The organism is Rhizobium sp. RM, assembly GCF_013390595.1.
Taxonomy (GTDB): domain Bacteria; phylum Pseudomonadota; class Alphaproteobacteria; order Rhizobiales; family Rhizobiaceae; genus Agrobacterium.
Window position 1 is genome coordinate 57,672 of record NZ_JACAWV010000012.1, and the last position, 57,671, is coordinate 115,342.

46 protein-coding genes (2 of these 46 cut by a window edge) are annotated in these 57,671 nt (G+C 56.6%); 31 read left to right on the forward strand and 15 right to left on the reverse strand.

What is annotated here, in order from left to right; all coding sequences use genetic code 11:
* Window positions 1-702: the 5' portion of a LysR substrate-binding domain-containing protein gene (locus tag HWX89_RS13590; protein ID WP_138794012.1), read on the reverse strand. The gene continues 546 nt to the left of window position 1, outside the view; the window shows 702 of its 1,248 coding nt (coding positions 1-702); its start codon is at window positions 700-702; its stop codon lies beyond the left edge, outside the window.
* Between the two features lie 314 nt (window positions 703-1,016).
* Here HWX89_RS13590 and dctA point away from each other — a divergent pair, with 314 nt between their 5' ends.
* The 4 genes from dctA (at window position 1,017) to HWX89_RS13610 (ending at window position 5,244) form a co-directional block, all read left to right on the forward strand.
* Complete coding sequence (gene dctA / locus HWX89_RS13595; RefSeq protein WP_138794011.1) at window positions 1,017-2,363, forward strand: C4-dicarboxylate transporter DctA; 1,347 nt, start codon at window positions 1,017-1,019, stop codon at window positions 2,361-2,363.
* A gap of 41 nt (window positions 2,364-2,404) precedes the next feature.
* On the forward strand, window positions 2,405-3,076 hold the full coding sequence (locus tag HWX89_RS13600) for a 4-carboxy-4-hydroxy-2-oxoadipate aldolase/oxaloacetate decarboxylase (RefSeq protein ID WP_138794010.1): 672 nt from the start codon (window positions 2,405-2,407) through the stop codon (window positions 3,074-3,076).
* Window positions 3,069-4,133, forward strand: coding sequence for a 4-oxalomesaconate tautomerase (locus tag HWX89_RS13605; RefSeq protein ID WP_138794009.1), 1,065 nt, complete (start codon window positions 3,069-3,071; stop codon window positions 4,131-4,133). Before HWX89_RS13600 ends, HWX89_RS13605 begins: the two co-directional genes overlap by 8 nt.
* A gap of 112 nt (window positions 4,134-4,245) precedes the next feature.
* Complete coding sequence (locus tag HWX89_RS13610; protein WP_246705163.1) at window positions 4,246-5,244, forward strand: Bug family tripartite tricarboxylate transporter substrate binding protein; 999 nt, start codon at window positions 4,246-4,248, stop codon at window positions 5,242-5,244.
* 168 nt (window positions 5,245-5,412) lie between these two features.
* Here the strand turns inward: HWX89_RS13610 and HWX89_RS13615 are convergent, their stop codons facing one another.
* Both HWX89_RS13615 and HWX89_RS13620 read right to left on the reverse strand, forming a co-directional pair.
* Complete coding sequence (locus HWX89_RS13615; RefSeq protein ID WP_138794008.1) at window positions 5,413-6,084, reverse strand: RraA family protein; 672 nt, start codon at window positions 6,082-6,084, stop codon at window positions 5,413-5,415.
* A gap of 29 nt (window positions 6,085-6,113) precedes the next feature.
* A complete protein-coding gene (locus HWX89_RS13620) occupies window positions 6,114-7,115 on the reverse strand; it encodes a hydroxyacid dehydrogenase (RefSeq protein ID WP_138794007.1) in 1,002 nt (333 codons plus the stop codon).
* A gap of 142 nt (window positions 7,116-7,257) precedes the next feature.
* On the opposite strand from HWX89_RS13620, the gene HWX89_RS13625 reads away from it, so the two are divergent.
* From HWX89_RS13625 to HWX89_RS13645, 5 genes are all read left to right on the forward strand, one after another.
* Window positions 7,258-7,959 (forward strand): IclR family transcriptional regulator, encoded by a 702-nt coding sequence (locus HWX89_RS13625; protein ID WP_138794006.1) that lies wholly within the window; start codon window positions 7,258-7,260, stop codon window positions 7,957-7,959.
* A gap of 41 nt (window positions 7,960-8,000) precedes the next feature.
* Window positions 8,001-8,960, forward strand: a complete 960-nt coding sequence (locus tag HWX89_RS13630) for a tripartite tricarboxylate transporter substrate binding protein (protein ID WP_138794005.1) — start codon at window positions 8,001-8,003, stop codon at window positions 8,958-8,960.
* Window positions 8,960-9,418 carry a tripartite tricarboxylate transporter TctB family protein gene (locus HWX89_RS13635; RefSeq protein ID WP_138794004.1) on the forward strand — a complete coding sequence of 153 codons (459 nt, stop codon included), beginning with the start codon at window positions 8,960-8,962 and terminating at the stop codon, window positions 9,416-9,418. Before HWX89_RS13630 ends, HWX89_RS13635 begins: the two co-directional genes overlap by 1 nt.
* A gap of 21 nt (window positions 9,419-9,439) precedes the next feature.
* The gene (locus HWX89_RS13640; protein WP_138794003.1) at window positions 9,440-10,948 is read left to right on the forward strand and encodes a tripartite tricarboxylate transporter permease; all 1,509 of its coding nucleotides are present in this window, start codon (window positions 9,440-9,442) and stop codon (window positions 10,946-10,948) included.
* Window positions 10,949-11,022: 74 nt separating this feature from the next.
* The gene (locus tag HWX89_RS13645; RefSeq protein WP_138794002.1) at window positions 11,023-12,210 is read left to right on the forward strand and encodes an alpha-hydroxy acid oxidase; all 1,188 of its coding nucleotides are present in this window, start codon (window positions 11,023-11,025) and stop codon (window positions 12,208-12,210) included.
* A gap of 166 nt (window positions 12,211-12,376) precedes the next feature.
* Here the strand turns inward: HWX89_RS13645 and pdxR are convergent, their stop codons facing one another.
* A complete protein-coding gene (gene pdxR, locus HWX89_RS13650; RefSeq protein WP_138794001.1) occupies window positions 12,377-13,822 on the reverse strand; it encodes a MocR-like pyridoxine biosynthesis transcription factor PdxR in 1,446 nt (481 codons plus the stop codon).
* A gap of 81 nt (window positions 13,823-13,903) precedes the next feature.
* Between pdxR and HWX89_RS13655 the strand changes: the two genes are divergently transcribed.
* Window positions 13,904-14,620 (forward strand): pyridoxamine 5'-phosphate oxidase family protein, encoded by a 717-nt coding sequence (locus tag HWX89_RS13655; RefSeq protein ID WP_138794000.1) that lies wholly within the window; start codon window positions 13,904-13,906, stop codon window positions 14,618-14,620.
* Here the strand turns inward: HWX89_RS13655 and HWX89_RS13660 are convergent.
* Complete coding sequence (locus tag HWX89_RS13660) at window positions 14,617-15,423, reverse strand: SDR family NAD(P)-dependent oxidoreductase (protein WP_138793999.1); 807 nt, start codon at window positions 15,421-15,423, stop codon at window positions 14,617-14,619. The genes HWX89_RS13655 and HWX89_RS13660 overlap by 4 nt on opposite strands.
* Before the next feature lie 47 nt (window positions 15,424-15,470).
* On the opposite strand from HWX89_RS13660, the gene HWX89_RS13665 reads away from it, so the two are divergent.
* The 3 genes from HWX89_RS13665 to HWX89_RS13675 all read left to right on the forward strand — a co-directional run bounded on the left by HWX89_RS13665 (window position 15,471) and on the right by HWX89_RS13675 (window position 20,624).
* Complete coding sequence (locus tag HWX89_RS13665) at window positions 15,471-15,887, forward strand: winged helix-turn-helix transcriptional regulator (RefSeq protein ID WP_138793998.1); 417 nt, start codon at window positions 15,471-15,473, stop codon at window positions 15,885-15,887.
* Window positions 15,888-16,267: 380 nt separating this feature from the next.
* Entirely contained in the window at window positions 16,268-19,264 is a 2,997-nt protein-coding gene (locus HWX89_RS13670; protein WP_138793997.1) for an autotransporter family protein, read from the forward strand.
* A 223-nt stretch (window positions 19,265-19,487) separates the two neighbouring features.
* Window positions 19,488-20,624, forward strand: a complete 1,137-nt coding sequence (locus HWX89_RS13675; protein WP_138793996.1) for a GGDEF domain-containing protein — start codon at window positions 19,488-19,490, stop codon at window positions 20,622-20,624.
* A 313-nt stretch (window positions 20,625-20,937) separates the two neighbouring features.
* Here HWX89_RS13675 and ggt read toward each other — a convergent pair whose 3' ends face one another.
* From ggt to HWX89_RS13705, 6 genes are all read right to left on the reverse strand, one after another.
* The gene (ggt, locus tag HWX89_RS13680) at window positions 20,938-22,695 is read right to left on the reverse strand and encodes a gamma-glutamyltransferase (RefSeq protein WP_138793995.1); all 1,758 of its coding nucleotides are present in this window, start codon (window positions 22,693-22,695) and stop codon (window positions 20,938-20,940) included.
* A gap of 601 nt (window positions 22,696-23,296) precedes the next feature.
* On the reverse strand, window positions 23,297-24,148 hold the full coding sequence (locus tag HWX89_RS13685) for a hydroxymethylglutaryl-CoA lyase (protein WP_138793994.1): 852 nt from the start codon (window positions 24,146-24,148) through the stop codon (window positions 23,297-23,299).
* Between the two features lies 1 nt (window position 24,149).
* Window positions 24,150-24,908 (reverse strand): enoyl-CoA hydratase/isomerase family protein, encoded by a 759-nt coding sequence (locus tag HWX89_RS13690; RefSeq protein ID WP_138793993.1) that lies wholly within the window; start codon window positions 24,906-24,908, stop codon window positions 24,150-24,152.
* Complete coding sequence (locus HWX89_RS13695) at window positions 24,908-26,152, reverse strand: CaiB/BaiF CoA transferase family protein (RefSeq protein WP_138793992.1); 1,245 nt, start codon at window positions 26,150-26,152, stop codon at window positions 24,908-24,910. The genes HWX89_RS13690 and HWX89_RS13695 overlap by 1 nt, the downstream gene beginning before the upstream one ends.
* 123 nt (window positions 26,153-26,275) lie before the next feature.
* On the reverse strand, window positions 26,276-27,544 hold the full coding sequence (locus HWX89_RS13700) for a hydroxymethylglutaryl-CoA reductase, degradative (protein ID WP_138793991.1): 1,269 nt from the start codon (window positions 27,542-27,544) through the stop codon (window positions 26,276-26,278).
* Window positions 27,545-27,696: 152 nt separating this feature from the next.
* Window positions 27,697-29,649, reverse strand: a complete 1,953-nt coding sequence (locus HWX89_RS13705) for a helix-turn-helix domain-containing protein (protein WP_178340759.1) — start codon at window positions 29,647-29,649, stop codon at window positions 27,697-27,699.
* Window positions 29,650-30,051: 402 nt separating this feature from the next.
* Between HWX89_RS13705 and HWX89_RS13710 the strand changes: the two genes are divergently transcribed.
* From HWX89_RS13710 to HWX89_RS13780, 15 genes are all read left to right on the forward strand, one after another.
* Window positions 30,052-31,284: an ABC transporter substrate-binding protein gene (locus HWX89_RS13710; protein ID WP_138793989.1), complete on the forward strand. Its 1,233-nt coding sequence runs from the start codon at window positions 30,052-30,054 to the stop codon at window positions 31,282-31,284.
* A gap of 77 nt (window positions 31,285-31,361) precedes the next feature.
* A complete protein-coding gene (locus tag HWX89_RS13715; protein ID WP_138793988.1) occupies window positions 31,362-32,936 on the forward strand; it encodes an ABC transporter substrate-binding protein in 1,575 nt (524 codons plus the stop codon).
* Window positions 32,937-33,029: 93 nt separating this feature from the next.
* A complete protein-coding gene (locus HWX89_RS13720; RefSeq protein ID WP_138793987.1) occupies window positions 33,030-34,205 on the forward strand; it encodes an amidohydrolase in 1,176 nt (391 codons plus the stop codon).
* Between the two features lie 23 nt (window positions 34,206-34,228).
* Window positions 34,229-35,206: an ABC transporter permease gene (locus HWX89_RS13725; RefSeq protein WP_138793986.1), complete on the forward strand. Its 978-nt coding sequence runs from the start codon at window positions 34,229-34,231 to the stop codon at window positions 35,204-35,206.
* 9 nt (window positions 35,207-35,215) lie between these two features.
* Window positions 35,216-36,046, forward strand: coding sequence for an ABC transporter permease (locus HWX89_RS13730; RefSeq protein WP_138793985.1), 831 nt, complete (start codon window positions 35,216-35,218; stop codon window positions 36,044-36,046).
* Window positions 36,043-37,674 carry an ABC transporter ATP-binding protein gene (locus tag HWX89_RS13735; RefSeq protein ID WP_138793984.1) on the forward strand — a complete coding sequence of 544 codons (1,632 nt, stop codon included), beginning with the start codon at window positions 36,043-36,045 and terminating at the stop codon, window positions 37,672-37,674. The genes HWX89_RS13730 and HWX89_RS13735 overlap by 4 nt, the downstream gene beginning before the upstream one ends.
* Window positions 37,675-37,685: 11 nt before the next feature.
* Entirely contained in the window at window positions 37,686-39,677 is a 1,992-nt protein-coding gene (locus HWX89_RS13740) for an FAD-binding oxidoreductase (protein WP_138793983.1), read from the forward strand.
* 895 nt (window positions 39,678-40,572) lie between these two features.
* Window positions 40,573-41,160, forward strand: a complete 588-nt coding sequence (locus HWX89_RS13745) for an RNA polymerase sigma factor (RefSeq protein WP_246705164.1) — start codon at window positions 40,573-40,575, stop codon at window positions 41,158-41,160.
* Window positions 41,161-41,280: 120 nt separating this feature from the next.
* Window positions 41,281-42,234, forward strand: a complete 954-nt coding sequence (locus HWX89_RS13750; RefSeq protein WP_138793982.1) for a FecR family protein — start codon at window positions 41,281-41,283, stop codon at window positions 42,232-42,234.
* A 174-nt stretch (window positions 42,235-42,408) separates the two neighbouring features.
* Window positions 42,409-44,853 carry a TonB-dependent siderophore receptor gene (locus HWX89_RS13755; protein ID WP_138793981.1) on the forward strand — a complete coding sequence of 815 codons (2,445 nt, stop codon included), beginning with the start codon at window positions 42,409-42,411 and terminating at the stop codon, window positions 44,851-44,853.
* Between the two features lie 271 nt (window positions 44,854-45,124).
* A complete protein-coding gene (locus HWX89_RS13760; RefSeq protein WP_246705165.1) occupies window positions 45,125-45,907 on the forward strand; it encodes an ABC transporter substrate-binding protein in 783 nt (260 codons plus the stop codon).
* Window positions 45,900-46,658 (forward strand): siderophore-interacting protein, encoded by a 759-nt coding sequence (locus tag HWX89_RS13765; protein ID WP_178340762.1) that lies wholly within the window; start codon window positions 45,900-45,902, stop codon window positions 46,656-46,658. The genes HWX89_RS13760 and HWX89_RS13765 overlap by 8 nt, the downstream gene beginning before the upstream one ends.
* Complete coding sequence (locus HWX89_RS13770; RefSeq protein WP_138793978.1) at window positions 46,655-47,698, forward strand: FecCD family ABC transporter permease; 1,044 nt, start codon at window positions 46,655-46,657, stop codon at window positions 47,696-47,698. The genes HWX89_RS13765 and HWX89_RS13770 overlap by 4 nt, the downstream gene beginning before the upstream one ends.
* 38 nt (window positions 47,699-47,736) lie before the next feature.
* Window positions 47,737-48,756, forward strand: a complete 1,020-nt coding sequence (locus HWX89_RS13775) for a FecCD family ABC transporter permease (protein ID WP_353505679.1) — start codon at window positions 47,737-47,739, stop codon at window positions 48,754-48,756.
* A gap of 187 nt (window positions 48,757-48,943) precedes the next feature.
* Window positions 48,944-50,719 (forward strand): ABC transporter ATP-binding protein, encoded by a 1,776-nt coding sequence (locus tag HWX89_RS13780; protein WP_138793977.1) that lies wholly within the window; start codon window positions 48,944-48,946, stop codon window positions 50,717-50,719.
* A 633-nt stretch (window positions 50,720-51,352) separates the two neighbouring features.
* Here HWX89_RS13780 and HWX89_RS13785 read toward each other — a convergent pair.
* Entirely contained in the window at window positions 51,353-51,850 is a 498-nt protein-coding gene (locus HWX89_RS13785; protein WP_138793975.1) for an NUDIX hydrolase, read from the reverse strand.
* A 474-nt stretch (window positions 51,851-52,324) separates the two neighbouring features.
* Here HWX89_RS13785 and HWX89_RS13790 point away from each other — a divergent pair, with 474 nt between their 5' ends.
* Together HWX89_RS13790 and HWX89_RS13795 are read left to right on the forward strand one after the other, a co-directional pair.
* Window positions 52,325-52,894, forward strand: a complete 570-nt coding sequence (locus HWX89_RS13790) for a PAS domain S-box protein (RefSeq protein WP_138793974.1) — start codon at window positions 52,325-52,327, stop codon at window positions 52,892-52,894.
* Window positions 52,895-52,903: 9 nt separating this feature from the next.
* On the forward strand, window positions 52,904-53,608 hold the full coding sequence (locus tag HWX89_RS13795; protein ID WP_138793973.1) for a GGDEF domain-containing protein: 705 nt from the start codon (window positions 52,904-52,906) through the stop codon (window positions 53,606-53,608).
* 552 nt (window positions 53,609-54,160) lie between these two features.
* Here the strand turns inward: HWX89_RS13795 and HWX89_RS13800 are convergent.
* Window positions 54,161-55,948: a thiamine pyrophosphate-requiring protein gene (locus HWX89_RS13800; RefSeq protein WP_138793972.1), complete on the reverse strand. Its 1,788-nt coding sequence runs from the start codon at window positions 55,946-55,948 to the stop codon at window positions 54,161-54,163.
* A gap of 318 nt (window positions 55,949-56,266) precedes the next feature.
* Between HWX89_RS13800 and HWX89_RS13805 the strand changes: the two genes are divergently transcribed.
* The gene (locus HWX89_RS13805; RefSeq protein WP_178340763.1) at window positions 56,267-56,416 is read left to right on the forward strand and encodes a hypothetical protein; all 150 of its coding nucleotides are present in this window, start codon (window positions 56,267-56,269) and stop codon (window positions 56,414-56,416) included.
* Between the two features lie 57 nt (window positions 56,417-56,473).
* Here HWX89_RS13805 and HWX89_RS13810 read toward each other — a convergent pair whose 3' ends face one another.
* Window positions 56,474-56,812 carry a DUF736 family protein gene (locus HWX89_RS13810; protein ID WP_138793971.1) on the reverse strand — a complete coding sequence of 113 codons (339 nt, stop codon included), beginning with the start codon at window positions 56,810-56,812 and terminating at the stop codon, window positions 56,474-56,476.
* Window positions 56,813-57,181: 369 nt separating this feature from the next.
* Window positions 57,182-57,671, reverse strand: the 3' portion of a protein-coding gene (locus HWX89_RS13815; protein ID WP_138793970.1) for a thermonuclease family protein. 44 nt of this gene lie beyond the right edge of the window; the window shows 490 of its 534 coding nt (coding positions 45-534); its start codon lies beyond the right edge, outside the window; the stop codon is at window positions 57,182-57,184.

Below are 57,671 nucleotides of genomic sequence, written 5' to 3' on the forward strand. Positions count from 1 at the left end.
ATCGGTATAAGGACCTTCAATGACGTCGATCCTTGCGGCCGGATTAATGTGATAAAAGCGCGATAACGCCCGGGGAAGCAAGATCGCCTGTGCCATCGGCAATGTGCCGATAGCAATGCGTCCCGCCCCCTCAAGCCGCAGTGCCGCTAGTTCGTCATATCCGGCTTCAATTTCCGAGAAGGCCAGCCGTGCGAACCGAAGGAGACTTGTCGCAGCGGGGGTGGGTTGGACCGTCTTGCCATGTCGCGCCAGTAGCAAAATGCCTAGCAATTGCTCCAGCTCGCGCGCGGATCTGTGTAGAGCCGGCTCGGATAGCCCGGTCAGTTTCGAAGCGAGTGCAAAGCTTCCGGTCTGATCGACAGTCAGTAGGGACCGAAGCTGGCCGAAGGTGATGCGTCGCTCGATATTGGGTAAAGCCGGCAATCGTGCTGATCTGCGCACATTCTGTCCGCCGCGTACGATGTAAGCGAGCGCACGCTCTATGCGTATGCGCATCAACTCTCCTGCGCGCGTCGAGGTGACGCCTCCGGGCTGGCGCTCAAATAGGGCATGTCCCAGTTGCGCTTCGACTTTTGCCACCGCCTGCGTGATCGCCGGCTGCGACAGGTTAAGGGCTTGGGCGGCGGCGCTTATGCTGCCTAGCCGGGCGGCGGCGGCAACGGCTTCGAAATGCCGCAGATTGATGTCACGGGTCATATCCATGGCGATACTTAACCAGAGCTTATGGCTTGCGCGCAAATCTATTTTGCCTTTTTCACCAGTCCATTCCTTAATTCACCGAAGAGGGGAGGAAGAGGAGGTCTTCCGAGAACTCGGTCTCTGACATTTTTTGATGTCGGTTAGCCCCATGTGGCAGAACCGGGTGGGAGCAATTTTCTCCATCTCATGACGTTCGGATCAGCCAGCGCGATGGTTGTTGGTGGCGATCCGGAAAGTGACATTGCGCCGTCAGGCGCCGGGCGTTCCGCGCGACTTGTATTTGATGAGAGCTGGAATGCCCAAGGAGGAATAGACATTTGACGTATTCATCAGTCAGCAATCCGTCCCCGTCGAGCTCGGCGCTAAAGACCGGCGGCGGTAGGTTCGGGATCCTTGCCCAGCTCTGGTTCCAGGTTCTTGCTGGAACCGTTATCGGCATCCTGCTGGGACATTTTGCGCCGGACATCGCCGTGGCGATGAAGCCGTTCGGCGATGCGTTCATCAAAATGATCCGCATGATGATCGGGCCGATCATCTTCGTGACGGTCGTTCACGGCATTGCCGGTATGAATGATATGAAGAGCGTTGGCCGCGTCGCCCTGAAATCAATTCTTTATTTCGAAGCGATTACCACGATTGCCCTGATTTTCGGCCTCGTCGCAGTCAATCTATGGAAGCCAGGCGCTGGCATGAACATTGATCCGACAACGCTCAATGCCGACTCGATCAAGTCCTATGTCGCCACCGCCCATGACCAGTCCCTGACGGACTATTTCATGGGCATCATTCCCGACAGTTTCGTCAGCGCTTTCACCGAAGGGCATGTGCTCCAGGTTCTGTTCATCTCGGTTCTGTTCGGCATTGCCCTTGCAGCGATCGGTGAAAAGGGACGTCCGGTCTACACCGTGATCGAAAGCGCCTCGCAGGGTCTTTTCAAGATCATCGGCTACATCATGTACTTCGCACCGCTGGGAGCGTTTGGCGCAATTGCTTTCACCATTGGGCAGTTCGGTACGTCCTCGCTGTGGTCTCTCGGTTCGCTGATCATTGAGTTTTTCGTGGTTTGCACGCTGTTCACGGCAATCGTGTTCGGTGGCATCGCCTATTGGTGCGGTGTCAGCCTGTGGCGCCTGTTCAGCTACCTCTGGGACGAAATCATCATCGTGGCAGCCACGACTTCGACTGAGACCGTGCTGCCGAGGCTAATCCAGAAAATGGGCAAGGCGGGTTGCGAGGAGTCTGTCGTCGGGTTCGTCGTTCCGGCAGGTTACTCCTTCAACCTCGACGGGACATGTCTTTACCTCACCACCGTCGCGGTGTTCCTGGCGCAGGCTACCAACACGCCGCTGACAATCTGGCACGAACTAACGCTGATCGGCGTGCTGCTCCTGACCTCCAAAGGTGCCGCGGGCGTGGCGGGAGCCGCGTTCGTAGTCCTGGCGGCAACTTTGAACACAACGGGCGCTATTCCCGTCGCCAGCATTGCGCTCATCCTCGGCATTCACCGCATCCTGGCCGAGGGACTAACCTTCGTGAACCTGATCGGCAATGCGCTAGCCTCTGTCGTAATCGCGAAATGGGAAGGCAAGCTCGACGAGAAGTTGCTGGCTGAAACCATCGGTACACGTCGCCTACAGCGCATCCACGGCGTGAGCGCAGCCTAAGCTCCGCCGCGAAAAGTGTTTATCTGAAAGGAAATTTAAAAATGGGTATCGTCGTACAGAATATCGAACGTGCAAGTGCCGACACCATTGCGAAACTCGGTGCTGCCGGCGTGGCGACCGTTCACGAAGCGCAAGGGCGCAAGGGTATGCTGGCAAGCTATATGCGGCCGATCTACGCCGGCGCCCAAGTTGCCGGATCGGCGGTGACGATCTCATCGCCCCCCGGTGACAACTGGATGCTGCACGTGGCGATCGAGCAGCTGAAAGAAGGCGACACTCTCGTCCTCGCGCCGACCTCGCCCTGCGATAACGGCTATTTCGGCGACCTGCTTGCGACATCGGCAATGGCGCGAGGCTGCAAGGGGCTGGTGATCGATGCCGGTGTCCGCGATATCCGCGACCTGACCGCCATGGGGTTTCCGGTGTGGTCGAAGGCGGTATCGGCGCAGGGTACGGTGAAGGAGACGCTCGGTTCGGTAAACGTGCCCATCGTCTGCGCCGGAGCGCATATCGAGGCGGGAGACATCATTGTCGCCGATGACGATGGCGTCTGCGTGGTCCGACGCAGCGAGGCCGACCAAGTTCTAGCAGCTGCTGAAAAGCGCCTCGCTAATGAGGAAGCCAAGCGGACCCGCCTGGCCGCGGGAGAGCTAGGGCTTGACATCTACAGCATGCGTCCGACGCTCGAGCAGAAGGGCCTGAAATATGTATGAATATGGCATTCCCTGCCTCTGGATGCGCGGCGGGACCTCCAAGGGCGCATACTTTATGGCGGAGCATATGCCGGCCGATCCGGTCATTCGCGATGGCCTTCTGCTAAGGATTATGGGCTCGCCTGATACGCGCCAGATCGACGGCATCGGTGGTGCCGACCCGCTGACGTCAAAGGTTGCCATTCTCTCTCCCTCGAGCCGTGACGATGCCGATGTCGATTATCTGTTCCTGCAGGTCTTTGTTGATCAGGCGTTGGTCAGCGACGCGCAGGGGTGCGGAAACATCCTCGCTGGTGTCGGTCCAGCGGCAATCGAGCGCGGACTGGTGGCGGCGAAGGGCGACCTGACCGAGGTCAGGATCCATATGTTGAATACGGGAGAGGTGGCGGTGGCCAAGATCTCCACACCGGGCGGTCGCGTATCTTATGTCGGCGATACGGAAATTGCCGGCGTACCGGGACGTCACGCGGCCGTGCCGCTGCTATTCGAAAACACGGCCGGCGCAATGTGTGGCGCGCTTCTCCCGACCGGCAACAACGTAGATGTCATTGACGGTGTCGAGACAACACTGATCGACAACGGAATGCCGTGCGTCATCATGCGCGCAACGGATTTTGGCCTGAGCGGCAACGAGACGCGCGAGGAAATAGAAGCCAATGATGCTTTAAAAAAGCGTATCGAGTCCATCCGTCTGCAGGCCGGGCCGATGATGAACCTCGGCGATGTCACCAAGGCATCCGTGCCAAAAATGACCTTGGTCTCTGCCGCCACGGATGGCGGCGCTATTTCGACGCGTAGCTTCATCCCGCATCGGGTGCATGCCTCCGTCGGTGTACTTGCTGCAGTGACCGTGGCGACCGTTACCCGCCTTGAGGGCAGTCCGGCAGCGGCCCTCGTTAATGCGCCCTCTGACGGCCGGTACCTGATTGAGCATCCGACCGGCGCGATGGAAGTATTCCTGGAAATCGATGCCGAAGGACAGGTCAAGGCGGCCGGTACTGTGCGCACGGCACGGAAGTTGTTTGACGGTCGGGTGTTTCCTGTAGCGGCCAAATGAAGAGGTATGGGGCTGGAGGCCTGCCTGGTGTGAGGAGACCGGGAAAGTGTCAGCCCCATGGACAAACAAGGATAAAAACGCCGCGCTATGCGGTCAAACGGGAGGAGCAGACATGAACCAACTATCCGGAATGATATCGCGTTACCTTCGCGTGTGTAGGCTTGGTGCCGTGGCGCTGGCTTTGTCGCTATCGGCAAGTGCCGCAACGGCACAGTCCTATCCTTCTCGTGACATCACACTGGTACTTCCGTTTGGTCCGGGCGGCATCGCAGATATTACCGCCCGTATCGTCGCAGATGCCTTGGGCAAAGAGCTCGGGCAGCAGATCATCATCATGAACCAGCCGGGCGCTGGCGGCGCAACAGCAGCTCAAGCCGTGCTCAACGCAGAGCCGGACGGTTATACGCTCGCTTTGTTTTCGAATGGTACGGCGATCAGCGTTCCCCTGTTCAAAAAGTTACCGTTCGATCCCGTCTCCGAGTTTGTGCCGGTATCGAGCCTGGCCTATTTCGATTTCGTCTTCGTCACCAAGGCGGATGGTAAGTTCAAAACGCTTAAGGACGTCCTCGATGCGGCCAAGGCCGAGCCCGGTGCGCTGAATGTCGGAACTATCAATACGGGCAGCACTCAAAATCTTGCCGCCGAGTTATTTAAATCTGCTGCCGGAATTGATTTCACCATCGTGCCGTACAAGGCAACTCCAGACTTGCAGGTTGCTTTGCTTGGTGGAGAAATCGATATGATTATCGACAGCCAAACCGCGCTTCAGGCAGCCTTACAGAAAAACCAGGCGATCGCGATCGCGTCCTCCGGCCCGAGAAGGTCTAGCCTGACGAGCGATGTACCTACGGTGACGGAAGCAGGAATTTCGGGATATGATGTAACGTCTTGGAATGCCATTTTTGCGCCAAAGGGTACGCCGGATGAAGCTCGTACCGCGCTGTACAGGGCATTAACGTCCGTGCTGGCGGATGAAGCTATCAAGAAGCGTTTTGCCGAACTTGGGGTCGAGGCTCGGTCGAGCAAGCCAGAGGAAATTGGAAATCGTCTCAACGAAGACATTGAAAAATGGAGTGCGGTAATCGAGAAGGCCGGTATTCCAAAACAGTGACGTGACAGATGTAAGTGGACCGCCGTGCAACGCGCTAGGTTTGTCTTGGCGCGAGCGAATTGTCGGAATTCGCTCGTTTATTGTGAACGAACACAATTAGGGCAGTGGCAGTCAAGAGACAGCATGCGTGATGGAACGGGCGACCGCAGGAGCGGCCGCCCTCGTAGATTAAAGCCCCTCGCAACCCAACTTGCTGAGGGTTGCATCTACCCAGGTCCGATCGTTGGCACCGGCCTTGATGTTTGCCATCTGCTTGGTCTCTGCCTCATGCTTCTTCGTCGCAGCCGCATATACCGCTTCGACGTCGTTTATTCCGACACTCAGTAGACCGTCAGCATCTCCGCAGACGAGGTCCCCAGGATTGATGACCATTCCGGCGATGGAAATGGGAACGTTCACCTCGCCTGGACCGTCTTTGTAGGGACCACGATGGGTAACACCGGCGGCGAATACCGGAAAGCTGCCGGCCAAAAGTTCGGCGCTATCTCGGATCGCGCCATAAATGACAATACCGCCCAAGCCGCGCTGTTCCGCATGGGCCACCATCAGCTCGCCGATGATTGCATTGGAAAGATCTCCGCCGGCATCGACGACTACGATGTCGCCAGGCTCTGCAATATCAAGGGCTTTATGGACCATCAAATTATCGCCAGGGCGAGCCTTAACTGTCACAGCCGGTCCAACCATGGTGCCACCTGTGTAGTAGGGGCGCAGCGCAGCGCCTCCTGCAGTCATACGGCTCATTACGTCGCTGACATTGGCAACGGGAAGTGCTCTAAACGCATCTACCCATTTTGTCGCAACCTTACGCTCGCGCTTACAAATGCGAAAACCAATCATTCTATTCCTCCTATCGAATATTGCCCCGCTCATGCGGCGGCGATGAGATCCCGATTGGCGAGAGCCCGATCGTCGAAGCTGCGCCCTTCCAGAACGTCGATGATGTGCTGGGCGCTTTGTACTGCCATGTTGCGCAGCGCCGAGCGGCTGGCGCCGCCGACATGGGGTGTGGCGATCACATTGGGCAGCGACCAGAGTGGATTGTCTGCCGCAGGAGGCTCGATCTCGAAACTGTCCAAGGCCGCGCCGGCGATCGTTTCTGATCGCAATGCCTGAATAAGAGCCGCCTCATCGACCACCGCGCCACGTGCCGTGTTGACAAGAAACGCTGTCGGTTTCATCAGAGCCAGCTTTTCAGCGTTGATCAGGTGATGCGTCTGAGGCATCAGCGGGCAATGAAGGCTGACGACATCCGCCACTTTCAATACGGCATCAAGGTCGCGGCTGACTGCTACATCGCCGGTGGCGCTTGCGAAGGGATCGTATGCCGCAATCTGCATGCCAAGGCCTCGCGCCAGAGATGCGGCCCGCTGACCTATCTCACCGTAACCGATGACACCGAAGACAGCGCCGGCAAGGTCGCGACCTACATACTTTGTCTTTGGCCAGCTGCCGCCCTTCACGGCGGCGTTCAGGGGAACGACATCCTTCATCAGGCTGACCGTCAGGCTGACTGCCAGTTCCGCCACCGACTGGGCGTTCGCTGCCAGCGCACGCAGAACCGGAACACCGCGGTCCGAGGCCGCTGAAAGATCGATGTTGTCGACGCCGCTTCCGTGCTTTGCGATCACCTTCAATCGAGGTGACGATAAGATTACGGATCGGTCAATCTGACCTTGCCGTACAAGGATGGCGTCGACCTCGTTATCGCTGGCGATCGCAGCTAGATCCTCCGAAGTGGAGTAAGCCGGTGCATAGATCGCTTGCACTTGATGTGATGTGAGTAGCTGCCTGGCTTCCTCAACAAGTTCCGCGCCGGTGATCATCACTCGAAGAGACCGGCCGCCTCCATTCTCTGTTGCCGCGCTCATATGCTCCTCCTGCATTTTGTCGCCACTGTGCAAACAGGGGTGCCCTGTTGACGAATGTCATTTATCGCGTATTGTACTTATTGAAAAGAGGGTGTACCCAGTACAACGATTATTGGCTCCGCAATCTTTTTGGGAGGAATTCATGCCGGGTAATTTGGCTGGCGTCGCTGCTGTAGAGCGCGCCGCATCATTGTTGGAAGCGTTCACCGACCGTGATTTCACGCTGACGTTGGCTGAGCTTGCGCGTCGCGTTGAGCTCGACAAAGCGACTGTTCTGCGCATCTCCCGCTCTCTTGCCAAACACCAACTTCTCATTCGCAATGACGATGCGAGTTGGCGTCTGGGTCCGAAGCTGATGAAGTTGGGGAATATCTACCAGTCGACATTCCGGGCCTCAGACATCGTCGAGCCTTTGCTGGCCTCTCTCGTTGCAGAAACGGGTGAAAGCGCGGCTGTATATGTTCGCGAAGGTGATGAGCGGCTTTGCCTTTTTCGCCACGACTCCCACCAATCCATTCGTCACTCCGCACGGGTCGGCAGCACGTATCCCTTGGATCGAGGAGCGCCGGGTCGCGTGATCCTGGCGTTCTCCGGGCAATCGGGAGAAATCTACCAACAAATTCGCGAGGCAGGATACTTCGCAACTCAGGGCGAGCGCGATCCCCAGGTCGCGAGCCTGGCCGTGCCTGTGTTCCGTGATGGGTCTGCATTGTTTGGCTCACTCGCCTTGACCGGTCCGCCGGCGCGCTTCTCGGAAGACGCAATCAAGAAAAATCTCGAAATTCTCCAGGTGGCTGCACGGAAACTTTCCGTCGCCATGGGGGGAGAACTCGGCACAACATAACGCGGGAGCCGGGCCCGCCGCTATCCAATGGAGGATTGGACATGAAGCATTGCAAGATAAAATTCGCATTCGCTGCCGCGGTATTTGCCGCGTCGGCCTCTTATGCTCACGCCGAATGGCCGAATGACCGCCCGATCCAGATGATTGTGGCCTTTGCTCCGGGCGGCAGCACGGACGTCATGGCGCGCGCCATCGAACCGTTCCTGGAAAAAGAACTCGGCGCCGACATCGTCATCGAAAACCGGCCCGGCGCATCTGGCGAAATTGCCTATACGGCGCTGTCCAAGGCAAAGCCTGACGGCTACACTTTCTCCTACATCAACACACCGGGCTACCTGTCGATGCAGGTGCAGCGCAAGCTTGGTTACGATCCCAAGACGATCAAGCCGATCGTCCGCATCGTAGATGACCCGACCGCGATCGTCGTGCCGGCTGCTTCCGAGATCAAGACGCTGAAGGATTTCGTCGACGCTGCAAAGGCAAAGCCGGGCGCTGTCTCCTATGGCTCTTCCGGTGTAGGTACGGATGATCATCTGGCCATCATTCTGCTCGGCGCCGCAACCGGCACGACCTTCACCCACATTCCATTTTCCGGAGCGGGTGAAACCCGTACCGCTATTCTCGGCTCGCAGGTTTCCGGTGGTGGTCTCAACATCAGCGAGTTTGCCGGCAACGATACATCTGGACTGCGCATGATCGCCCATTTCGGCACGGATCGTTCGCCGCAATTGCCGGATGTGCCGACCGCCAAGGAACAGGGATTTGACGTCGAGATGACGTCCGAACGCGGTATCGCGGCGCCGCGCGAACTGCCGGATGAAATCACCCAGAAATTCGGCGAAGCCATGAAGAAGGTTCTCGACAATCGCGAATTCCAGAAACAGGCCAACCAGCTTGCGCTTCCATTGGCTTATCTGTCCGGGCCGGACTGGGAAAAGCAGATGCCGGATCGCTTGGCTCGGTTCCAGAAGATCTGGAACGAAACTCCTTGGGTGAAGTGATGAGCGGCTCCTCCACAGTAAAGCGGGACTATCCCGATATCTTGGCGGGGGGCGTGATGATCGGGTTGGGAGCGCTTGGCCTTTGGGCCGGGCGTGACCTCCAGTTCGGCTCGGCTGCAATGATGGGTGCAGGGTTTCTCCCGGACGTGATCTGCGGAATGCTGATCGCAATCGGTGGTTATGTCCTGATCAAAGCGTTGGGCAAAGCCTACGAACCTTTCGACGAGTCCAACTTCAAGCCTCTGATCATTCTCATTGTCGCAATCGCCGGCTTCGCTTTCATGTCAGAAACGCTGGGTTTTGTCGTCTCGACGATTTGGCTTCTCGTGATCGGCAGTCTTGCTGATCAGGAGTCGCGCTGGCGCGAGATCGCGATCTCCACCGTGCTGCTGACGATCTTTGGCGCTCTCGTCTTCATCTACGGCCTCGGCGTTCAGATGCCGATCCTGCCGTTCTGATCGAGACTGAAAGGAATACCCATGGCATTTCTTGATGTCCTCATGCTGGGCTTCTCCGAAGCCTTTACCCCGACCAACCTCTTCTTCTGTTTTATAGGCGCACTGCTGGGGACGCTGATCGGCGTCCTGCCGGGGATCGGCCCGACTGCCACAGTCGCGATCCTGTTGCCAGTCACATTTTTCCTGCCGCCACTCGGCGCCCTCATCATGCTGGCGGGCATTTTTTACGGCGCGCAGTATGGTGGATCAACGACTGCAATCCTCGTAAATCTTCCAGGCGAAGCATCGGCCGTTGTCACGGCGATCGACGGATACCAGATGGCTCGAAAGGGGCGAGCGGGGGCCGCACTTGCAATTGCCGCGCTTGGGTCCTTCTTTGCCGGCACGGTAGCGACCATTGGTCTTGCGATAGCCGGCCCTACGCTTTCGTCTTTTGCACTGTCCTTTGGACCGGCCGAATATGTCTCGCTTTGTATATTTGGTCTTCTGGCGGCAACGATCCTGGCACATGGATCGGTCATCAAGGCGATCGGCATGGTATGCCTTGGTCTCGTCCTCGGCATGGTCGGCATCGATGTCAACAGCGGCTCGACGCGCCTTACCTTTGGTTCGACCGAACTCTATGACGGTATCGATTTCGTGGTTATTGCCGTCGGCTTGTTCGGTGTTGCCGAGATCGCCAGTAATCTTGAATTTAAGGAAGCGCGTGGCGTGCTGCAAAGTACGATTGGCCGTTTGTGGCCGACCAAGCAGGAATTCAAGGAAAGCTGGGGTGCGGTCCTCCGCGGAACAGGTGTCGGCACCATTCTCGGCGTACTGCCGGGCGGCGGCGCAACGCTCAGTGCATTCAGTGCCTATTCGGTCGAGAAGAAGATTTCCAGGACCCCTGAAAAATTCGGCCATGGGGCGATCGCCGGCGTGGCTGGCCCTGAGGCTGCCAACAACGCTGGTGCGCAGTCTTCTTTCATTCCGCTTCTCACCCTCGGTATCCCATCGAACTCGATCATGGCGATGATGCTCGGTGCCATGACGATCCACGGGATTACCCCCGGACCGTCGGTGATCCAGAACCAGCCGGAACTGTTCTGGGGATTGGTTGCCTCGATGTGGATCGGCAATGCGATGCTGCTGGTCATCAACCTGCCGCTGATCGGTGTGTGGGTGCGTCTGCTGAAAGTCCCCTACCGCTTACTGTATCCAGCGATCCTGCTGTTCTGCTGCATCGGCGTCTACAGCGTCAACAATCGCGGCTTCGATGTCGCACTTGTTATCCTGTTCGGGGTACTCGGCTACGTTCTGCGCAAGGCGAAATGCGAGGCGGGTCCGCTACTCCTGGGATTTGTTCTGGGCCCGCTTCTCGAAACGAACCTGAGGCGCGCTCTTCTCCTGTCGCAGGGCGATCCTCTCGTCTTTGTCGAGCGCCCGATCAGCGCCGTGCTGCTGCTGATCACGGCGGGCATGCTGCTCACGCTGATCCTTCCGGCGATCCGCAAGGGGCGCAAGGAAGCGTTCGAGGCAAGCGAAGACTGACATCATCGGACCTCAATGCGGCCGGCTTCTGTCGGCCGCAATTGCTATCTAGTATAAACCTAGAGAGGCCAACCGTGCCTGGATCAAGAAACACTGCCCGGGTACGCGGCCTGTCCGGAGTCCTTAGTCTCGACGATTTCGAAAAGAAGGCGCGCCGACATCTTCCGCGGCCACTGTTTGGTTATATTGCCGGTGCCAGCGAGACGAATTCATCGCTTCGGCAAAATTCCGAGGCTTTTGCTCGCTTTGCCTTCCGGCCGCGAGTTCTACGCAACGTCTCCAGGCGAACCATGGAGACGACGCTGTTTGGGATCAGCTACCAGGCACCCTTCGGCATCGCACCGATGGGGATCAGTGCCTTGATGGCCTATCGGGGTGATATCATTCTTGCGGAAGGTGCCGCAGAGACGGGGATTGCCGCGATTATGAGCGGATCTTCATTGATCCGGATGGAAGATGTCGCCGCCGCCGCACCGGATACTTGGTTCCAGGCCTATCTTCCGGGCGAGTCCGATCGCATTGATGCACTGGTTGACCGTGTGGCGACGGCAGGTTTCAAAACACTTGTGCTCACTGTCGATACGGCTGCGCTCGCCAATCGTGAGAACAATATCCGCGCCGGGTTTTCCACGCCGCTCCGCCCGAGCTTGCGCCTTGCGTGGGAAGGCATTTCTCACCCCCGTTGGACAATTGGAACATTCCTGAAAACGATCGTTCGTCATGGCATCCCGCATTTCGAAAACTCTTATGCGACGCGAGGCGCTCCAATTGTGGCCTCCAACGTGATGCGTGACTTCGGAAAAAAAGATCATCTCGACTGGAGCCATCTCGAGCGGATTCGCAGCCGCTGGGACGGCAATCTCGTCGTGAAGGGGATCATGCATCCAGACGACGCGGTTCAAGCAGCAGACGCCGGGGCGGACGGTATCATTCTTTCCAATCACGGCGGGCGCCAGCTCGACGGAACGGCCTCCCCACTGCGAGTGCTACCGGACATCGTAGCGAGGATCGATGGTCGAATTCCGGTTATGATAGATGGCGGCTTCCGCCGCGGCACGGACATCATGAAGGCGCTCGCTCTTGGAGCCCGCTTCGTGTTCGTCGGGCGGCCTTTCCTTTACGCAGCCGCAGTTGCCGGGCCTGATGGTGTGCGAAAGGCCACCGAAATTCTCAAATCGGAGATCAGCCGGAACATGGCTCTACTTGGGGCGACAAGTCTGGAAGATCTTTCTCGCGACCTAATTATCGATAAGCACCTTTAGTCCCATACAAGTGACTTCGGCGAAACGCTTCAACGGCAGCGTTTTCGCTCGCGCGATCAACGGGTCGTAGGTCCGGCTCTGTTCAAGAGCTTACCTTACCCTGTGTAGCGGAAGTTTCCTCTGGCGAAGCCTGAGTGCTTTACATTGGCCGGCCTGGGTCAGGGCCTCATCTCACATATCTCCTCGCCGCTTGAGCTAACGATATAGCCGCTTCCGACAGGAGTTTGGGTGAAAAACCGGAAAAACCAAGGATGAACCCTTCCGTTCCTGTGGATTCCGTTCGTGTCTCAGACATCAGCATCGCGTCCACCCCGGCGGCAGCTCTGATCGCTCGCCCAGCATCACGATCGAGGCCGGACGCTAAGCGAACTATCATATGCAACCCCTGCGCCGGCACGGCGGGTATAAGAACGCCAGCAGCGCCTTCGGTGATGATTTTCGCAATCTGATTGCGCGCGTTGCAATAGTGCTTTCGCATTCGCCGCAGATTCGCGGAAACGGTGCCATCGGACATGAGATCTGCAACCGCGTCCTGCATGAAGGCTGGCGGGAAACGATCAATCGCTGCCCGGGCAGACAGGATTTGGCCGAGAGCGTCCGCCGGCACCACCATGTAGCCAATGCGCAATGCCGGAAACAACGTTTTTGCAAAGGTGCCGAGATAGATTACCCGGGTGGTTGAAAGGCCAGCAAGCGGGGTCAGCGGTCGCCCGGTATATCGGAATTCGCTATCGTAATCGTCTTCCAACACCCAGGCGCCCGCATTATCTGCCCATTCGAGAAGTTCGACCCGGCGCCTCATAGACATCGTGACGCCGGACGGGAACTGATGCGAGGGAGTGACATAAGCAGCTTTCGCGTCGGGCGCACGTTTGCGAGCGGCCCGAATGTCCAGTCCTTCGTCATCGACGACAACCGGAACCGGGACAGCACCTGCAGCCGCAAGTGTGGCACGTGCCGCCGCATATCCAGGCTCTTCCATCCAGATCTTGTCTCCTGGCGTAAGAAGTGCGTCGGCGCAAAGACGTAGACCGTGCTGAGTTCCGCTGACGACGACAATGCAGTCGGGATCGCAACGTAAACCGCGGTCCACTGCGAGTGCGGCAGCGATCTGACGACGAAGATGTAGGCTGCCGCGGGGATCACCATAACCCAGATCCAACGGGTCGGCCTCAGAGATGCGGCGGCGGCTGGCAGATGCAAGGCGGGCGAGTAGCGCCGGCTCGACGCGTGGCTGGCCAAGCGCGAAGGGTTTTTTAGGGCCTGGAGGTACTTTAGCCCCGATACCGAACTGCGCTGTGGTCTTTGCCAGGGGCGGCGGAATGGCGGCAACAAAGGTGCCGGACCCATGCCTGGCCTCGACCAGCCCGTCGCTCAATAACTGCTCGTAGGCGGTGACGATGGTGTTACGGCCAATGCCGATCTGATGCGAAAGGGCTCGGCTGGATGGCAGAGCCGTGCCGGAAGGCAGGAGGCCATCGATGATGGCCAGGCGAAGCGCACTGTGCACTCGCTGTGCCTGATTGCGGATCGAAGAATCGAGACGAAGCTGGGTAATGTGTTTGGTCGCAGGCGACGTGGAGGTTTTTTGGTGCTGAGAAGTGGTTGGCATAAATCCTTCAGAACTGGACCTATTTCAGACCACTCTACTGGTCGAAAATGAAAACAACAAGATTATGAAGGAAGCCAGATCATGACCGACCACTTCTCAGACCACTATCCTGTCGATGCCACGAACAAGGTCAAGCGTCGCCATGATCGCGGCTTTTATGATCATGGCACCGTGCATGCACTGCTGGATTCTGCCGCGCTCGCGCATGTAGCCTACGTGATCGATGAGCGCCCGTTCTGCACGCCAACACTCTTCTGGCGCGAAGGTACGCGGCTGTATTGGCATGGCAGCAGCGCAAGCAGGATGTTGCGCAATCTTTCGAAGGGGGAGCCTGCCTGTCTGACCGTCACACATTTTGACAGCATCGTGCTGGCCCGGTCCGGCTTCAACCACTCTGCCGACTACCGTTCGGTCATGGCTTTCGGAACAGCACGGCTGGTGACGGATGTGGTGGAGAGAGACCGCGCGCTGACCATGATGGTGGACCGTTTCTTTCCAGACAGGACTGCTCTGCTGCGCCCAACCACTGGACAGGAGACGAAGGCGACGGCCGTGATTGCGATGGAGATCGAAAAAGCCTCAGCTAAAATCCGCGCTAGAGGCGTCGTCGATGACGAGGAAGATTATGAGCTGCCTATCTATGCCGAACGCCTGCCGATCCGCACAGTGATCGGCACACCCGAACCCTGTCCTCGCATCATACCCGGCGTCGAGCGGCCCACCACCCTTCAATCCTATCGCGAGGGACGACTTTTGGAGGAAGCTTTGCTGGAAGCCTACCAGCTGGCCTACTCCTAAAGCCCGGGCCAAAGGCCGCCATCCAGCCTCAGATTGACGCCGGTGATGTAGCCGGCACGGGGACTTGCGAGAAAGACGACAGCGTCAGCGATCTCCTCAAGCGTGCCGACGCGCCCCACGGGGACTTGAGCAAAAAGAGGCAGGACTTGCCGCTCCACTTCCGACCAAGGTGCATCGGGGGCCAAGCCCTGTCCTACTGCCGCCTTGCGAAAAGCCTCATCGAGGCTGATGCTGCGGATCGTTCCTGGCGATACGGTATTTACGGTAATGCCATCGAGGGCGACGGCTTTGGCGAGCGACGCGGTCATGGCAATCATCGCTGCTTTGGCGGCAGCGTAATCAGGGCGCCCGGCAGGGGGCATCATTCCCGCGAGGCTGGAAACATTGATGATCCTGCCCCACTTGGCCGCACGCATGGCAGGCAGCAGGGGAGCAGTAATCCTGACGGCTGCAAGCACATTGCGATCATAACCTTCCGCCCAGGTTTCTGGTCGCGTCGTCTCCCAGGTCTGCGTTTCGCCGGAGCCGCCGGCATTGTTGATGACGATCTCGACGGCTCCCAAGGCTTTGGTCTCATCGACCAGACGCTGCACTTCTTCCTCGCGCGTCAGGTCACCAAGGACCACGTGTGCGCGCCCTCCTTCTGCAATGATGTTGTGCGCCACCGCTTCGGTTTTCGCTTTATCGCGCCCGTGGACGATGACGACGGCACCCTCGCGTGCCAGTCCGTGCGCAATTCCTTCGCCGATGCCCTTGCTGCTACCCGTCACCAGCGCGACCTTTCCATCCAGTTTCAAATCCATCGCGGTATTCCCATGTTAAGAGCCGAGAATGTTATGGAGGAAGGGTGATGGCCGAGACAATTACGCACTTAAAAGTGCCCATAGCAGATGAGGATCGAGCCACATGCCTTGGACCAGATGGCTCTGTTGCTCACGTTAGCCGAGCCTTCAGGGTACTGAGCGGGCGATGGAAGTTACCGATCCTGTTTCGGCTCTTCGCGACAAATTCGATGCGCAGCTCGCAACTGCTGCGAGACATGCCAGGGATCTCGCAAAAAATGCTTACACAGCATCTGCGAGACCTCGAGAAGGACGGGCTTGTGGAGCGACAGGATTACGCTGAGCAGCGTCCGCGCGTTGACTACAGGCTCACGCGTGCGGGACACGCGCTCATGCCTGTCTTGATCGCGGTGAGAGAGTTTTCTCGTGACCATCTAGCCGGTGACACAGCACGGACCCCCGTGCTTCAAGAGACTGGAAACTAACTGGACTCATTATGTCACGCATCAGACGGAATAAATGCCCGAGATAAATGAGCTTTCTTTGCTTAAAAGTTCAATTATTAGGGGGTCGTTAGTCCAGATCGTATCAAGACCTTAGAGGATATCAATTCCGGTGTATAGGACGAGTCAAAAGCGAACTCGTAAGCCCCTGCGCGCCGCTAATACCTAGGGCGGACCCTTTGTATCACTCGCGGAGTGTCTTGATCATGGACTGCGTGTCAGGAATGGACGGGCGGTGAGGGAGGCTGCTGCCAACTGCGTGTCCTCAAGATTTTTGCTGCTTTGACGGGAATATTAGGTAGATATTAATCATCTTTTTTCATGCTTTGATAATCATTACACCCTCTCTTCTCGGGGTCGCCATGCCACAGCGTCAAGCCCTTCGCCAACTTCTGCCGTCCTATCAACGCCTGCTTTTGTCCACCGCACCGCTCGTTCTGGCCTTCGCGGCGGTACCGGTTTCGGTGACGGCGGCTGACTGGACGGGAGGTGCGGGCAATAACGATTGGCTTGATGCCGGCAACTGGAGTTCCAACGCCGTTCCGGATTTTTCGGCCGATGTTGTTATCGCGCCGGGCACCGTGAACCTTTCAGGCGCCGGTACCGCTAACTCTGTCTCCGTGGAAGCTACCAGCACATTAACAGTGACAGGTGGGGCTTCAACTCTGACCACTACCGAAACACGGGTAGTCGACGGCACGCTCAATGTCACCGGCGGGGCCAGTGTCACCAATTCCAGCGGCGTGGTGGATGGCGTCGCCCTTGTCTCGGGCACAGATGGTTCTGGCAACGCATCAACCTGGACGAGCAATGATTATTTCGGGGTAGGCGACAGCGGCGATGGGGACTTGCAACTGCTTTTCGGCGGCAAACTCATCGTTAATGCCGATACCTATATCGGTGGCATCAACGAGGGTAAGGTCTTGGTGTCCGGCGACGGCTCATCCTGGGAAAATGCAGGCCGCATCACCGTCAGCAACGGCATCCTGAGAATTGAAGATCGCGGACAAGTGTCCAGCGGACTTGCCACTATCGGAGACACCGACACAAGTTCCGCTACTGTTTCCGGCACCTCCTCTAGCTGGAGCATTTCCGACCAGCTCACTGTCGGCAGTTACGCCAGTGGCACATTGAGAATTGAGAATGGTGCGACGGTATCCAGCCAGCAGGGATATGTTGGCGCCGGTGCTGTGGGTGTCGGAAGCGTAACCGTTACTGGTGCCGGATCCAGCTGGTCCATCGGCGATTATAATCTCAATTTGGGCAACTACGGCCTGGGCGACATGACGATTGAAGATGGCGCAAGCGTTTATGTGCGCGATGGTGTCTGGCTTGGCATTTCCTCAGCGAGCGCAGTCGGCACCTTGGATATAAACGGCACGGTTGGCGCGCGCGGCGTGCTGGAGACCAATTTTGTTCGCGGCGGCATGGGAACAGCCAATGTCACCTTGGATGGCGGCATCATCAGGGCCATCGAAAACAAGACTGAGTTTTTTGTCGATTTTGCCGGTCGGCAGGTGCTGCTTGGCAGCAATGACGCTTTCTTTGACACCAACGGTTACAACATCGGCGTTGCTCCCGAACTCACCGGTATCGGTGGCTTGACCAAACAAGGCGCGGGCACCCTGACGCTGACAGGCGCAAACACCTATAGCGGCAACACCACAATTGAGGACGGCACGCTGCGGCTGGGCAACAATGGCACGACGGGCAGCATTGTTGGTGATGTCGCCAATAATGGTATCTTGGCCTTTAACCGCTCTGATGTCGTGACATTCGGTGGCACGATAAGTGGGTCCGGCGGCGTGCGGCAGGTGGGTTCCGGCCAGACAATTCTAACTGCCAACAATTCAGCATTGCTTGGCGTATCAGGCGTTTATGATGGCATATTGTCGGTCAACAACACGCTCGGCGGCACCATGGAGGTGCATGGCGGCCGTCTTCAGGGTATCGGGCAGGTGGGCACCACAACCAACTTTGCCGGCGGTACCATTGCACCGGGCAACTCCATCGGCACATTGACGGTTGCGGGGGACTATATCGGAAACGGCGGCACGTTGGAAATTGAAACCGTGCTGGGCGACGATACGTCTTCTACCGACCATTTGATTATCACGGGGAACACATCTGGCACCACCAATGTGCGTGTCATCAATGTTGGTGGCACCGGTGATCAGACAGTAGAAGGCATCAAGATCATCGACGTCGGCGGCAGCTCCGCCGGCACGTTCTCTTTACTCGGCAGTTATGTTTTTGAAGGTGATCAGGCCGTGGTCGCCGGTGCTTATGCGTACCGGCTGTATCAGGGCAGTGTCAGCACCCCAGCAGACGGTGACTGGTATCTGCGCTCGACCCTGTTGTCGTCAGGGACGCCGCTTTATCAAGCCGGTGCACCGGTTTACGAGGCCTATTCCTCCGTGCTGCAGCGCTTCAATTCGCTGGATACGCTGCAACAGCGTGTCGGCAGCCGCGTCTGGGGCAGCAGCGATACAAATGCCGGGCAGGGCGCTGATGGCGGTGGTTACGGCGTTTGGGGCCGCATTGTCGGCCAACATGATCGCCTGTCACCGCATTCCTCCACTACAGGTGCAGACTACACCGTTGATACCTGGCAGCTACAGGCCGGGACCGACATTGAACTCATGTCATCAACGGGTGGCAATCTGGTTGGCGGCTTGTCCGTGCGTTACGGCACCATCGATGGTGACATCACCTCGGCATACGGCAATGGCACCATCAGCAGCAATGGTTACGGCCTTGGCAGCACGTTGACCTGGTATGGCTATGGCGGCTTTTATGTCGATGGTCAGCTTAACCTCACCTGGTTTGACAATGACCTCAACTCCACCACCGCAGCCACCCGGCTTGCCTCGGGCATTAATGGTCTTGGTTATGCGCTGGGTGTCGAGGCAGGCCAGCAGATTGCCGTCAGTCCCGGCTGGAGCCTGACCCCGCAGGCGCAGCTCAGCTTTTCCGGCCTGAGCCACCGCGACTTTACCGATGCCTTTGGTTCAGCCGTATCTCTGGGCAGCGACAATGATTTGACGCTACGTCTAGGCCTGTCAGCGGATTATGAAAACAGCTGGACGGATGAGGCCGGTGTGCGGAGCCGCCTGCAGGCCTCTGGCATCGCCAATCTTTATTATGACCTGTCGCCTGATGCGAGAACGGACGTCGCCGGCGTGTCATTCCTTAACTCGCAGGAACGTCTCTGGGGCGGGCTTGGCCTTGGCGGCACCTATGCCTGGGATAACGAAAGATATGCCGTGCACGGGCAGGCGGGCATCAACACCAGTCTGGCCGATCTCTCCGGCAATACCAGCTTCAATGGCACGATTGGGTTCACGGTGAAGTTTTAAAGGACGATCGGAGCCATGTGAGATCACCTTCTACAGACGTCAGGGAAGAAAAGGCCCACCGCGGATACCTCCCTATAGAAGCAGCGAAGCGGGTTGTTAGCCGAGATCAACGAAGCCTTGCCCGCGGTGCGCCAGGTTTACCCGATATTTACAAGAGCCGTGTTATCGCAACTTTGAAGAGTGCGATATAGGTGCGTAGGGCGGGCACCATGGGCGGTCAGATATGAGTTATCAAGACGTCATAGGCCTGTTGAATACGGGCATGTCTGCACTGTTTTGCATATCGATGTTCGTGCTCTGGCACCACCACAGGCATCTTACCTATATTGCTATCTTCGCTCTTTCATATTCGGTGAGAGCACTGTGTTTCGTCATATTCTATTTTGCCTTTTCGCTTGGGGATCCACTACTACGGTTGCTGGCCAACGTCTTCTTGATGTCCTCCATGGTATTACTGTCTATTGGACTGTCCATCAGGCGCGCACAACGACCAAGATATCTCGCTGTCTTGAGTATCGCCGCACTTGCATTGAGCGCTCTCTATTATCATCAGTTTGTGGAGCAAAGCCTGCTTATGCGAGTCATTTTCCTGAACGGTGGGCTCGCGGCGGTTGGTCTTGTGATGCTGTTTGATGTAGCAAAGGCTCGAGATCGCACCCCGGTCGAGCAGGTACTTTTCGGTTTGATTATAATTTCGTGTGGAGGCTTTCTTCTCCGCCCTCTTTTCTTGCTTGCTTCGGGTAACGTAGAGGGAGGGTTTGAAGGAGCTTATTGGCTCGTTGTCTCTATATCGGACGCACTTATTTGCGCAATGACAGCCGTAGGTATATTCGCGGTGATTGCAAGTGACGTGTTGGACAGCATCAAGTCGGATGCCCAGATCGATGCCTTGTCGGGATTACTTAATCGTCGCGGCTTCGAGCCGCGTGCGCTCAACGCTATGGCGCGGCAGTCCGCGGATGCACGGGTGTCTGTGATCGTGAGCGACCTCGATTACTTCAAGTCAATCAATGACCGCTATGGACACAGCGGTGGAGACCGCGTCATTCGAGCTTTCTCCGAAATTCTGAAGGGTAACGCTCCCAACGATGCGATCGTCGGCCGCTTGGGCGGTGAGGAGTTCGCGATCTTGCTCGCACCGGGCCAGGCCGCTACAGCTTCGGCTCTTGCTGAGGTCGTCCGGCTCGCCTTCAAAGAAATATCGCCCGGTATCCTTTCAAACGAATTCACTCCAACGGCAAGCTTTGGGGTTGCGGTAGCGCACAAAGGGGAGGACTTAGCTGCCTTGATGGATCGTGCTGATCGCGCACTTTACCAAGCAAAAAGCGATGGGCGCGATTGCATTAGGCAGGCGGAGTAGAGTGGCCTTTACTAAAGGCGACGAAAGCATTCTATGAGCGGAAATCGTCCGATCTGCGCTAAGTCAGCAAGTAGCTGAACTAATGTGTCAGCGGTTCGTATCCGTTCAAGAGCTGCGAAAATTGGGTTGCATTCCGTCTTCGGTGAATTTCTCACTAATAGTGCTGCCGGCGGGATGGCTCGGGGTTCCTTTTGGCACCTGCGCGTTCACGATGGCGCTAGCGAACTGCCGGTCACCATACCCACAACCGAAGCCTTTCAGCCCAACGCGCTCCAGCCAGAATGAGCCTTGCCTCGCCACGCTGCCCTTTGCCTCACTCCCCAAGAACCACTCCCTCGCGCCGTGGATCTGCACTGCCCGCCAAACCTTGAGCGGTTATCTCGATAGCGTGTAAACCGGAGTTCATCTCAACTGGTTTAACCTCGTAACCCAGTGCTTTCAGTTCCTCGGTCAGCTTTTCTGCGTTCGTGCCGGCCTCAATGTCGTAGGTGCCGAAGCGGTTAATGAGATGCGGCTGGGCGACGAGCTCCTCAACCGGCATCCCCCAGTCGATATAGGCGATCAGCGCCTGAGCAACATATCCGATGATCTGGCTACCGCCCGGCGAACCGATGGCAAGAAGCGGCTTGCCATCCTTCATCACGATGGTCGGTGCCATTGAAGAGCGCGGCCGTTTTCCGGGCTCGACACGGTTTGCGATCGGCAGGCCATTGTCATGAGTTTTGAAAGAAAAGTCCGTCAATTCGTTATTGAGCAGGAAGCCGTTTGTCATCAGGCGCGATCCGAAGCCGTTTTCTATCGTCGTTGTCATCGAGACCACGTTGCCTTCAGTGTCGACGATGACGAAATGGCTTGTTGACGGCAACTCCAGCGCGGCATCCCGGCCCAAAAGCAGCGCGTGGTCCCACTCTGGCTGGCCCGCCTTGACCGCGTCCTTGGACAAGGCTTTGTCCCCGTCGAGGAGCTTGGCCCTCTCTCCCAGATAGGATTTATCCAGCATGCCCTTGGTGGGTAACGGCAAGAAGTCGGTGTCGGCGACATAACGCTCGCGGTCTGCGAAGGCGAGACGTTGTGCATCTCCGATAATGCGCCAACTGTCGGCTTTCTCCGGTCCTGGGGTCTTGAGGTCAAAATTCTCTGCTATGCCAAGGATCTGCCCGATAGCGATGCCGCCTGATGATGGTGGCCCCATACCGCAAACGTCGAGGCCACGATACATAAAGCAGATCGGCTCGCGTTCGATGACGCGGTAATTGGAAAGATCGGCGAGCGACAGGACGCCGGGATTACCGGGCGCCTCGCGTACCGTATTGACGATCGCCTCGGCAATTTGTCCCCCGTAGAAAGCATCGGCGCCGCCTTTGGCAAGGGCCGAAAGCGTCTCGGCATAGGCGGGGTTTTTCAACACCGCACCCGTCTGTAAAGCGACCCCGAAGGCGTCAAAGAAATAGGATCGGGGTTGTGGATATTTCTTCAAGCGGTCGCCCTCGGTGGCGATCAAAGCTGCAAGTCGAGGCGACACCTTAAATCCCTCCGTCGCCAACGTTTCCGCCGGTTTCATGAGGGTTGCCCAGTCTGTTTTTCCGTATCGTTTGTGGACGTCTTCCAGAAGTCGCACTGTTCCTGGCGTTCCAACCGAGCGGCCACCGACCACGGCGTCCATGAATTTCAGCGGCTGACCGTTTGTGTCCAGGAAAAGCTTCGGGGTCGCATCTCTCGGCGCCGTCTCGCGGCCGTCAAATGTCGTCAGCTTGCCGCTTTTGGCATCGTAATAGACGAGGAAGGCACCCCCGCCGAGACCCGAGCTTTGCGGTTCAACGAGGCCTAGCACCGTTTGTACAATAACCATCGCGTCGATAGCGTTTCCACCGCGCGCGATCACTTCACGCCCAGCCTCGGCCGCAAGCGGATTGGCTGCTGCGACCATGAATGCCTTTGACTCGGTACGTTTGGCAATCGAAACGTCAGTCGCTTTTTCGGGCGACACCGTGTCAGACGTCTGCTGGGCAAAAGCCGTTGCCGTGGAAAGCATGAAGGCGAGAAATGCCTCTCCGAGAAATTTAGCTGCCATTTGAGTTGTTCTCCAGAAAGGGGGCCACACGGTTCACGTGAGCAGGACACCCGCCTGAGCTAACCGATAGGTCAAACCTATGCAGGTCCAGACTGGATTTCCATTAAAAAGGCTGACGCCGAGGCGTAACCATCTCGGTATGAGATCACCAGTTATCGAGCACCAAACGAGTTACCGTGCTTCATCTCGAAGTCAGATTGAGGTCGCCGATTCTTTCGCACTGGCGCGCGATCGTTTGGAATTTCCGGGGTGGCGCCGAAGAAGGTGATGTCGCGCTCACTTGGCATTGGCAGTATACGGTGCTGATTTTCAATCAGGCGCTTGGGCAATTTAAATTGGACGGAAAGTAGGTCTAATTGGACGCCTTAAGATTCAAAACTGGTCGAATGCAACGAGGTTTGGCCGATACCCATGTGGTTTGATATCTGGTTCGCAGCCGGTAGGACAACACTCGCTCGGCAAACGTCTGAGCCAGAACGCTCTTCCCTGAAACTAGATAATCTTGGAACATTGAGCGCCGCGCGAGCCGGCTAATGACGCCAGAAAGCCTGAACGTGTCAGCGGGCAGGGGTGCTTTTCTCGTTGAACTGACCACTTGTCATCATTTCCGGAGCGCGAAAGCAAAGTCTTGGGCCTTTCCAAGGGCGGCCATATCGAGCCCGATTGTGTAACCGGCTTTTTCAAGGTGGGCGGCAAGTGGAATTGTGCTGAGATTGCCGGCTGCACCTGGTGCGTAGGGGCAACCGCCCAGTCCGCCGATCGAACTGTCAAAAATACGGATGCCGTTTGCGAGCGCAACATCGACATTCTCAAGGGCGCGTCCGTGGGTATCGTGAAAATGACAGGCGAGCATCGAGGCGGGAAGTGCTGCCGTTGTGACCCGCATGACGTTTTCCACTTTTAGCGCTTTCGCCTGGCCGATCGTGTCGGCGATGGATATCTCGTTGCACCCGAGATCAGCCAGAGACCGGGCAACGGCAACTACCGCCTCCGGTGCGATCTCACCTTCGTATGGGCATTCAAAACTGCAAGAGACGTAACCGCGCAATCGTACTCTGCTGCTCATCGCAATGGCTGCGACTGGTCTAAAGCGTTCAAGGCTTTCTGCGATGGAACAATTGATGTTTTTCCTCGCAAACGTTTCGGATGCGCTGGTAAAGATCGCAAGCTCCTCAACACCGATGGCAAGGGCTGCCGCAGCACCTCGCTCGTTTGGCACCAGCACCGAGCGGATCAGGCCAGGCGCTGACTCAAACCTCCGCAGCACTTCTTCATGATCGGCCATCTGCGGCACCCATTTCGGCGACACGAAGGCCGTGACTTCCAGCCGTTGTACGCCGGCTGAATGCAGAAGTTCGAGAAGTTCGAGCTTGCTTGCTGTCGGCACGGTCTGTTTTTCATTTTGCAGCCCGTCGCGTGGGCCAACCTCGACGATGGTTGCTGCCGGTCTCATGTCAGTTCCGTTTGTTACGATTTGCAAAGGCTGCAAGTCCGCGGCGTGCGTCCTCACTTTCGAAGGTACGTTGGCCCAGATTGGCTTCTCTTGTGAAAGCATCCTTCAACGGCAGGTGCTGCAGCGTCAGTGCGGCTTCTTTGATGGTCTGGACTGCGCCTGGGCTCAGACTTGCTATGCGGTTGGCAAGTTCATACACGACAGGTTCGACCTCGACTGTCTCGACAACGCGATTGACGACGCCGCGCGTCAGCATGTCTGCTGCGGAAAACCGTTCGCCTGTCAGCATGATTTCCATTGCATGCGCATAACCTATTTGGCGTACGAGCCGAACAAGGGTTCCGCCGGCAGGGACAAATCCATGTTGCGGCTCCGGCAACTGGAACAGTGCGGTACTAGACGCAACGCGGATATCGGTTGCCAGCATGATTTCAAAGCCGCCGCCGATGCAAAGGCCATTCACAGCGCCGACCACAGGCTTGAAGAAACCTTCTACCTTCAGATGAGCGGGATCCCATTTTGAAATATCGAAACGGCCCTCCGCGAGTGCGGGGATGGATTCGGTGAGATCGGCGCCAACACAAAAAGCACGGTCGCCAGCGCCGGTAAGAACGACCACGTTAACCGCATCGTCACGACCCGCTTCGGCAAACGCACGGCCAAGATCGTCATACATGGCAAGTGTCAGTGCGTTAAGCTTCTCGGGCCGATTGAGGCGGATTGTGGCAATGGCGCCGTCCCTTAAGTAATCGATCGCCATCAGATTGCTCCTGCCTTTTTCAGTCTGGCGACCTCCTCGCTAGTAATCCCTGCCAGCTTTGCAAACACCAGATCGTTATGCTCTCCTGGCGCCGGTGCCTTATCGTTCGGCTCCTCCTCTCGACCGGAAAGCTTGATCGGCAGGCCAAACATGCCGATCAATTTACCCGCAACAGGCACATTCACGATCATGTTTCGGGCCGCCACATGTGGATCTTCAACCACTTCGGCGATCGTCTTGATTGCGCTCAGCGGCACCTTGTCACCAGCCATGTCTTCGAGTTCAGCCTTGGTAAAGGCAGAAAACCAGCGCTCAAGAAGCGGCTTGACCTTCGTTCTGGCCGTGGTCGGTTCGAAGCGCTTTTCCATCGTATCGAGTTCCGGATCGATCGCCTTGTCAGGCTCACCGAACATGGCGCAGGTTATGGCCCAGAACTTGTCAGTATAACCGCCAAAGAACACATAGCCGTCCTTGCAGGCAAATTGGCCGTAGGGGCTGACGAAAGGATGGTCGTTCCCCAGTGGCGATGCCACTTCCTTTTGAGTGGTGTAACGCACCACCGCATTCTCTGTCAGGGTGAGGATCGAATCCTGCTGTGAGACATCTACCACCTGTCCCTTGCCTGTGCGCTCGGCCTCACGCAGTGCGGCGATCGTGCCGATGGCGGCATAAAGCGAAGCTGAGAGATCGCCAATAATGGTGCCGACGCGGACCGGAGGACGATCGGCGTACCCGTTCATCGACCAGAGCCCTCCAGCGGCTTGGCCGGTATTGTCGTAGGCTGGCTTTGAGGAGTTCGGACCGGTGCGGCCAAATCCGCTGATAGCGGTATAGACCAGTCTCTTATTGACGGTACTCAGTGTATCGAAGCCAAGTCCGAGTTTTTCCATGGTGCCCGGACGGAAATTCTCGACAAGAATGTCCACGTTCCCGACGAGTTTCATGAGCAGGTCCTTGCCCTCCTGCGATTTCAGGTTGAGCGTAATCCCGAGCTTGTTGCGATTAAACTGCGCGAAGAAGGCACTCAACTGCTCTTCGTCCGAACTGACGAAGGGCGGGAACGTCCGCGCGTAGTCAGGCTCGTCGGGGTTTTCCACCTTGATGACCGTTGCACCGAGATCGGCAAGCAGCATTGAGCAGAATGGCCCTGCCACAACGCGGGTTACATCGAGCACGGTCACTCCTGAGAGAGGTCCGGAGCGGTGGCTTTTCCAGCAGCCGTTCTCATCACTAATGTCTGTCATGCAATCCTTCCGATTCCGGAACTGGGCTTCGCGTCCGGTGAGCCGCAATTCGTACCTGATAAAACCAAGCTCCCGAAGTCACGTGGAGCAACATTTCGCCTGGGTCCTTCCGCTGTCCACAACTCAGGATTGGCGAATTTGAGCAAGCACGGCCTCAGCCTTGTCAATGCGGACATGACCTTCCTTGCGCAGGCGGGCGACGACCTCATCAATTTCTTCGGCTCTCGCACCGGCGGCGACCGCAATATTGCGGGCATGAAGTGACATGTGGCCTTTCTGAATACCTTCGGCGGCCAGCGCCCGCAGCGCACCGGTGTTCTGAGCCAGCCCGACAGCGACAATGATCTCGGCGAGTTCCTGTGCGCTTTTGACTCCTAGAAGCTTCACGGCTGCTTGGGCCACAGGGTGCGTTTTTGTTGCGCCACCAACCAGACCCACGGCCATGGGGACCTCCATGGTGCCGACCAGATTTCCGTGAGCGTCCTTTTCGTAATGCGACAGCGACGTATAGCGGCCGGTTGCTGCCGCGTGGCAATGTGCTCCGGCCTCAACCGCACGCGTGTCGTTGCCGGTCGCAAGGACCACGGCGGTGATACCGTTCATGATCCCCTTGTTATGAGTGGCCGCACGATAGGGATCGGCCGCGGCAAAAGCGTAGGCATCAATAATCCCATCCACGACATCCTGGCCGCCCAGCGCCTCGGCATCGTATGTTGCGCGCACGCGCGCAAGCCGCCGGTCAGCCTTGTTGGAGAGAATGCGAAGGCGCACACGGCCGCCGCCGATTTCGGCGACCAGTGGCGCGAGCGCTTCGGCCATGGTGTTGACGGCATTGGCCCCCATGGCGTCGCGCACGTCGACGATCAGGTGAAGAACAACATAGGTCTTTTCAGCGGCATCAATGATGCGGACGTCGATATCCCTGGCACCGCCGCCAAGTTTCACAAGCATTGGATCCTGCTGATTGGCAAGATCCAGCAGCTCCTGACGGCGCTCAAAGAGGCGCAGACGCGCGCCGTGGGGATCCTTGACGCCAACCAACTGAATTTGCGAAATCATGATGGGCTGATCGCTTGATGTGTTGAACCCGCCATGGATACGGGCGACAGATGCCATATTGCTGGCTGCGGCCACGACCGACGGTTCTTCTGTTGCCATGGGAATGAGATAATCGCGGCCATTTATCGTGAAATTCGCCGCAACGCCGAGGGGAATTGACAAGGTGCCAACCACATTCTCGACCATGCGGTCAGCAATTGCCAGCATATCGGTGTCGGTTGAGGCAAGCTTCGATATGTCACTCTCAGGTAGCCCGCTCAGCTTTACGACGGTCTTGAAGCGCTCCGAAGGTGATAATTTGTAGAACCCCGGAATGCGGCTGTTTACGGACATGAAGAAGATCTCCCATTGTGTATCTTTTCCAAACCTATGTGGGCGCGTCGTTTCAGCACAATGTAGCCAGAACACATCGAGGCCGCTCTCGCTTGTCACCTTGCTACAGTCTGGTGTGTCTGGTTCAAATGCTACGCTGTGAGGCTAAGGTTTCAGACCGTTTGTTTCAAAGCGTGCAGACGTAGAGCGACGTGCACTTCGAGGCTTTTCGACGGGTCGGACCAGTCCGGGTTGATCTGCGAGATCGTATCGAGCCGCTGACGCATCGTATTGACGTGAATTCCCAAAACTTCAGCGGCCTTCTGGACGCTCCTACCAGTGTCGAAGTAGGCGAGGAGGGTCACGGCAAGCTGGCTTTTACGTTTTTCGTCCTGCTCCACGAGCGCGCCGACCGATGTCTTCAGAAATGCAGTTATCGTATCGTCGCCCTTGTTCTGGAAAAGCAGACCATAGACGGCAAAACTCTTCTCGAAGACAACGCGCCCTCGCTGTTCAAGCCCGTGGATCAGGCTTATGCATCGCCGCAGCGCCTCATATGCGGCCGGAACCTTGTCGAGGCAGGAAATAAGATCGGAGATCACGATCGTAGACTTCTGACCAAATGTCTCTTCAAGCTTCTCCGAAATACGCCTTGCGAGCCGCTCCGGCTCGAGAGCGTTTGTTATGATCGCAAGATCGCCATTGAATTCCGCGGAGATGGTGTCACGACCGGCAAGCAACGAACGAAGCGCGGAAGAAGCCTGCGCCGATGTTATGTCGACCAGCTCCACGAGCATGACGCTGATGGGCCAGGAAAGCGATGTTCCCGGTGGTAACCGTCTCGCACTTTCGTGCGCGAAAGGGTCGCTTGTTCCGCGCAGCAGAGCAGAAACGGTGTCAACGACATTGCGGTGGGCTATCTGAGCGATGCGATCCAGAGACAAAAGCACAATTCCTGTCACGATAGCGCTGCGCTCAAGCGTCCGTGTCTCGGAAGGGGAGAGGGGCCGGCTTCGGGTCAGGACAAGCGCACCCCAGCGCGTTGACCCTCCCATGACCGCTGCGACAACCGTGGTAGATCCGTCACCCGCCGGTAGCGCAACGGATCTACCCAGGCGATCGCTTTCGCGCACAGCCCGGGCAAGTTCCTCGTCCGTCAGATGTTTGCCAACTTCACCGGAGATTACATCGCGGCTTTCATCAATGACCCCGACCTGGCCCTTCATCAGGTTGGACACGCGGTTGACAAGGTCGTCAAGCGTACCACCGCGTGCGATCAGTTCCGTCAGCTGCTCATGCGCAACTGCTGCCTGTTCGATGTCATCAGCTTTTGCACGCAGCGCGGAGTTGGCATCCTTTGCCAGGAAGAGCGCACGTTGGGCCTCTTCCAGCAGCCTGGCATTTTCGATCGCGAGTGCTGCAAAGGTGCCGAGCGATGAGAGAACTGAGCGTTCCTGCGGTGTGTAGGACCGCACATAACGGTCGCCGACAAACAGGACACCCATGACATATGCTTCAAGCTCGAGCGGTATGCCCAAAATGGAGATGATGCCCTCGCCGCTTATCGCGCTGTCGATGCCGCTGTCGTGGTCGAAGTTGCGGTCGGCAGAGTAATTGCTTGAATAAAACGGGCGCCGCGTCCGTGCGACACTGCCACAAACTCCGATATTGCGGGGCACGCGGATGCGTCCAAAATCCTGCGAGATGACGCCTTCCGTCGTGCGGACGTAGAAATCGCCATGTTCCTCGTCTGCGGCAGAGAGATAGGCTATGTCGCTTCCGACAAGTTGGCGCGCGCGCTGTACGATTGCCTGCAGGATCTGATCGGTGTCCCGCAGGGCCGACAAGTCTCTTGCTGTGTCATAGAGCGCCGAGAGCTCGACCTCGCGCTTGCGCTTAAGCTCGAAATTCTCACGCAGGCGAACGGCGGTGGCGACAGCGTCGGTGATGGCCTCTGAAACACCTTCTTCCCAGGAAACGCTCTTGGCAGCGATGCTCAATTGTTCGAAGCTTGCCAGCGGTGCATTGGTGCCAAGCAGCTCCAGCAGCCGCCGGTAATAATGTGCGGCCTCCGTCCCTCCGCTCAGCTTGTGGCCAGAGGGAGAACTGCCGGGTTGATTGGACATCGCTTCTTCCGTCCTGATGTGTGTGTTCTTCCAACAATATTGCACTGACATGTTTTGGCGCTAGCCATAATGTATTATTCAAACATATCGCACGGCAATTGATGTGCGTCGTGCACATTTTCCTATCTTGTCGTAGCCTGTGTTCGCATAAGCACGCATATCCCCAGCGTGCTGAACCGCCAAGCTCATCGAACATTCTGCGAGATTTTGCCCATGCCGGGATGGTCGCAGAGGGTTGCCGACGATTCTTTGTCTGGTCCCGAACGGCAATCTGTGTGTCTCCAACATTATTCACTCCGACAAGTGTGGTTCCGAGACATTGAACGCAGATGTGGGCCTTACCTAATGTGTCGGCCATGGCGCATTCGGGAGATGCGCCAATAAAAACAAAGGGAACGACCAATGAGGAAACACAAATCGGCCGCCGGATTATGTCTTGCTGCTCTCGCAACGGCGTCCTTGATGCCGCAAATGACCATGGCTCAGGACAAGGGGATCAGCGACGATATCATTCGTATCGGCGTGATTGAGGACATGTCGGGGATCTACGCCGACATCACAGGCAAGGGTGCTGTAACGGCTGCGCAAATGGCGGTGGAGGAGCTCGGTTCCAAAATCCTTGGCAAGACTGTCGAGCTGATTTTTGCAGATCACCAGAACAAGCCGGACATCGCCGCATCGATTGCCCGGAAATGGTTCGATGAAGAAAAAGTCGATGCCATTCTCGATGTCGCATCGTCGTCACCGGCACTTGCCGTTCTTGAAGTCGCAAAACAGAAGAACAAGATTATCACGTTAAGCTCGCCGGGCTCTGTGCGGATCACGAATGATGTCTGCGGACCTTATGTGGTGCATTGGGCTTACGACACCTATGCAATCGCCCATAGCACAGGTCAGGCGCTGGTAGGTGCCGGCTTCGACAGCTGGTATTTCGTGACGGCTGACTACGCCTTCGGCCATAGCCTGGAAAAAGATACCGGTGAGGTGGTGACGGAAAAGGGCGGCAAGGTTCTTGGCAATGTCCGCCTGCCAGTCGGTACCAGCGATTTTGCATCTCCATTGCTGACGGCCCAGGGGTCTGGCGCCAAGGTTGTTGCTCTTGCCAACGCCGGTGCCGACACCATCAATTCCATCAAACAGGCGGCCCAGTTCGGACTGACCCAAAGTGGGCAGAAGCTCGCAACGCTCGCGGCATTTATCAATGACGTGCACGGGGTCGGTCTTGAGGAATCCCAGGGCCTTACCATCACCGAGGCCTCCTACTGGGACATGAACGAGGAAACGCGCGCCTGGTCGGCGCGGTTTTTCGATAAGGTGCAGGCCATGCCGAACATGTTGCAGACCGGTACCTACTCATCCGTGCTGCACTACCTGAAGGCCGTCGAGGCTGCCGGAACTGATGAGACTGAAACGGTCATGGCGAAGATGCGCGAACTGCCGGTCCAGGACATCTTCTACAAGGGCAAGATCCGCGAGGACGGTCGAATGGTACACGATATGTACCTTTTCGAAGTCAAGAAACCCGACGAATCCAAACAACCGTGGGACTACTACAAGCTTCTATCGACGATCAGCGCCGAGAATGCGTTTCAGCCGCTCGACAAATCCACCTGCTCACTAATCACCAAGAAATAACGGGGACGGCAGATTGCGGCCGGTCGCAGCGGCGGCCGCGACGTCCTGATAATGCCTATCTGGCAAAGGAGAACGAAATGAAGCGGCGGGAATTCAATGCGATGACAATGGCCCTGTTTGGCGCGGCCATGTTCGGGAAAGAAACATTTGCCCAGGAGAGCGTGGATACACTGACGTCGATCGTCAATCCTGAACCCCCGATCCTCAATCTTTGTCTCAACCAGCAGACACCTACTGGCGTCGTTGCAGGGAAAATGTACGAAGGTCTTTTGTCCTATGCGAAGGATCTCACGCCTCAGCCGTTGCTCGCTGATACCTGGGATATCTCCGAGGATGGCCTGACTTACACGTTCCATCTCGCTCGCAATGCAAAATGGCATGATGGAGAGCCGTTCACGTCTGCCGATGTCGTTTTCTCCTGCAAGACACTATTGCCGGAAGTGCATCCGCGGGCCCGCGACGTCTTCAATCGCTGCGAGGACATATCTGCACCCGATGCCCATACTGTTGTGTTCAGATTGAAGAAGCCGTTCCCGGCTTTTTTGATGGCATTCGAGACCGCATCCGCACCCATGGCGCCCAAGCACCTCCTGGAGGAAAAGGATTTTCGCAAAGCAGGCGCGGAGCAAGAGCCGATCGGCACGGGTCCATTCCGTCTTACGGAATGGATCAAGGGTTCGCACATTCATCTGACGGCTTTCGAGGACTATTATCGTGAGGGTCAACCAAAGCTGAAGGAAATCTTCTATCGCGTCGTTCCTGATGCTGCCTCACGGTCGGTGTCGCTGGAGCAGGGGGAAGCCCAATTGGCCCAATGGCAGGACATCGAGCCATTCGATGCCGAGCGTCTCTCGACGCTGCCGCATCTGGCCATGACCACCGAAGGATACGAGTATTTCTCTCCGATGCTGTGGGTGGAACTCAATTGCCGCAAGCCTCCCATGAACGACAAGCGTTTTCGCCAAGCGTTGATGCATCTGATTGATCGCAATTTCGTGCGCGACCGCATCATGTTCGGTCTGGCGAATGCCGCAACTGGTCCAATAGCATCCTCGATGCGGTTCTACGACGCAGATGTGAAGACCTATGAAACATCGGTCGATAAGGCGGCTTCTCTGCTCGATGATATGGGGCTCAAGCCCGACGCCAGCGGCACGCGGGTAACACTGAAATTTACGATGGTACCGGCAGGTGATACCTGGACGCGCATCGCTGAGTATGTCCGTCAGGCCTGCGGTGCGGCGGGCATTAAGATCGAACTGCAGAGTAACGATCTGGCCGGCTGGGTTTCGGCGGTCAGCAACGGCGATTTCGACATTAGTGGCAACCAACTCTATCAAAACGGGGACCCGGCATTGGGGGTTGCCCGAACGTACATCTCGTCCAACATCCGCAAGGGCGTGATGTTTTCGAACACCTCCGGCTATTCCAACCCCAAGGTCGACGAACTGTTCGAAGCGGCCGCAGTGGAGCTCGATCAGGGCAAACGGCAGACACTTTATAGCGAGGTGCAGAAACTGCTTGTCGAGGAGGCCCCGGTCATCTGGCTCTGCGAGCAGAAGTATCCGACGATCTACGACAACCGGCTGAAGGATTTGATCACAACCTCGACCGGCGTCAATTCGAACTTTGGCAACGCTCACTTCGGTTAAGCGCCACGTTTGTGGCGTGTCGCCAGCACGGCGGCACGCCCTTTGTTTTCTTCACAGGTGGCTTTCGGCCGCATTCAAGGAGGCTGATTGCCAATGACCTTATACCTAGACAATGCAGAAATCGCGCACCTCAGGGCGTGGCGCCACAAGTTGCATCAGTACCCGGAAATTTCGGGCGAGGAGATGGGAACGGCTCGAGAGGTGGTTTCCTTTCTCGCAGATACCAATCCCGATCACGTCATCACGGGTCTTGGAGGCCATGGTGTAGCGCTTGTCTATAATGGAGCGGACCCCGGCCCGACTGTGCTGTTGCGATGCGAACTTGACGCGCTGCAGATACACGAAGTGTCCGATCTTCCTTATCGCTCACGCATCGATGGAAAGGCCCATATGTGCGGTCACGATGGTCATATGGCCGGAATGGGCGCAGTCGCACGCTATATCGGAAAGCATCGGCCATTGCGGGGCAGGGCAGTCCTCCTGTTCCAGCCGGCTGAGGAAACAGCGCATGGCGCGGAAGCCGTCCTTGCCGATCCCAAGTTCGCGGAAGTGACACCGGACTACGCTTTTGCAATCCACAACATGCCGGGCCTTCCTCTCGCCCATGTTGCCGTCGCCCCTGGCCAGATCACCTGCGCCTCCATGGGGTTGCGTATTGAACTGAGCGGCAAGACTGCCCATGCCTCTATGCCGGAAACGGGAGTTTCGCCAGCACGTGCCGTGGCTCTTATCATTCAGGCTCTAGAGCAATTCCAGGTCGGTGAACTGATCGCACCGGGCTTTCGCAGGGTCACGCTGACGCAGGTCAATATGGGTAAGCCCGTTTTTGGTGTCACGCCAGGATCGGCTGAATTGCGCATGACCCTGCGCACGCCTCAGAGCGAAGCGATCCATGCGCTCCTCGACGATGTTTTGAGGGCCGTCGGCGAAATTGCAGATCGGGAAGGGCTGGGCTTCCACCATTCGACGCATAATTTCTTTCGTGCCTGCATCAATGATCCGGAGGCTGCTCACGCCTTCGAGGTGGCGTCTGAGCGTATGAAACTTTCTCGCGTCACGACCTATGTTCCAATTCGCGGCGCAGAAGATTTCGGCATGTTCGGTTCATGTTCGAAATCGGCGCTCCTGTTCATCGGTTCGGGCATGGACCGTCCCATGGTGCATAATCCCGATTATGATTTTCCAGACGAGCTAATCCCCGTCGAAGCCGGTCTGTTTCTCGGCGTTCTCGACCAGTTCCTAGGCGTGTCGCAAAAGAGCGGCGCATAAAAGCAAGGGATGGCTGCTAGCTGATGATGATATTTTCCCGCCTCTTCGCCAGGCTCGCGGGGATCGTCTTTACGATCCTCGTCATTGCCTCGATCAATTTTGTGCTCATCCACTCGGCGCCCGGTGACCCGGCGCTTGTCATTGCGGGCCAGTCCGGCGCTGCCGATGCCAAGTTTATCGAGCAAATTCGCGTCGACTATGGGCTCGACAAGCCGTTCTTGACGCAGATTGCCACCTACCTCGGTAAGATCGTGCAATTCGATCTCGGCTATTCCTACCGGCAGCGCGCTGAGGTGAGCCAGTTGATCCTTGAACGGCTCGGCCCTACGCTGATGCTAACGCTCTCAGCCTTTTTCCTGTCTCTGATCGGTGGGGTGATATTCGGCGCCTTCGCCGGGCGCCGCCACGGAACATGGTCGGACTTGGCGATCTCGCTGGTGTCGCTCGTCTTTTACGCGACGCCTGTCTTCTGGCTCGGGCTGATGCTCGTGCTGGTCTTCTCGATACAGCTTGAATGGCTTCCGGCCTTTGGTTACGCCAACATCCGCGCCTCAAGCTTCGGGCCTATCGAGTATGCGCTTGACGTCGCCAAGCATCTCATCCTTCCCGTTGTCACGCTGGCGGCGATCTACATGGCCGTTTACACCCGCCTCATGCGCTCCTCGCTGATTGAGGTTTCCCATGAAGATCATGTGCGCACTGCGCGCGCCAAAGGCCTCAACGAGGGTCAGATCCTCCGGCGCCACATGCTTCGCAATGCCGCGGTACCGGTCGTCACCTTTGCAGGGCTACAGGCGGGCGCGTTGATTGGCGGCGCGGTGGTGGTGGAGACGGTGTTTTCCTGGCCGGGGATCGGCCGTCTCACATATGATGCGGTGACGGCACGCGATTACCCGGTGCTGCTCGGCCTCTTCCTCATCATGTCGGTCCTGGTGATCGCTACCAACCTCATGACGGACTTTCTGCACCGGATCATCGATCCCCGCATCAAGGGCCGATAGGAGAATAGAATGCAGGACTTTATGCGTGCTTATCTGAAACGTCCGGCAGGCCTAATCGGCCTCGTGCTTCTCAGTCTTGTGTGCCTCCTGGCGCTCGTTGCACCTTTGCTCTATCCCGCGTCTCCATGGGACATGGCAGGCGTACCTTTCTCTCGTCCGGGTGAGAATGGCATGCTGCTTGGTGCCGATACCCTTGGCAGGGATATTGCTGCGGGTATTGCCCATGGCGCCCGGGTCTCGATCCTGATCGGATTTGCGTCGACGCTGACTGCGCTTGGCATAGGCGTGGTTCTCGGTTGTGTTGCAGGTTACGCCGGCGGCGCCGTCGATGGAGCGATCGTCAGATTTACGGAGATCTTCCAGACGATTCCAAGTTTTGTTCTTGCGATCCTGTTCGTTGCCATACTGACCCCGTCAATAACAACAATCATTCTGGCGATCGGCCTCGTCAGCTGGCCGCCTCTCTCCCGTCTGACACGGGCACAGGTCAGGACTGTGTCGCAACGCGAATTTGTCCAGGCAGCGCGCTGCCAGGGGCAATCAACGCTTTCTGTCGTTGTCCGGCACGTCCTTCCCAATGCAGTCTCACCTATCATCGTCGCTGGCTCGCTTACGGTTGCAGCCGCAATCCTCATTGAAGCAGCACTGTCCTTCATGGGACTGGGCGATCCGAATTTCATGAGCTGGGGCTACATGATCGGTGCAGGCCGCACCGTGATCCGCCAGGCCTGGTGGATGAGCGTTTTCCCCGGACTTGCCATCCTGTTGACCGTTGTTGCCATCAACCTTGTTGGTGAGGCGTTGAACGACACTCTCAATCCAAGGATTTCCCGCGCATGACCGAACCCCTGCTTTCAATCGATAGGCTGGTTATCGGCCTGCCAACAGGTGCCGACCGACATCATGCGGTTGATGACATCAGCGTTACCGTCAATTCCAACGAAATCGTCTGCCTTGTGGGGGAAAGCGGGTCGGGAAAGTCCATGACCGCGCACGCCATTCTTGGTCTCCTGCCCAAACAGGTGACGGCGCGTGGTGGAGAAATCCGTTTTGGTGGCCGTAATCTGCTCGATCTTGCACCCTATGAGATGCGCGCTCTGCGCGGCAACCAGATCGCCATGATCTTTCAGGAGCCGCTAACTGCACTCAATCCGCTGGCGCGGGTCGGCACACAGGTTGCCGAGGCGATCCGCACGCATCAAGATATTCCCGACGCTCAAGTCGATGCCCGGGTACTTGAACTGTTCTCGAATGTCGGACTTCCTGATCCCGCCTCGCTTGTATCGGCCTATCCGTTTCAGCTTTCGGGCGGGCAGCGTCAGAGAGTGATGATTGCGATGGCGCTCGCTAACGATCCGAAGCTCTTGATTGCGGACGAGCCGACGACTGCGCTTGACGTCACGACCCAGCGGCAGATTCTTGATCTCGTTCTCCATCTGCAGAAGACGCGTGACATGGGGGTGCTTTTCATAACGCACGACATCGGTGTGGTCGCAGACATTGCCGACCGTGTGGTCGTCCTTCGCCACGGCAAGGTGGTGGAGCAAGGGAAGGCCGGGTCCGTCCTTCATCAACCAAAAGACAGCTACACCCGTGACCTGCTTGATGCCGTTCCCGGGCGTGGTTCGGTCCGTTCCGATAAAGGTAAGGACACTCCACTCCTTCAGATCGCCGGACTAAAAAAGGTATTTGCCACTCGCCAGAGCTTCTTTGCTGAGCCTCGGCGGGTCGTGGCCGCAGATGGCCTCGACCTGACGCTCAATCGTGGCGATACGCTCGCCATTGTTGGTGAGAGCGGGTCCGGCAAATCGACGCTTGCACGGATGGTGTTGCGGCTCATTGAGCCGGATGATGGCACGATGATGTTCGACGGCGTCGAGGTCAGATCGATGCGTGGAGAAGCTCTTCGTCAGTTCCGCCGCAAGGTACAGATCGTTTTTCAGGATCCTTATGCGTCGCTCGATCCAAGACTGAAGGTCGGTGAAAGCATCATTCGCGGGCCGATCTCGTTTGGTGCGACACGCGCTGAAGCGAAGGCAACCGCGACACGGTGGTTGGAGAAGGTTGGATTGAGCGCGAAGGCACTTGACCGGTTCCCGCATGAGTTTTCCGGCGGCCAGCGCCAGCGTATCTGTATTGCCAGGGCACTCGCACTCGATCCGGTCTGTCTTATTGCCGATGAGGCAGTTTCTGCACTCGATGTTTCGGTTCAGGCGCAGGTCCTGAAGTTGCTTTCGGATCTCAAGGTGGAAATGGGGCTCAGCATGCTCTTCATCACGCATGACTTGCGTGTTGCCCGCGAAATCGCCGACCGAATCGTCGTGATGCAGAACGGCAGCATCGTTGAGCAGGCATTGTCTCTGGAATTGTTTGAAAGGCCCCGTGCCGACTACACCCGTCGCCTGCTTGATGCCGTGCCGGGACGGGAGTTTTTCAAGGCCAGGGCACTTGCCGGTGCGCCAGTTTAGGGGGCAAGACCATGGATGAGCTTACACGTTCTTTTATTGAGCAGTCGACCTTGTTGTTCATTGCATCGCGCAACCGGGAAGGGGCGATGGATGTTTCGCCTCGTGGTGGGCAACCATCGGTTCTGCGTGTGCGGGACGATGGTAGCCTGTTAATGCCCGACTATGTCGGCAACAGGCGCCTCGATACGATCGGCAACATTCTGAGCGATCCAAAGGTTGCGCTGCTGCTGATCAACCGTCAGTCTGAAACATACCTGCGCGTCGCAGCGCATGCCTCCGTTTCACAGGCCGACGAAGACATCGCTGCCTTTCCGGCCGACGAGAACCGTGCGCTCAGCGTCATGGTACTGACGCCAAGCAAAATTGAGTTTGTAGACAGTCGTGCCTTTCGCGACAGCGGCTTCTGGGTCGATCCATCAGGGCGAAAACCTCCTCTCGATGCGCTTGGGATCTATTTCAGCGACAAGGAATGGCAGGCAGAGCGTGGGCGCACCCCCGTCCTCTATGATGTGGGAGCAGAAAGCCGCCTTGCCGGCGAGGGATTGCGGGGTTTCTACGGCACGCCTAGCCCCATCGTGCAAACAAAGGTTTATGATTTTCCAAGCCCCGGCTTCATGTCTTTCATTGAAGATGCAAGCTTTTTGGTTTTTGCCCATCAGGGAGAGGACGGGGAGATCGTTATCGTTCTTGCAGGTGATGTGCCGTTGCGGCTTGATCCGACAAGCAACCTTTCGTCTTTCCTTCTGCATGCGGGCGAAGTGAGCGCTTTTGCCTCGAGTATCCCGCATTCGACGCCATGTGCACTGCTTGCTGTCGAGCCAGGGCGCTGTGATGCGCTGCGCGTCAACGGCACAGTCCGCGAGACAACGCTTGGTGAGAACGGGCAGCGTCGCTTCGGTGTGCAGCCGGCGGAGATCTATTTCCATTGCTCGGCGGCATTTACCCGCTCACGCATCTGGTCAGACACTCCGGCGCCCGCTTGGAGTGGTCTGCGCAGTTTCATCTGTACCGCGCGACATCAAGAGAGCCCGGATGTGGTGTCATTCCTCTTGAAGCCAATGGATAAAGCGCCTGTGGGCATTGCGGCGCCTGGCCAATTCATCACCATCACGCTGCCGCAGAGTGATCGCTGGTCATCGCAGCGTCGCTGTTACTCGATTTCCGGTATGCCGGACCCTCACTCCTTACGCATCTCCGTTCGCCGCGTCGGTGATGACGGAATGTCCGCAGCGCTGCACGACACGCTAGCTGTCGGTGACGAAGTCCGGCTTGGTGCACCCGGCGGGAAATTTATACTGGACAGCGCGCCTGACCGGCCGATTGTCCTCGTCAGTGCCGGTGTCGGTATTACGCCATTGTTGCCAATGGCCGAACATCTGGCGCGAGAGACCGGGGGACGCGAGATCCTTTTCATTCACGCTGCGCGGAGCGCGCGGCACCATCTGTTCGCCGGGGAAGCGCAGCGTTTCAGGGCATCCAACCCGTCAATACGCCTCCTCACTGTCTATTCTCGGCCCGACGACGGAGATACCTGCGACCACAAAGGGCGCCTTGATTCGGCACTGATCGCCGGCCATGTGCCGGTTAAGGAGGCTGATTTTTATGTCTGTGGTCCAGATTGTTTCATGCATGATCTAAAAAATGGGCTGATTGCGCTTGGAGCTTTGCCTGAAAACGTGAGGATGGAGGCATTTGGAGCCAGCGACAGTGGTTCGCCGATGTCCTCGCAAGCTTTGAGTGCATTCCAGCCGTGCACGGTCAAATTTGTCAAATCTGAAAAGCGCGTTATCTGGACCCCTGAGGACGGCTCGCTTCTGGATCTCGCGCTTGCCAACGATATCGATGTGCAGTTCTCGTGCCGCAGCGGTGACTGCCAGTCTTGCATGCAGAGCGTTGTAAGCGGAAAGCCGAGTTATGTGAATTGCGAGGAGCCCTTGTTGCCCAGGGGGCGTGTGTTGTTATGCCAGGCCGTACCAACGGGAGACATGGTGCTGGATTGCTAGGTGCACATAGAACGATATCGCAGCGCGGGCGGTCGCAGTTCAAGCCTGCACGGACGCGACAAATGTCGAAATCAAAAGCGCTATGTTCGAGCGTATCTGGTGCATGCGTACAATGATATCGGAACGTGCGCATGGTGGGGAAAGCACTCGTCCTGAAAGGTCCAAAATAATGGATCGGGTAGATTGGTTTCGGATAGTCTTCTTTCAGCGAAGATCCTCGTGTGGGTCACGGGCATGTTCTTTTCCGTTAAATGGCAGCACGATCAGTCTAAGAAGAACTAACGAAGCAACAGCCATTCGAGGTGCGTGACGATCCGTGAAAAAGCCGTGCCAGCTCATCGGACGAGTGAAGTATTCCGATCAATTCGTCGAGCGAATAGAAGGCTGGCCTCGGATAAGGTGGGACGTGTTTTGCCGTGCCGGTAAATTCCGTCAAATCCTTGCTGAGAGTTGTGAACGAGCTCGCATGCCGCGTGCCGTTCGTCTCAAGGCTGAAGTGTGTTTCTACAATGGTGCGGCCCTGAACTGTGAAATTCAGCGATAGACCTTCTGGCAGGGACAGGTGACGGTTCACGGATGCCGGTCCACGGAGTTTTTCTAGAGGGATGATATCAGCCGTTGCCGCGAGAAGATTTTTTGAGGGCAATGCAATAGAGGGTTCCTCCGGCCGCAGTGGATAACCCCACACAGTTTGTAGCAAAACGTGTGAACTCCGGAGCGGCTGGCGGCTGCTAATAATGAAGACTGGTGCATAGCCGCGGACTTGTTTTGGCCAGAAGTACCAAAAGATAAGAGAAAAATCTAAATGTGGTCTTCCTCATGAAACTGGATTTTTTAGCGAAAGTTTTGCTAAACGCTTAGTCGGGGAACGCGCGGGGTCTAGGATCGTGTTGGTATGATCTCGATCACGCAACCGTATCGGGCGCACATTCCAACATGCGTGCCGAATTCTCGAATTGGTTTTAGAGAAATGGCCGGAGAAAAAAAGAAGAGTATATTTGAGAGCTTCGCGGCCAGTTACGAAGAACTGTTAAGGCATCTCTCGCGTCGCCTCGGTCGTGATGCAGATGCGGCCGACGTGTTGCAGGATACGTATCTGCGGCTTCAAAACATTCCAACTGAAACGGACATAAAGAATCCGCGGTCCTATCTGTTTCGGATGGCGGATAATTCTGCGATGGACCACATTCGTGGCAAGCGTTCGATTGAGCGATACTTTTCTTCAGAAGAAACTCCAGATTCGGCAGATGAAAAACCCTCGCCGGAAAGGATCGTTGATTATCGCCAGCGTCTCGACCGCCTTCAACAAGCCGTATCGGAATTACCACAGCGGCAAAGACAGGTTTTCCTCATGCACAAGATTGATGGATTGAGCCACGCTGAAATTTCCCGCGAATTGGGTATTACGAGAAGCGCGGTAGAAAAACTGGTCATGAAGGCGCTTGCACACCTCAGGGACCGGCTGGGTGACCTCATTGACTAAAAAACTTAAAAAAATTTGGGAGATGGGTGAGGTAGTGTCCGGTCTCATTCGTCTATATTCCGAATGCTTGGACCCGGAAGCGTCGTCCCGTCTTTCTCGATGAATCAGCTGGTGGCCACGATGGCAGCAACGAATAAAGATAAACAACGAAAAGCGCGCGACGAAGCGCTGACGTGGTTCGTGCGTATCAATTCAGGCGATGCGACGGAAGGCGAGCGGTCCGATCATAAAGTATGGTTGGCGTCTGACCCTATGAATTGCGCGGAATACGTCAAACTAGGCGGCATTTGGTCAGATCTGGATCGTATTGCCGATCCGCGCAAGGTCGCTTCTCGACAAACCACGGACCGCCCGCTCTCCTCACGACGCGCTTTCCTCGTCGGAGGTGCAAGCGCGCTAGCCGCAGCGACCGTGGCGTTGGTGGTGGGCCCGCCGGATTTCCTGGCAAGCGATCATTTTACCGGAACGGGCGAGTTTCGCAGCGTAGTACTCGCCGATGGGACGAAGGTTGAGCTTGATGCTCATACAGCAATTGCACTGAACTATTCCGATACCACCCGCACAGTTCACCTACTTCGCGGTCGCGCCTTTTTTGACGTCGCCAAAGACGCTGACCGTCCGTTCGAGGTTATGGCTGCCGGTGGCAGTACCACCGCTCTTGGAACGCGCTTCGTCGTCCACGAATGGTCGGGCGCCGTAACCGTATCTGTTGAAGAGAGCGCGGTTTCTGTCCTGGGACCGGATAGCTCAAATGCTGTCCTCAACGCGGGACAGTATGTGACCTATGACGACAATCGCCTCGGTAACGTTCAGCCCGTTGATGTCGAGTCGGAACTAGCGTGGAGGCGTGGTAAGCTGATTTTTGAGGATCGTCCACTGCGGCAGGTACTAGCCGACGTGAACCGTTATCGTTCAGGTACTATCCAAGTCACCGACAGCCGGTTGCTCAATATGCGCGTGAGCGGTATTTTCGACATCAGCAATCCGGACGGTGTGCTTGATGCGATCCGGACCACTTTGCCTGTTCGAACCTTCCCGCTATCGTCCTGGCTCGTGGTTCTCCACCCTGCATGATGTAAAAATTCGGGACGATTTTACCGTCCCGTTTTGCCGCCTCAAAAAGAAAACTGAATCCTGACAATTATTTTCCACTTTGGGGGTGAGGTGGGGACCCTCGAATTCCGTCTATGCATCGGAAGAGTGCGTTAGCGCTCGTTTAATGTGCAAAAACAGGAGTTCGACAGGGGTATGGTCAAGCAGGTTGGGGACAGGTCATCCGCCCAGGCAAAAGGTCTTATCGGAGGATTTGGTCTGGCGCTCTTAGCGTCATCGGCATTTTCTGTAATGGCAGGCGTCAACGTACGGCCTGCGGCTGCACAGGAGGCATCTGCCGCCATCAATTACTCGATCCCACCTGGCTCGCTTGGAACCGTAATCTCTCGCTTCGGTGACCGCTCCAACCTTCAGATGCTTTATCCAGCCAGCCTGGTGCGGGGCAAGACCTCGCGCGGGGTTACCGGCAATCTGACCCGCGAGGAGGCGTTGGGCAGGATACTTGCCGGCTCGGGGCTTGCTTACCGCTTCACCTCAACCAATATCGTGACGATCGTCGATCCATCCGCGACGGTGGATGCCGCAGGTGCCGCAGCCGGTGGCTCGACCGTGCTGGAGACAATCACGCTTCAAGGTCAGGGCGGAACGACTGAGGGGACAGGTTCGTACACGACATCGCAAATGAGCTCGGCAACTGGCCTGCCTCTGTCGATCAAAGAGACGCCACAGTCGGTCAGCGTGGTCACCAGTCAAAAGATCAAGGATAAGGCCTATACGTCGCTCGATCAGGCGATCAATGATGTGCCGGGGCTGGTTGCCACGCCCGATTTCGGAGACAGCCGCTGGCAATATTATTCCCGCGGTTCGTTGGTCAACAGCATTCAATATGATGGCTTAACGAACTCGGTGACGACGTTTTCGCGAGACGGCACTACGCAGGACGATCTCATCATCTACGATCGGGTCGAGGTCGTGCGTGGCGCGACGGGCCTCCTTCAAGGCACAGGCAATCCTTCCGCTTCAATCAATCTGGTGCGAAAAAAACCAACCGAAACGGCCCAAACCTCAATTTCGACGACCGCCTCGTCATGGGGTAACGGGCGTGTAGAACTGGACGCTAGTCGCCCGCTCAACGACGAGGGATCGGTCCGCGCACGGTTTGCGGGGTCTTTTCTGGGCGGACAAGGATATCGAGACTACAACGATCAACGAAATTTTGTTCTGTATGGGGTTATCGAGGCGGATCTTACCGAGAACACCACTGCGAGCCTCGGATTAAGCCACCAGAAAGAACATATCGATGGCTATGGCAACGGCGGTTATCCGACCAAGCCCGATGGCTCGTTTTACGACTGGACTGCCAAGGACTACCTTGGAAGTGAATGGGAGTATTCAGACAAGCGCAAGACGACGGCGTATTTCGATCTGGAGCATCGCTTCGACAACGGCTGGAAAGCAAATATAGCTGCTCAACATGCCTGGAGCCGTGGCACGATCGAGTCCTCCTACCTGACCTATAGCAACGGTACCTACTACAAAAACGACCGGATTTACGACGGAGACAGCAAATCCTATGCGATCGATGGACAGCTGTCCGGCCCGGTCGAATTTTTCGGTCGAACGCATGACCTCGTTTTCGGGGCAAGTACGCACAGAGACGATTTCACCTATTCGGCTTTCAGTGCGAAAGCCTATGCAGTCGATATATTCAACTGGGATCCTTCGGCAATTGGCAAACCGAGCATCACGACCAATTACTATAATACGAACCCTACGATAACAGAGACCGGCCTTTATGGCTCCGGTCGCTTCTCCATCACCGACGACCTGAAACTCATTCTTGGCGCACGCGTCAGTTGGTACGATTACAACTCCGCAGTTGAAAAGGTTTCGCTCGAAGAAAAAGCAAAGTTCGTTCCCTATGTGGGTGCCGTCTATGACTTGACTGATACCGTTTCAGTTTATGGGAGTTTCACCTCGATCTTCCAGCCGCAACCCTATTACGATCCGAGCGGCAACATTCTTGCACCCATAGACGGACGAAACATTGAGGCTGGTGTGAAAGGCAGCTTCTTCGATGACCGTCTCAACGCGACAGTCTCTATTTTCCAGTCCAATCAAAATAACCTGCCTATCTATTACGGTACGGCGTGCGCTGGCGGCACCTCTTGCTATACCGCGGCCGACGAGGTTCGAACACGAGGGGTCGAATTCGAAGTCAATGGCAAAGTCACGGATCAGTTGAACGTGTCTGCTAGCTACACCTTCGCAAAAGCTGAATACATAGAAGGGACAAAGGAAGGTCAGACCTATAATTCCAATGTCTCTCCAGAAAATATGTTCAAGCTTTACGCCTCGTACGATTTCGACCGGGATTTGGAGGGCTTGACCATCGGCGGTGGTGTCCGAGCGTTCAGCAAGACTTATTACGCAACGACAACGTCCTACAAGGAGCAGCCAGCCTATGCGGTCTTCGACCTCATGGCCAAGTACGCGTTCAACGACAGCACCGCCATGCAGCTCAACGTGAACAATGTCTTCGACAAGACCTATTACTCGAAGCTCAGTACGTCGACTGCCTACGGGAATTTCATTGGTGCCCCGAGGAATGTCACATTGAGCATCACGCATAAGTTCTGATCGGCACCAAATGACGAGGTTCACGACGATCGGACCACTAAAAGCTGTTGCGTGCCGCACAAGCGGGCGAAACTGGACCATTCAAGCTATCCTGAAGGCACTCACCGTCACGAGCGTGATGTTGAGTGCCGGAACAGCCAATGCTTCGAGCACTTTCCCTGTCACCGTAAAACACGCTTTTGGGTCAACGACCGTTGAATCCGAGCCTCAGCGTATCCTCACTTTTGGGTGGAGTTCAGAAGATATTGCCATCGCACTGGGAAAACCGCCGATGTGGATGCCACGGCGCCCCATTTTCAAGAGCGGCATTGCCCCCTGGAACGAGGAACGGCTGAGTGAGATTAAACCGTCTCTCTTCACGGGTATCTATCTGGACTTCGAGGAGGTCGCACGCCTCCGGCCTGACCTGATCCTCGCCGTCTCGTCTGGAGTAAATTCCAACGAATACAGGATGCTTTCCAGGATCGCACCGACCATCGTCTATCGATCAGGACCGTGGCAGGCAAGCCTTGAGGAGCAGACCGAACTGGTAGGAGAAGCCCTTGGTCGTCCAGACGCAGCCGCCAACCTTGTGACAAGTGTCGAGCGTGTCCTTGCAGCGACACGCGCGGAAAATCCCGTTCTTACCGGCAAGACCTTTGCAATCGGAACCTACTTCAACGGGTTCTCCGTCTACCTCTCCGCCGATCCGCGCGTGGCTGCGTTCGAAAAGCTTGGTTTGAAGCTGGCCCCAGGGATCGCATCGTTATCAACCCATTACCCCCGTAAGACGCTGCTGGCATTAAGCGGTGAACAACTAAACCGCCTGGATGCCGACATTCTTATCATGTGGTACACGGGTGGAAACCAAAGCGTCGCAGAACACCAGCCGTTGTTTCGCACGCTAAAGGTCGTTGAACGTGGCAGCTACGTCCCTCTGACCGATCCCACCTCGGTCTGGGCAATGTCCGCGCTGAGTGTTCTCTCCATTCCCTATGAGATTCCAAAGATCGTTCCGCGGCTGGCTCAAGCTGCAGAACGAGCGGAGAACAGCGGAGGCTCCCCTCATGAGTGAGTATTTCATTGCTGAGGTACTCTCAGTTGTTCGCGTTTCTCCCAACATGATCCGCATCGACTTCGGGGGCAAAGGTCTCGCCGAATTCCGCTCGAGCGGACGGCCGGACGAGTGGACACGTTTGATGTTTCCTACCGAGCCAGGCGGGCAGGTCGATCTGCCGATCTTGCTGGACGGGAAATGGAAAGCTCCCCCGGCCTGTGAACTATCTCCGGCCCGGCCCTATACGGTGCGGAAATGGATGCCGGGGTTAAGCGTATTGACGATCGAATTTGTCGTCCACGAAGGTGGTATCGCCGCCGATTGGGCAAGGAAAGCCTTTCCCGGTGATCGCATCGTCGTCAGCGCACCGTTTGGGCGCTTCACCCCGCCGAGCGATGCGGGATGGACCGTATTGCTGGCTGATATTACCGGCTTACCCGCCGTAGCGCGAATTATCGAAGAGCGGGGGGCATTAAACACGATCTCGGCGCATGTCGAACTGCCGCATCATGACGACAGGCAGGAACTGCCAGTTGGGCGCGGGGTAACGCTTCACTGGTACGATAGTTTTGGAAAGGACCTTAAACCAACCCGTCTGCTGGACATCGCTCAGGCTATCACGCTGCCGGATGGAGAAGGATATCTCTATATTGCCGGCGAAGCGACGGCCGCTTCAGACGTGCGCAAGCATTTCCGTGATGTTAAGGGGATCGACAAGGAAAGAATAACATCCGTCGGCTACTGGATCGAAGGACAGTCGCGGGGATGAGCACGGCCAAGTCAAACGTCGAGATTCCTAAAGCGGCGATCCGCGCTAGGTCCAGAGCAGGGGTGATGACGGGAGGCGTACTGCTTGTCCTCATTATGGCGGCAGTGAGCTTACTCGCTGGAGCGAGGCCGGTTGCTCCGGCGTCCGTCCTAACCGCTCTTATTGCTTACAATCCCAACCTCCCCGATCACATAATCGTCCACGATTACCGTTTGCCGAGGACTTTGCTCGGCTTGCTTTGTGGCGCTGCTTTCGGTGTCTCCGGCGCATTAATTCAGGCGGTAACGCGCAATCCGTTGGCAGATCCAGGCATTCTCGGGGTCAATGCGGGTGCGGCTTTCTCGGTGACGGTGGCGATCGGGTTGTTCGGCTGGCAGTCGATTGACACCTATCTGTGGTTTGCCTTCATTGGAGCGATTTTTGTTACTGTTGCTGTATACGCCCTCGGGGCGACGGGCCGTGACGGGGCGACGCCCGAGCGCCTAGTGCTTTCCGGTGTCGCACTGTCGGCCGTCCTCGGCGGCATCGGCTCCGCAATCAGGTTGCTCGATCCTCAGGCCTTCGATGCAATGCGATTATGGTCCATCGGCTCCGTTGCTGGCAGGAACATGGAAGTCGTGGTGGTAGTCGCTCCTTTCATCGCAGCCGGTTTACTGATCGCGCTGATTGCTGCTTATTCATTAAATGCCGTCGCACTTGGCGACGATCTAGCCCGATCACTCGGGTCTAACATTTTTCGCGCTCGTATCCTCACACTCATCGCCGTGACCCTTCTGGCAGGAGCCGGAACGGCTGCAGCTGGCCCTATTGGTTTCGTTGGCCTTATGGTGCCGCATGTGGTGCGCTGGCTTGTCGGTCCAGATCAACGCAGGATCATCCCCCTAACAATGGTCTACGCGGCAGCGTTGCTTATCGCCGCTGATATTTCCGGACGCCTGATACTGTTTCCAAGCGAACTCGAGGCGGGTATCGTCACCGCATTTATCGGAGCCCCCGCTCTTATCTTTCTGGCGCGGCGCAGGAAAGTGAGTGGCCTGTGAGGAAAGCGCTACGATCTCATATTGAATTCGGAAGCTCCGTGCGTGTCATTCGCTGTTTCGGCGACCGGCTATCGGCTCGGTTAGACACGCTTTCAATCTCCATTGGCCTCTTGCTTGCAGCACTCGCGCTCGGCATCTCGGTCGTGTCATTGACGAGCGGCAAATATCCGATCGCGCTCGTTGACGTACTGGGCGCTCTCACAGGTCGCGGTGACGATCAAGTACGAATGATCGTTGTGGAATGGCGTTTGCCGCGTGTGGCACTGGCCTTTCTGCTCGGCGGTGCACTGGGCATGAGCGGAGCGATCTTCCAGAGTCTAACCCGCAACCCGCTTGGGAGCCCGGATATCATTGGTTTCTCGTCAGGCTCCTATACTGGTGCGCTTGTGGTTATCCTGCTTCTGTCGGGTGGTTACTTCGAAATCGCGGCAGGTGCCCTGATTGGTGGCATCCTCACCGCGATGGCTGTCTATCTTCTCGCCTATCGACGCGGTGTACAGGGCTTCCGGTTGATTATTGTCGGCATTGGAGTTGCCGCCATGCTTTCCGCCTTCAACGCATGGATGGTCCGCGAAGCGGATCTTCAGGTTGCCATCTCCGCCGCTATTTGGGGCGCAGGCTCGTTGAATGGCCTTGGGTTCGATCAGCTCTTGCCCGTCGCCATCGTGCTTTGCATCGTTATCCCTCTGACCCTCGTGCTGTCGCGCCCGATGCGTCAGCTCGAGATGGGTGACGACGCGGCAAGAGCTTCCGGGGTGAATCCCAACAAAACCCGGTTAGGCCTGATGGTACTCGGCGTGGCGCTGACGGCCATAGTAACGGCGGCGGCAGGACCGATCTCCTTTATCGCGCTGGCCGCTCCCCAGATCGCACGGCGGCTGACCCGCTCGACAGGTGCAGGGCTCATTCCGCCCGCACTTATGGGAGGGCTCCTGCTTCTGGTTGCCGATTGGGCTGCACAGCATGTGTTTGTCACACAGCTTCCTGTAGGCGTCATGACGGTCAGCATCGGCGGACTTTACTTCATCTGGTTATTGATACAGGAGCGCCGCAAATGACCTTTTGTCATGGTCGTGCAGATCGACTTTGCGCGGAGAATATGGCGCTGCGCTACAGCGAACACATGACCTCCGGAAGTCTATCCGTCTCTATCCCCGACAACTCCTTCCTCGCAATCCGATGGCCTGAAACCCTGCGGAAAATCTATGCTGCTTCCAACTTGTCGTCCGAGGAAGGAGCGGCATCGTGATTGATCTGCTGAAACGCTTCGCCGCTTACTATCGCCCCCATCGCGCACTCCTCGCTCTGGATTTTTCGAGTGCAGTTGCCGCCGGTCTAATGGAACTGGCGTTTCCGGTCGCGGTGACCTTGTTCATCGACAAGCTCTTGCCGACCAACCAACTCGGGTTGATTGCGCTTGCCTCTGTTGGCCTGTTTTTGATCTATCTAATTAATGCCGGTCTTCAGGTCATTGTTACCTACTGGGGCCACATGCTTGGCCTTAAGATCGAGACTGAAATGCGTCGAAAATCCTTCGACCATCTACAGAAGCTCTCCTTCAGCTTTTTCGACAATCAGAAGACCGGTCATTTGGTTGCAAGGCTGACCAAAGATCTGGAGGAGATTGGTGAAGTCGCCCATCACGGTCCGGAAGACCTGTTCATCGCCATCATGACCCTGATCGGAGCTTTTGCCCTCATGTTGTGGGTGCATGTGCCGTTGGCACTTATCACCGCAACAGTCGTTCCATTTACTGCGATACTCGCTGCCCGCTACAGCAAGCGCATGACTGCAGCCTGGCGTTCGCTTTATGGCCGTGTTGCGGAGTTCAATGCCCGTATTGAGGAGAATGTTGGCGGCATACGCGTGGTGCAGTCTTTCACGAACGAGGAACACGAACGGAAACTGTTTGCTGAGAACAACCAAAACTACCTGACGACCAAGCTGGAAGCCTACAAGGTGATGGCGGCATCCATGTCGCTTTCCTATCTTTCAATGCGCTTTGTTCAGGTTGTGGTGATGCTGGCAGGCGCATGGTTTGTTGCGCGTGGCGAACTGACCGCTGGCGGCTTCGTCGGCTTCCTGCTTCTGGTTGGCGTCTTCTTTCGGCCCATCGAAAAGATCATTTCCATCATAGAAACGTATTCGAAGGGCATCGCCGGTTTCCAGCGATACACGCAGTTCCTTGATGCAAGACCTGATATAACCGACCGCAATGACGCGAAGTCCCTCGAGCGGGTGAAAGGCGACATCGACTATCGCGACGTCCGTTTCGGCTACGCTTCCGACAGGCAAGTTATTGATGGCCTAAACCTCTCCGTCAGGGCAGGGGAGACCGTCGCATTCGTCGGTCCGTCCGGCGCGGGAAAGACGACCATCTGCTCGTTGCTGCCGCGCTTTTACGATGTGACGGGCGGCGCAATCCTGATCGACGGCATCGACGTTCGCGATATTGGATTGAAGTCCTTGCGCTCCAATATCGGCATCGTGCAGCAGGACGTGTTCCTGTTTGCTGGCACGATCCGAGATAACATCGCTTACGGTAAACTCGACGCTACGGACGCGGAGATCGTAGAAGCAGTCCGTCGCGCACGGCTTGAAGGGGTTATCGCATCGCTTCCTGCCGGTCTCAGCACGATCATTGGCGAACGCGGGGTCAAGCTTTCAGGGGGACAGAAACAGCGCCTCGCCATCGCTCGGATCTTCTTGAAGAACCCGCCAATCTTGATCCTTGATGAGGCGACGTCGGCTCTCGACAGTGAGACTGAGCGGGCTATCCAACAATCGCTCGCAGAACTGTCCGAGGGACGCACAACGTTCGTGATCGCTCATCGGCTTGCCACGATCGCCAACGCCGATCGTATCGTCGTGGTCGAAGAGGGCCGGATTGTTGAGCACGGGAGCCATTCCGAACTAATCGCCCGAAAGGATGGCCGCTACAACCAGCTTCAGGCCGCGCAAGGCGGTTTCGCCACTGCTCATGACCGACGCACATCCACCGCTTCAATTGTTGGTGAGTAACAGATGAGCGCTGGTGCGCTATCTATTTTGGTAGCGGCTTTGAAAACTGCTCAGCACGTGTCCTCGAACCCGCTTGGCCAAAACTCGGACGCCTATGTCGATTTTCTACTTTGAAAGCCACTCTGCGCTGTAGGGTTATCACCACGAAGTTCTGGCGCGCCGCGGTCCTGTATAACGTCGGAACCGGGCTCATGAAATCCGTTGATCTCCTGTACCAAACTATGCTCGCCGAGCTAGGTCAGCGCTCGGAGCCGGATTCGATCCGTATCAAGAGCGGGGGGATAGGCCACTCAGCCTGCAAACCCGTCTTCCACAGAACGAAAACCCGGATCGTTTCGCAGAAGCACTTGGCGAGGCTCGAAGCGTTTTGGAAATTTGCGGATCCGCATTTGCTGTAAACAATGACGGTCTTTGTCCAGAGACTTTATTCTGACGCGCGCCAAGCGGCAGACAGCCCTTGAGATGACCAGAGCTTGCGGGAGGCCCACCGCTCCGCCAAGCGGTGGACCTTGAATCGCGGTGCTCTAGAGCGGATCGCAATAATGGTCGACATAAACTGAGCGAGTGCAAACCGCAATATTAGAATTTTCTGATTTTTAATATCCAATGACCCAACCGCAACGACGGCGTGGTTTAAAGAGAAAAATCCGCAATATCGGCATTTTGTAGTGCGAGTTTTTCCAGTTGAGATAGCAATATCAGGATTTCTGAGAGCTCGGGCTCATTAACAAGCCGAGCCGCATCTAGCGGCCTGACCCAAGACCGCTTTCTTTGCCCAATTTCTGGATAAAGATCATACTCGCCCTTAACCCGCAGAAGGTGGACCGACACCATAAATTCGCGCTCGCCGTCTTTGTTGTACGAATAAAATCCTATCGGCTTTTTTAGCACCTTGCCTCGAATGCCTGCTTCCTCAGTCGCCTCCCGCCTAGCGGCTCGGTGCGCAGGTTCGCTGCGATGAATGTTACCTTTTGGCAATATCCAACGACCAGTATCGCGACTTGTTATGAGAAGCACCTGCAACTCTCCCGCCGGGGTAAAGTGGCAGCAAGCAGCCGCTGCTTGTTGGCAGATCTTACGAGCGCTTCGGCAATTAGCAAACATCCAATCGACATTTCTCCGAAAACCCATGGCCGTTTTACCTTCAACCCGCTAGTCGGCCCTAAGTACCGTGATGCTCATTTGTTCCCGAAAGCGAACACGCTCCAGTCTCTATGAAAAAACAGCGTCGGCTACGAAACCGGTCTGAGGCTCTGACCGTACGTTATCAACGAGTGGCCACAAGTAGGCGATGACGGTCCAGATTCGTCATCTCCGCCCCACATGGCTCAGCTAGCTCGTTCACCCCGGCTCCTCTCGCTCTCAGGAACTTTCATTAGGTCGGCGAGTTCTGTGGAATATATCTCAGCGGAAAAGCGCGCAGGAATTGAACGTAAAACTGGCCCCGTTGAAGGACAGAAACGCGCAGGACGCCAACAATTCACCGCTGGTGGGAATGTCGGGTGATTGGGTTGAGAGGAGAGCGGGAGCACGTTCAGAAATCTTAGCTTAGGCACTGAGAATGCTAGAAGTACCAAACCACATTATGTTTTCGGAGACGCGAAGGTGGAAGAACCTTACACATCGGACGATCCCGAGACGCGGCTTGCACTTTTCGATTTCGCATTTGAGAACGCACCGATCGGGATCGCTCTTGTCGACACTGAGGGACGTATCATCAGAGGCAATACTGCCTTTGCGAAACTGCTCTCCGTACCTGTTGAGAAAGTCTTGGGTTCACATTTTCGGGACTTTACCCACCCGGATGACATCGAGGCGGATGTGATCCTATTTGAGCAGGTCCTTCGCGGCGCCCGAGACGGCTATACGATCGAGAAACGTTATTTGCGGCCGGACGGAGAGATTGTGCACGTACTGATCCATGTCGCCGCCATGCGTAATGCGGAAGGTGAGGTTGTACGCGTCATATCTCAGATCGAAGACGTAACACGACATAAAGAGCACGAACGTCAGCTGACCGAGCGCGCAGCGCAGCTTGAACTGGCGCTCGAAGCCATTCGCGGCGGGTTTTGGCAAATGGACATTATCTCCGGAAAGTTTGAAACGTCTGATAGGTTGGCCCAGTATATAGGTGGGCCAACCGCCGCACGGCTAGATCTCGAGCGCTATCTTTAAAGAGTCAATGTGGACGATGGCGCTCAAGCAGACCTCTCCCCTCTGATCGCCGGTAAGCTCGATCAGAATGTGGCCGAGTATCGTTTAGAAACAATTCAAGGCGAACGCTGGATGCGGTGCGATCGAAGACTTTTGCGCGATGGTGACGGAAATCCGACGAAGATTGTCGGAATGGCCATCGACTTCACTGACGAACGCCGACACATCGAGATACTTGAGGAGAGATCTCGGACGGATCCCCTCACGACCCTCTTGAATCGGCGCGGGCTGGCAATAGCCTTTTCTTCACTCCAATCGGCAGACGGATATTCCGTCCTCGCGCTTGATCTTGACGGCTTCAAAGAAGTGAATGACGCATATGGTCATGCGGCGGGCGACATTGTCCTGAAAACTACCGCCGCGCGCCTATCGTCCGCTGTAAGGAGACAAGATCTAATCGCTCGTACTGGCGGGGATGAGTTCGTGGTAATCATTCCGGGTAATCGGTTAGCTGGGAAGGGGGCTGCGAACCGTATCCTCCACCGCTTGAGAGATCCTGTCTCAATTTACGACAAGGCGGCAATTGTTCGCAGTAGCATTGGCGGAATATGGACGCCAGTGAAAGATGATCTGTCCAGCCTGATCGAACGAGCGGATGCTTTTCTTTACGAAGCAAAGGCGGCAGGAAAGGATCTCGTTCGGTTTCAGCCAGAGGAGCCATCGACAGGCTTGTAACGGTCATCCGGCACAAGTCACAAATCTGGCAATAAGCGAGCCTCGAATAGAGATACCTGCTCGGAGTGTAGACATGTTTATCATCACACCGAATAGCCACAAGTTCGATAGGACGCTCCGTGTACAACCGTCCTGAAGCAGAAATAAGGAGCAAGCGTCGGATTTCTGGCATTCAAAATTACGGTCGAAAAGTTGTCGACTTGATAATCTTGTTACTATCTCTCATAGCGATCATCATCGTTGGGTGCTACTTCGCGCTGGCCAGTCCGTGAAGTGAACTTCACAGCGGGCTGATGAATTGCCGTCACGTTCGAACCTGTCTGAAGCCCCGTCAACGAAGGTAGATGCACCGTCAGGCAGCGACCATAACCGTTGAAGAGCAGACAGACACCCTCATACTCCAGCCGCTTGTTTTTGCCTTACGGCAAGCGACCAAGATCAAGGTCGTAGATTCATGTCTCTGCAAGAGCATAGGCTTGGTCAGACGAGCATATCCAGCCCGTTATGTGACCACTTTTTTGTCCTGGCAGTCATGTTTGTGCCCTTCGTTCGTTATTTGTCCCTGCCCGACAGGACCGAGCTCAGGACCTGACGCACGGTTCCCCGGATGACGCCGCGTTGGTTAGGATCACCTTGGGCAAGTGTCGACGCCATGTTCTTGATCTGCTTGATGGTAAAATGCGGTGGCAGCGGCGGCACTTCAGGGTCAGTCTTCACCTCAAGAATAACCGGTCGGTCGCATGCCAGAGCCTCATCCCAGGCGGGTCCGAGATTTTCCGGGCGGTCGACGAATATCCCCTTGAGACCAATCAGCTCGGCGAAGCGATGATAAGGTACGTCGGGGATGCCCTGGGATGCTTCGAATTTTGGATCGCCCTCCATCACCCGCTGTTCCCATGTCACCTGATTCAGGTCTTCGTTATTGAACACGCAGATGACGAAGCGATGGTCGCTCCAACCCTTCCAGTATTTCGCCACGGTGATCATCTCAGCCATGTTGCTCATTTGCATGGCACCGTCGCCAACCAAGCCGATCACGGGCCGATCGGGGTGCGTGAATTTTGCCGCGATCGCGTAAGGCACCGCCGCACCCATCGATGCCAGTCCCCCAGACAGCGAGCCCTTCATTCCCGGGCGCATCTTGATATCGCGAGCATACCAATTAGCGCAGGAGCCGCTGTCGCTCGTCAGGATAACGTTGTCTGGAAGACGAGGCGACAATTCCCAAGCTACAAGCTGTGGATTGACCGGCTTGGCTTCGGTATGGGCGCGTCTCTCCAAAAGCTTCCACCAGTCGGCGACTTTTTTCTCGATATCGCTACGCCATTTGTTTTCCTTCTGCTGAAGAAGAGGAAGCAGGGCCCGCAGGGTAAACGCCGCGTCACCGGCGAGATTGACCTCCATCGGATAGCGCAGCGACAGCATGCCCGGTTGAAGGTCGATCTGGACGCCACGTGCCTGGCCTTCCTTGGGCAGGAACTCCGAGTAGGGAAATCCCGATCCAATCATGAGGAGCGTGTCGCAGTCGCGCATGAGATCCCAGGATGGTTCCGTCCCAAGCAGGCCGATTGAGCCGGTGACCCAAGGCAGGTGATCGGAAAGTACCGCCTTGCCGAGCAACGCCTTTGCCGCCCCCGCGCCTAGACGATCTGATACGGCGACCACCTCGTTTGTCGCGTTGAGCGCACCAGCGCCGACCAGAATGGCGACCCGCTCGCCGGCGTTGAGCACCTCGGCAGCCGCCTGAAGGTCTTCCTGCTGCGGTATGACGTCCGGAGGCCGGTACCCCACCCCAGAATGAACGGTCCCGTGAACGCGTGGCGGGTCTTCGTAAGGCATGTCCTGAAGGTCGTTCGGCAACACAAGCGCGGTAACTGCCCGATTGGCCAGCGCAATCCGCACCGCCCGGTCAACGAGATGGCGGACCTGAGCTGGTGTTGTGGCTTGATGGACGAAATCGCTGGCGACGTCCTTGAACAAGGACACAAGGTCGACTTCCTGCTGGTAGTGGCCTCCCAGCGCGCTCAAGGCCTGCTGCCCAACGATTGCCAGAACGGGTTGGTGGTCGAGCTTCGCGTCATATAGACCAGTGATGAGGTGAGATGCACCTGGTCCGGACGTGGCAATGCAGACGCCGAGCTCACCGGAGAATTTGGCGTGAGCGGAGGCCATGAATGCCGCCATTTCTTCATGCCGGGCCTGCACGAACTCGATCTTTTCCTCCGCCCGGTTGAGCGCTCCAAAAACGCCGTTGATGCCGTCTCCGGGATACCCATACATCCTACGAACGCCCCATGCGTATAGGCGGGAAACGATGAAATCGCTAACGGTCTTCGTCATGGAATGCTCTTTCTGCAGCGAGGAAAAGACAGGGGTGATGGGGCCGCAACCGGCGACCGCTTCATAAGTTCCATTCATTCTTCCGATGAAGTGCAAACTTACCCCGTGCGGTGAGGCAATGGTTTCGGATCGATTCCGAAAAGGGTTGATGGCGACGATATCGGCATAAGCGTTGTCACGATGGGTGGTTCAGATTTGCCGGACTCCATGGAACTCGTAAGCTCGTCTCCTGTTCGTGAGTTCAGTAAGCCACCGAAATGCGAAGCGTGATTTTTTGCTTGCTGGGATCGCCGTACGCAAAAGCGAGGAAGGAACCCTATGCCTGAGAAGACACCCAACCCGGAAAGTGACGCAGCACGCTCTGATCCAGCGGTTGCGGACAAAAACCGCCAAGCCCTGAAGGAAAAAGCTGAAAAGGGTATCGAGAAAAACCGAAAACTGGACGAAGAAAATGACGAGCGGACATAGACGACGCAAGCGCCTTACCCCCGTCAAAAAAGCCCCCTCAGTGGGGGCTTCTGTCGATTACTCTTTCGGCTGCCAGGGAATGATAGCCTGCAGTGAATGGTCGTCCTGATTGGCAAACCGGCCAAGATTGGCGTTAAATTTGATCTCCTTGATCGAGAGGGTGAATTTCGTTTCGCCGTTGGTGTTCGTGCCCTGCCAGAGGCCGCCGACCTCAAGCTCGTAACCTTTGGGTGACTTTCCGAACACGCGGTGCGTTGGAGCTTTCTCGTTGTTTGAGTGGAAGGGTACTGCCGAAATCTCGATGTCGTGGGTGAGGGTGGAAATCCGACCGTTGCCTTTGGCGTTTGCGATGTCGTCGCTTTCGAACTGGATGAAGTTGGTGAGCTTGTTGGTCATGGTAGTGTTCCTTTGTTGGGGTTGCGATGATCGTTCACAAAGCATGGCGGTAAGGAGCACTGCACCTGTAGGGCCGCAGCAAAGCGGAGGAGGGCAGGTCGGAATAAATTTGGCTCGCGAGGAAGCCGAAGGCGGGGAAATTTCTTGCGAGCTGGCTTTGCAAGTGAGCCGTCGCCATGCGAACGGGCATTTTGAGCAACCCGATCAGAGGAATACGTGCACCAACACAGCGGTCAGACGGTCGTGTTCGTGGCACACGAAGCATTCGCCCTGCAGTGCCGGCATCCACGTCCTCCCGTAGCCATCGGCATGGCACACACGGTTCAAGCTGAACATCGGCGTACTCACCCATTTCAGAATCACCCATTTTCACGAACGGCCGAACGCTGGCGCTTTTCGGCGCGACCGTCGATACTCGGACGGCTTTTCGATCTCAGCAGACCAAATTCCAAGCCCAGCCGTCTTCGCCCGTTGCTCAGCCGCGATATACGCCTTCAGCTCCATTCGGTGCTGCTTGGGAAGATAGCGAAACAACGTCTCGGCCAAACCCGCTGCGACTATCGCTAGCCCGACATCACGGCCGCTTTCAAAGCATTGTGCGACCAAGCGGCGGTATTGGTCCATGTCGATCACACGGCACTCCACATGCTTCCCATCTGCAATGCTGCGCATAAAACTGCGGGCGGCCTTGCCGCACAGCCATTCGACTTCCCAACGGAAGCCGGTTTGATCCACCTCGCAAGCATCAATCGCAGCGAGCCGAATACGCTGTTTGCGTATGCTAATGGTATCCCCATCGATGACCCTGGCAGTGCCGGAGATTGTTAGGGGAGGGGGCAGCGATCCAGCAATGACGGGC

Coding starts and splice junctions, on each gene's coding strand:
- HWX89_RS13720 (WP_138793987.1), top strand. CDS start 33,030: ATGACCTTATACCTAGACAATGCAGAAATCGCGCACCTCAGGGCGTGG.
- ggt (WP_138793995.1), bottom strand. CDS start 22,695: ATGGCAGCTAAATTTCTCGGAGAGGCATTTCTCGCCTTCATGCTTTCC.
- HWX89_RS13640 (WP_138794003.1), top strand. CDS start 9,440: ATGGCATTTCTTGATGTCCTCATGCTGGGCTTCTCCGAAGCCTTTACC.
- HWX89_RS13695 (WP_138793992.1), bottom strand. CDS start 26,152: ATGACAGACATTAGTGATGAGAACGGCTGCTGGAAAAGCCACCGCTCC.
- HWX89_RS13710 (WP_138793989.1), top strand. CDS start 30,052: ATGAGGAAACACAAATCGGCCGCCGGATTATGTCTTGCTGCTCTCGCA.
- HWX89_RS13605 (WP_138794009.1), top strand. CDS start 3,069: ATGTATGAATATGGCATTCCCTGCCTCTGGATGCGCGGCGGGACCTCC.
- HWX89_RS13725 (WP_138793986.1), top strand. CDS start 34,229: ATGATGATATTTTCCCGCCTCTTCGCCAGGCTCGCGGGGATCGTCTTT.
- HWX89_RS13745 (WP_246705164.1), top strand. CDS start 40,573: ATGATCTCGATCACGCAACCGTATCGGGCGCACATTCCAACATGCGTG.
- HWX89_RS13770 (WP_138793978.1), top strand. CDS start 46,655: ATGAGCACGGCCAAGTCAAACGTCGAGATTCCTAAAGCGGCGATCCGC.
- HWX89_RS13810 (WP_138793971.1), bottom strand. CDS start 56,812: ATGACCAACAAGCTCACCAACTTCATCCAGTTCGAAAGCGACGACATC.
- HWX89_RS13735 (WP_138793984.1), top strand. CDS start 36,043: ATGACCGAACCCCTGCTTTCAATCGATAGGCTGGTTATCGGCCTGCCA.
- HWX89_RS13765 (WP_178340762.1), top strand. CDS start 45,900: ATGAGTGAGTATTTCATTGCTGAGGTACTCTCAGTTGTTCGCGTTTCT.
- pdxR (WP_138794001.1), bottom strand. CDS start 13,822: ATGCCAACCACTTCTCAGCACCAAAAAACCTCCACGTCGCCTGCGACC.
- HWX89_RS13705 (WP_178340759.1), bottom strand. CDS start 29,649: ATGTCCAATCAACCCGGCAGTTCTCCCTCTGGCCACAAGCTGAGCGGA.
- HWX89_RS13740 (WP_138793983.1), top strand. CDS start 37,686: ATGGATGAGCTTACACGTTCTTTTATTGAGCAGTCGACCTTGTTGTTC.
- HWX89_RS13635 (WP_138794004.1), top strand. CDS start 8,960: ATGAGCGGCTCCTCCACAGTAAAGCGGGACTATCCCGATATCTTGGCG.
- HWX89_RS13610 (WP_246705163.1), top strand. CDS start 4,246: ATGAACCAACTATCCGGAATGATATCGCGTTACCTTCGCGTGTGTAGG.
- HWX89_RS13785 (WP_138793975.1), bottom strand. CDS start 51,850: ATGGGTTTTCGGAGAAATGTCGATTGGATGTTTGCTAATTGCCGAAGC.
- HWX89_RS13600 (WP_138794010.1), top strand. CDS start 2,405: ATGGGTATCGTCGTACAGAATATCGAACGTGCAAGTGCCGACACCATT.
- HWX89_RS13805 (WP_178340763.1), top strand. CDS start 56,267: ATGCCTGAGAAGACACCCAACCCGGAAAGTGACGCAGCACGCTCTGAT.
- HWX89_RS13655 (WP_138794000.1), top strand. CDS start 13,904: ATGACCGACCACTTCTCAGACCACTATCCTGTCGATGCCACGAACAAG.
- HWX89_RS13615 (WP_138794008.1), bottom strand. CDS start 6,084: ATGATTGGTTTTCGCATTTGTAAGCGCGAGCGTAAGGTTGCGACAAAA.
- HWX89_RS13700 (WP_138793991.1), bottom strand. CDS start 27,544: ATGTCCGTAAACAGCCGCATTCCGGGGTTCTACAAATTATCACCTTCG.
- HWX89_RS13675 (WP_138793996.1), top strand. CDS start 19,488: ATGAGTTATCAAGACGTCATAGGCCTGTTGAATACGGGCATGTCTGCA.
- HWX89_RS13755 (WP_138793981.1), top strand. CDS start 42,409: ATGGTCAAGCAGGTTGGGGACAGGTCATCCGCCCAGGCAAAAGGTCTT.
- HWX89_RS13690 (WP_138793993.1), bottom strand. CDS start 24,908: ATGGCGATCGATTACTTAAGGGACGGCGCCATTGCCACAATCCGCCTC.
- HWX89_RS13660 (WP_138793999.1), bottom strand. CDS start 15,423: ATGGATTTGAAACTGGATGGAAAGGTCGCGCTGGTGACGGGTAGCAGC.
- HWX89_RS13730 (WP_138793985.1), top strand. CDS start 35,216: ATGCAGGACTTTATGCGTGCTTATCTGAAACGTCCGGCAGGCCTAATC.
- HWX89_RS13715 (WP_138793988.1), top strand. CDS start 31,362: ATGAAGCGGCGGGAATTCAATGCGATGACAATGGCCCTGTTTGGCGCG.
- HWX89_RS13665 (WP_138793998.1), top strand. CDS start 15,471: ATGGCCGAGACAATTACGCACTTAAAAGTGCCCATAGCAGATGAGGAT.
- HWX89_RS13625 (WP_138794006.1), top strand. CDS start 7,258: ATGCCGGGTAATTTGGCTGGCGTCGCTGCTGTAGAGCGCGCCGCATCA.
- HWX89_RS13685 (WP_138793994.1), bottom strand. CDS start 24,148: ATGAGACCGGCAGCAACCATCGTCGAGGTTGGCCCACGCGACGGGCTG.
- HWX89_RS13620 (WP_138794007.1), bottom strand. CDS start 7,115: ATGAGCGCGGCAACAGAGAATGGAGGCGGCCGGTCTCTTCGAGTGATG.
- HWX89_RS13800 (WP_138793972.1), bottom strand. CDS start 55,948: ATGACGAAGACCGTTAGCGATTTCATCGTTTCCCGCCTATACGCATGG.
- HWX89_RS13630 (WP_138794005.1), top strand. CDS start 8,001: ATGAAGCATTGCAAGATAAAATTCGCATTCGCTGCCGCGGTATTTGCC.
- HWX89_RS13760 (WP_246705165.1), top strand. CDS start 45,125: ATGTGGATGCCACGGCGCCCCATTTTCAAGAGCGGCATTGCCCCCTGG.
- HWX89_RS13750 (WP_138793982.1), top strand. CDS start 41,281: ATGGCAGCAACGAATAAAGATAAACAACGAAAAGCGCGCGACGAAGCG.
- HWX89_RS13670 (WP_138793997.1), top strand. CDS start 16,268: ATGCCACAGCGTCAAGCCCTTCGCCAACTTCTGCCGTCCTATCAACGC.